This is a genomic window from Parasphingorhabdus sp., assembly GCF_965233695.1.
Taxonomy (GTDB): domain Bacteria; phylum Pseudomonadota; class Alphaproteobacteria; order Sphingomonadales; family Sphingomonadaceae; genus Parasphingorhabdus.
Genome location: NZ_OZ247497.1, coordinates 2,851,748 through 2,909,418, shown reverse-complemented (window position 1 = coordinate 2,909,418; position 57,671 = coordinate 2,851,748). Strand labels below are relative to the sequence as shown.

The following is a 57,671-nucleotide window of genomic DNA, read 5'->3' as shown; positions in this document are numbered from 1 at the left end:
GGTTAGGGCTGATCGGCAGGATGGCGCTGTTCAATCCATATCCCATGCCAAAGACAAGCGGCACACCCAAGACCAGATCCAGTCCTTCTGACTGCTTCTCAAATATGCGTTTGGTGCCGGCTTCCGACATGATTCTTTTGCCAAAGGCGGTGCCGCCATTGGCCATCGCGGTTTGGGCCCGGACGATGCTACGCGCATTTCCCTGACCATTGGCGGCAGGAATTTCTGCCGCGCGCCATGCTCTGTTTCTGGGTTCCGTGGCATCGACGGCGGGATTGGCGAATGTCCGCCCGGCGATGGTTTCCGGGTCAGGCGACACGGTCTCGCCTGGCGGAATGAGATTGCCAATACGGTCATCCAGTTCTGCGCCGGCGCCAATGTGAAAGTCGGCATCCATCGGCTCTGCTATTTCCTGGCGAAAAAAGTTGCCAATGGACTGGCCGGTCACGCGTCTGACGATTTCGCCAATCAGATGCCCCTGTGTCAGCGCGTGATAACCGGACCGCGTGCCCGGTTCCCACCAAGGCTCCTGACGGGCAAGCGCGTCTGTCATCCACTCCCAGTCATATAGCGCTTCGCCCTCGACCGGCTCGTTCATACCGGACAGGCCAGCGGTATGGCTCAGAAAATAGCGGACTTCGACGGCTTCCTTGCCGCCTTGTGCAAATTCCGGCCAATATTTGGCAGCCGGTGCGTGGAGATCAACCTCCCCCCGGTCTGCGAGCAGCAGCAGCGCCATCGCCGCCATGGTCTTGGTACTCGACCAGACATTGACGAGCGTGTCTTCCTGCCAGGGCTGAGATCGCTCCGCATCCAGATGACCGCCCCACAGATCAACAACAAAGGCACCGTCCAGCGTGATCGCTACCGATGCACCAACATCGCCATGTTCGCTGAAGTTATTTTCAAATGCGGTTTTGACCGCTGCAAAGCGGGGATCGCAATATCCGTTTATGTCGACCGTCATTGAAACTCCATTATTAGTGGTTGATCAGAATGTTACGAATGATGTTGAAGACGTACCGGCAAGACATGCTACGGATTGATGTCCGGCAATATCCATGGCCGCGACACAGCGAAACCCCTTCACTTGTCATCCTCTGCCTCATCCTCTGTCGGTGTCTCTTTGATTATATCGGAAAATTCGGTGATAATGGCCAAGGCTCCCCAGACTCCCAATGTTGGCAATAATTTGGGTGGGAGGTCTATGATGCCGTCGCTGGATTGATCCATGGACCACATTGCATAGAGAGTCAGACCCGCGAGAAATATGCTCCAATACCGGCGTTCAGAATAGGTCACGAAAAGAATGGCTGTTACAGCAGTGACTGTCAAAACAAGCAACAGCACATAATCCTTGGTCGGAATATCGCCAATGCTGCCAAGACTTATCCCGATTACGGCGCCGAAGAAAATATTGAGTGCATTGATCGATGCTTCATATTCCTTGCGCGTGAACTTGAAGAGATTGTTAAAACTGCCCAACAGCTTTTTCATTTGAAGTCGCCCCCATTCAAAGAGAAGATACTGGAAACCGGTCGCCCGCGACAGGCGACTAAATGGCCTATGCCCGCAATCGGCATCAAGAGAAAGATGTCTTGGCGATTGTTATCGCTGGAATGCTTGGCGGCCACCCATAGCCTGTAACTTTTTGAATGCCGGAGACGTATCTTGGACATGCTTCAAATAATATTTGACATGAGAACATTATTAGAACATTAAAGGTTCATAGAAAGAACATACGGGATTTTGACATGCTGACGATCGCTATTGCCGCCTTTTTTGCTCTCACCTTCATGGGTGCACTTTTGACTATTGGTATGATGTTTCATGCCTATCGGGATAAAATAAAGGCCGTGATAGTTGCTGAATTGGGCGAGACTTCCATGCAGGGTCCTGTGCCTTCGCCGCGATATCATACGCGCGTGAGCAAGCCTTATCCGGCTACCCGTCGCCGCGCTGTTCGGCCCGTTCCTTTGCGCGCTGCCGCTTGACCTTGGCATAGCTGCGGATACTGAACGGGATAAGAACAATATAACCGATGCTGATCGCGCTCAGGGTGATCCAGGGATTGTTGATCAACGCGACACCAAGCAAGGCAAATCCGGCAAGCGCCTCCAGACGGATATTTTTCCGCAGGCGAAGCGAGGACCAGCTAAACGTGGCGGTATTCGAAATCATCAAGAAAGCAATCAGGACGATCCACGGGCCAACCACAAAATAATGCCGGAACAACTCGAGATCGGTGATCACCCACAGATATAGCGGAAGCATGACCAGACCGGCCGCGACCGGTGCCGGAATGCCGGTCAGGAAGCCAGCTGACTTGTGTGGCTGTTCCTCGTCATCAATTTGAGCATTGAAACGAGCAAGACGCAGAGCGCAGCCTACAGCCATGGTCAGCGATATGACCCAGCCAAATTGCGGCATATACTGCAAGGACCAGAAGAACATCACAACAGCGGGCGTCACGCCGAAGGCAATAACATCAGAGAGCGAGTCAAGCTCCGCTCCAAAGCGACTCTGCGCATTCAGCAAACGCGCGATCCGGCCATCAAGCCCGTCCAGAATACCCGCCAGGACAATGGCACCTGCTGCTAACACCCAATTTTCCATAAAGGCAAAGCGGACGCCACTTAACCCCACGCATAAAGCCAGTGCCGTAACCGCATTCGGTGCGAAAGCCCGCAGTGAGATACCGCGCTCTGGTCTTTGGGTGAGCTTCTTGTTTGGCATTAGTTGACAAACAAATCCCGGATCGCAGATATCGAAATCATTGACCAATACCTTCAATTTCTTTCATCGTACCGATCTCAGCGATAACGGTTTCTCCGGCAATCGTCCGCTGACCCAGAACAACATTGGGCGTCGTGCCCTTGGGAAGATAGACATCCACCCTGCTGCCAAAACGGATCAGACCGATACGCTGTCCCACAGCTACGAAATCGCCCTCTTTTACAAAAGACATGATCCGCCGTGCGACGAGACCTGCAATCTGGGTGAAGCCGACTTTCAAACCATCATTGCGTTCAACCATGAAATGCTGACGTTCATTCTCATCACTGGCCTTGTCGAGATCAGCGTTCAGGAATTTGCCGGATATATAGGCCTGCCGTTTCACCGTGCCTTCGATCGGCGTGCGATTGATATGCACATCGAAAACGCTCATGAAGATGGAAACACGAATAAGCTCTTCATCGCCAAGACCGCCTTCTCCTTGCAGCTCCACCGGCGGCACCACCGGCATGATCAAATTGACCAGACCATCGGCCGGCGCGACAATATATTTGTCATCCAGCGGCGTTACCCGTTTGGGATCGCGGAAGAAGGCCAACACCCAGATAGTGACCCCTGCCATTGGCCAGGCCAGTGTCTCCCAAGCAAAAAATGCAAAGACCGCGGTGATCGCTGCCGAAATAAGCGCAAATTTGCGACCTTCGGGGTGGACCGGTGGAAAGGACCATTTGGCTTCGCCAAGGCCTTTATTTGAATATTTTTCTATTGCCATAGACTTTCCTTAGGAGGAGTGTCCTGCTCTGACAATACTCCTGCTGCAGTTTTGCAGGAACAATCGGCATAGTTTTGCACTGGTGATTGAACATGATTAGAACAGATGGTTGAACATATTGCGATCTTTGCTAAGAGATCGTCATCTTAGATTCCTCCCACTGAGTGCTACGATCAACATTGCTTGCAGGAAAGAACTATTTCTATGTCTAAAATTAAGGTCAAAAACCCGGTCGTCGAACTTGATGGCGATGAGATGACACGGATCATCTGGCAATGGATTCGCGAAAAGCTGATAGAACCCTATCTTGATATTGACCTGCATTATTATGATCTCGCCATTCAGGTGCGCGATGATACCAATGATAAAATCACTGTGGACGCGGCCAACGCGATCAACAAACATGGTGTCGGCGTAAAATGTGCAACCATTACCCCCGATGAAGCGCGCGTCGAAGAATTTGACCTGAAGCGCATGTGGAAGTCGCCCAACGGCACGATCCGCAACATTCTGGGCGGTGTTGTGTTCCGCGAACCTATTGTCATCGACAATGTACCGCGTCTGGTTCCAGGCTGGACTGACCCTATTGTGGTTGGCCGTCACGCTTTTGGTGACCAATATCGCGCCACCGACTTCAAAGTTCCCGGCCCCGGCAAACTGCGGCTGATCTTTGAAGGCGATGATGGCACGAATATTGACGAAGAAGTGTTCCAATTCCCCTCCCCTGGCGTTGCCATGGCGATGTATAATCTCGACGATTCCATCCGCGACTTTGCGCGCGCCTCAATGAACTATGGCCTCAATCGCAACTGGCCGGTTTATCTTTCTACCAAGAACACGATCATGAAGGCCTATGACGGGCGTTTCAAAGACCTGTTCGAAGAAATATTTGAAACCGAATTCAAGGACCAGTTTGAAAAAGCCGGCATCCTCTACGAACACCGCTTGATCGATGACATGGTCGCATCCGCGATGAAATGGAGCGGCAAATTCGTCTGGGCTTGTAAAAACTATGATGGCGACGTTCAGTCCGACACCGTTGCGCAGGGCTTTGGTTCCCTTGGCCTCATGACGTCAGTGCTAATGACGCCAACCGGCAACACGGTCGAAGCCGAAGCAGCCCATGGCACAGTCACCCGGCATTATCGCCAGCATCAGGAAGGCAAAGCAACCTCGACCAACCCGATTGCTTCGATCTTCGCCTGGACCCGCGGCCTGATTTATCGCGGCAAGTTCGACGATACGCCGGATGTAACACGTTTTGCTGAAACGCTTGAAAAAGTCTGCATTCAGACCGTTGAAAATGGTGACATGACGAAGGATCTTGCGATTCTTATCGGTCCTGAACAGAGTTGGATGACAACCGAACAGTTTTTTGAAGCAGTACGCTCCAATCTCGAAACGGAAATGGAAAACTGGAAATAACTTCCTTTCCGTTTTGAATTGCTGACAAACGGAATGTTTCGCGTATAGGTGTCCTTATGAGTACACCGCTCGACAATCCGGCTTTTATCGACGCTATCGTCATACTGGGCGCAGCCGGGATTGTTATCCCCGCTTTTGCGCGCTTTCGGATCACGCCGATTATCGGCTTCATTCTGGTCGGGGTATTGCTCGGACCATCAGGTCTGGGCTCATTGTCCGGACAATATGACTGGCTCAGGTTCGTCACGATCAACGATCGAGAGGCGATAGAACCGTTTGCCGAGTTCGGCATTATTTTGCTGCTCTTTTCCATTGGACTTGAGCTGTCCTTCAAACGCCTCTGGTCGATGCGTCGCCTGGTTTTCGGTGTCGGTGCTGCCGAGCTTACCATTTCCGGTTTGATCATTGGCTTTGTTCTGTTTCTTATCGGGCAAAATCCAGCAGGTGCGCTCGGGTTGGGCCTGGCGCTCGCATTATCGTCCACCGCACTCGTACTGCCGATGTCTGGGACGAAAAGCCCGGTCGGACGCGCTGCGCTTGCCATGCTGCTGTTTGAGGATGTGGCCATCGTGCCGATTATCTTCCTGCTCGGTGCCCTTGCCCCCACTTATGCAAGCGGATCTTCCTGGGAAGAGCTCGTTCAAACACTGGTCATTGGCGGCGCTGTGATCATCGGTATGCTGGTGCTCGGGCGCCTGTTGCTGCCGCGCATATTCGCTCAGGCAGCCCGTACGAAAAGTCCTGAACTGTTTCTGTCCGTCAGCTTGCTGGTGATCATCCTCGCCAGCCTCGCCACGGCTGCGACCGGCCTTTCACCCATTGTCGGCGCTTTGCTGGCCGGACTGCTCATCGCCGAGACAGAATATCATGGTGAAGTCGAAGTTATAACGGCGCCCTTCAAAGGATTGGCGCTGGGCGTATTTCTGATCACCGTGGGTATGCAAATTGATATCCGGGTCATCCTCGACAATTGGGCGAGCCTGATCACCGCAGTTGTCGGCGTGGTATTCGTGAAAGCCGTTGTAACGGGTGGTCTGCTGCGGTTTGCCGGCGCGCGACCAGGAACTGCGACAGAGGCAGGCGTCCTGATGGCGAGCCCGTCCGAAACAACCCTGATCGTGTTGGCCGCCGCCGCTCAAGCGCAGCTCATCCAGCCCCAAACAGCGGCATTCTGGCAGATTGTTACAGCCATTGGACTGACCATCACACCGCTATTGGCGCGATTCGGGCATGATATGGCCCGGCGTATCGAACTGCGCGGCGAGAATATTGAAGCCACGGACGATCAAATCATCGATGCGGAAAAGACCATTATCATCGGATTTGGCCGGGTGGGTCGATTGGTTGCGGACATGATGAAAGCACATGACCAGCCTTATCTTGCCATAGAATCGAACATCGATGTCGTGGCCAGTGCGCGGCGCGAGGGATATCCAATCCTGTTTGGCAATGTCGCACGCAATGAAATGCTCGATCGCCTGCGACTTGGCCATGCCAAGGCTTTGGTACTGACGATGGATGAACCGGTGCTATCGGTGCAGGTCGTAAAACGGGTACGTGCCTGGGTTCCGAATTTGCCGATCATCGTTCGCGCGCGCGATACCGATCACGCGGCCGAACTTTATCAGGCTGGGGCAACCAATGCCGTGCCCGAGGCCCTGGAGGGATCGTTACAATTGTCTGAAGCGATATTGGTCGAAAACGGAGTCGCAATGGGGCCCGTCATTGCCTCCATTCACGAAAAGCGGGACCAGATTCGTCATCAGATCAAAAAAGACGGAAATCTTGCCATTGAACCCAAGCTAAAGTCGTCCGCTCTCGAAACCGATGCCGTAGTGGATGCGAAACTCAGTCCGCAAGAATAGCCTTAATCGCGTCTATCGCTTCTGCCGCTTTCGCCCCGTCGGGCCCGCCGCCCTGCGCCATATCCGGACGTCCGCCACCGCCCTTGCCGCCAACCGCGGCAACAGCCGTTTGCACAAGGTCAACAGCATTGTGAGCACCGCTCAGATCATCCGTGACACCGACCGCCACCGTGGCGCGGCCATCATTGACGGCGATCAGAGCGCTGATTCCGCTACCCATCTTCTTTTTCGCCTCGTCGATCAAACCGCGTAGTTCCTTGGGGTTGAGGCCATTAATGACCTGACCGCTAAAGGAAATATTGCCAATAGTTTCGACATCATTGGTGGCACCGCCGCCGCTGCCATCGCCAGCCAGAGCCAATGCCTTTTTCGCATCGGTTAGCTCGCGGTCAAGCTTCTTGCGTTCCTCAACCAAGGCCGCCACGCGATCGACCGCCTCTTCAGGAGAGGCTTTAAGAGCAGCTGCAATGGACTTCAATTTGCGATCGCGATCACCTAGCCAGAGTCTGGCGGCTTCACCAGTCAGAGCTTCAATACGGCGCACGCCGCTCGATACAGCGGATTCAGAGATGATCACCATCAAACCAATATCGCCAAGCGCATTGACATGCGTACCGCCGCACAGTTCGACCGAATAATCGGTGTCATCCTCCATACCCATGGAAAGAACACGCACCTCGTCGCCATATTTCTCACCAAACAGCGCCAGCGCGCCAGCGGCCACCGCATCATCGGGGCTCATCAGGCGTGTCACCACCGCGCTGTTACCCCGAACCTGTGCATTGACATCCGCTTCAACCGCTTTGATCTCGGCATCTGTTAATGCGGAGGGATGGGAGAAATCAAACCGCAGACGATCAGGCGCAACCAGGCTACCTTTCTGGGTTACATGATCCCCGAGATGATCGCGCAGCGCCTTATGCAGCAGATGGGTTGCACTGTGATTGGAGCGTAGTTGCGTCCGCCGTGTTGAATCAACAACAAGATGAACCGTATCGCCAACCGATATAGTGCCATTATCAATGGTGAGATGATGCGCGTGGAGCCGGCCCAACGGTTTGCTGGTATCGGAAATGGACGCAGCAAAGCCGTCCTGCCCCGTGACCGAACCGCTATCACCCATTTGGCCACCACTCTCGCCGTAAAATGGCGTTTGATTGGTCAGCAATATTATCGAATCACCGGATTTGGCCGATTGTATTTCTTCACCATCCTTGACCAGTGCGACCACGACACCGTCACCCGCCTCCGCACTATAGCCGGTAAATTCTGTGCCGCCTTCGCGTTCGGCAATATCGAACCAAACGGCTTCGGAGGCCTGATCGCCAGAACCTTTCCACGCGGCGCGTGCAGCCGCCTTTTGCTCGGCCATCGCAGCGTCAAAACCCTCGCGATCAACGCCGAGCGATTTTGCCCGCAGCGCATCTTCGGTCAGATCATAGGGGAATCCGAATGTGTCGTAGAGTTTGAAGGCCGTAGCACCGGGCAAAACATCCCCGTCACTCATGTCGGCAATCTCGGCGTCAAGCAGCTTCAATCCCTTGTCGAGTGTCCGCCGGAAGTTGGTTTCTTCTCGCAGCAAGGTCTCTTCAATGAGTGGCTTGGCGCGGATCAGTTCGGGAAACGCATTGCCCATCTCACCAGTCAATGCACCAACCATACGGTGCATCAGGGGATCTTGCGCCCCCAAGAGATGCGCATGACGCATGGCGCGGCGCATGATCCGCCGAAGCACGTAGCCGCGACCTTCATTGGCTGGCAAAACGCCATCGGCGACCAGGAACGAGGATGCCCGCAGATGGTCGGCGATAACGCGATGGCTCGCCTGATTGTCGCCGGTTGTTTCGGTCCCGGTCAAAGAACCCGATTGCGCGATCAGTGCCTTGAACAGGTCAATTTCATAATTGTCATGCGTGCCCTGCATCACCGCAGCGATACGTTCCAGCCCCATGCCGGTATCTATCGATGGCTTTGGCAGATCGATGCGGTTGCCGTCCGCATGCTGCTCATATTGCATGAACACAAGATTCCAGATTTCAACGAAACGATCGCCATCTTCATCCGGACTGCCGGGAGGGCCGCCAAAGATATGATCGCCATGATCGTAGAATATTTCGCTACAAGGACCGCACGGGCCGGTATCCCCCATTGACCAGAAATTGTCATTGGTCGCGATGCGAATGATGCGTTCTTCCGGCAGACCGGAAATCTTCCGCCAGAGATCAAACGCCTCGTCATCCGTATGATATACGGTCACCGTCAAGCGATCAGCGGATATTTCCCAAGTTTTGGTGATCAGTTCCCAGGCATGAAGAATTGCCTGTTCCTTGAAATAGTCACCAAAGGAAAAGTTACCAAGCATTTCGAAGAACGTATGGTGCCGAGCCGTATAGCCGACATTGTCCAAATCATTATGCTTTCCACCGGCGCGAACGCATTTCTGGCTGGATGTCGCCGTCGGAAATTTGCTCTTTTCGGCGCCCGTGAAGATATTCTTGAACGGAACCATGCCCGCGTTGATGAACATCAACGTCGGATCATTGTGCGGAATCAGCGGTGATGAAGGGACAATTTCATGTCCCTGGCCCGCAAAATATTCAAGAAAAGAGCGTCTTATGTCATTGGTCGTAATCATGGATTCGACTTAGGCGAGGCTTGGCCGGTTTACAATCCCGTCAATCGCGTGATGGTCAGATTCCAGAGCATTGTCACGCATAGGCATAGGGACCGCCCTTTTCGAGAGCAGTTTGATATTGCGGTCGGTCATGAATACGCTTCAGCCATGCCTGCAAATTGGGGAACCGATCATCTAGACCGGCCCGCGCCTGACTGGCTTCGAGCGGAAAGCTCATCATCACATCGGCTGCGGTGAGTTCGCTGCCAGCAAAATAGGGCCGAAAGGCGAGTTCGGTTTCCAGCCAGGCGAGCAATTCTTCAACCATGCCCATAACCGGCTTTTTGGCTGGCCAGCCCAATATTCCCAAGCGATTGACGATCAATGTGCCAAACAAGGGCGGCATCATCGATCCTTCGGCAAAGTGCAGATATTGCGTATAGAGCTGCGCGCCGGTCCTGTCTTCTGGCGCGCCCAGTGTTCCACCCGCCTTGCGAACCAGATATTCCACAATCGCTGCAGTCTCGATTATCACTTGCCCGTCATCCTCGATCATCGGCGACTTGCCGAGGGGATGAACGGCTTTCAGACTGTCTGGTGCCCGCTGGGTTTTGGGATGCCGTTCATAGCGCTTGATCTCATATGGCAGCGCCAGTTCTTCGAGAAGCCAGAGTATCCGCTGTGATCGGCTATTTTCGAGATGATGGACGATAATAGTCATAATACCCCTCATTATATGTCCGGAATTTCGTTGGTCGGATTTTTAAACAAGTCCAAAGTTCACACAAATCACACACACAAGATCGGAGAAATAGGCGCAACTGGTTGCATCAACTTTTGACAGGAAATCGCGGAATAGCAAATAAAAGGGCCGTCCTCAATGTCGGGGGACAGAAGGACGGCCCGGATGCCTAAATCCGCCTCGGGGGAAACGGACCGGCAAAGTTGAAACTAGACTGTAATGGCTTTCCGACGCGCTCATCCTTCGACAGGCTCAGGACGAGCGCATCCTGAAAATTATGCCTCTTCTCCATCACTGACGTCGGTATCGCTGCTGGTACCCACTGGGCCGGTCATCATTTCCTCGGCAATTTCTTCTTCGTTGCCACGAATTTGTTTTTCCAGCTTCGCCATCATTTCCGGATTTTCGAGCAAGTAGCGTTTTGAATTTTCGCGCCCCTGACCAATGCGGACAGAATCATAGGAGAACCAAGCACCGGATTTTTCGACCACGCCTGCCTTGACGCCAAGATCGATAATCTCGCCGACTTTGGAAATGCCCTGCCCGTACATGATGTCAAATTCGACCTGCTTGAACGGCGGAGCGACCTTGTTTTTGACCACTTTCACACGAGTCGAGTTACCGACAATATCGTCCCGTTCCTTGATCTGACCGGTACGACGAATGTCGAGACGGACCGATGCATAGAATTTCAGCGCATTGCCGCCTGATGTGGTTTCAGGATTGCCGTACATCACGCCAATTTTCATCCGCACCTGATTGATGAAGATCACCATACATTTGGAACGACTGATGGAGCCGGTCAGCTTGCGGAGCGCCTGGCTCATCAAACGGGCCTGAAGTCCCACATGGGTATCGCCCATCTCGCCCTCAATTTCAGCGCGCGGAACCAAAGCTGCAACCGAATCAACCACCAGAACATCAATGGCGTTGGAGCGCACCAACGTATCGGTAATCTCGAGCGCTTGCTCGCCGGTATCGGGCTGGGATATAATGAGTTCGTCAATATCTACGCCCAACGCATTGGCATAGACCGGATCAAGCGCGTGCTCGGCATCGACAAATGCTGCCGTACCACCGGCTTTTTGAGCCTCAGCGATGACATGCAGTGCCAAAGTGGTTTTACCCGAGCTTTCCGGACCATAAATTTCGACGACACGACCTTTTGGCAATCCCCCGATGCCAAGTGCGATATCCAGTCCCAAAGAACCGGTAGAGATCGATTCTACTTCCATCGCCTTGCGCGAGCCCAGCTTCATGGCCGAGCCTTTACCGAAGGCGCGATCAATTTGCGCCAACGCGGCGTCGAGCGCCTTTTGTCTGTCTGATGAGTTCAATTGATTATCCGATTCTACGACTTTTAAATTGCCGGCCATTTGCCTGTCCCCTTCGCTAAATGCTTGTACACTATCAATCAATGATGGATATGATGTACCGCATTTGTTCTACTAGAACAAGAGTGGAACAGAATTTTTTTCAGATTACATAAAATGTATATATTACAATGTCATAGGAGCGATATCACTTGCTATTTAGCATGTTCGGCCAAAATTTCTCCAACCGCCTCGGCAATTTGCGCGACGGAAAATGGCTTGGGCAGGAATGCCACATTGTCGAGATCGATGGATTTGCGCAATTGCTCCTCGGCATAGCCGGACATGAAGAGGATCGGCATATCGGGATATTGCTCCCGCACCTGCTTCGCCATGGCGGGGCCATCCATATTGGGCATAACGACATCCGACACGATCATGTCGAAAATTTCCTCGCTTTCGGCCAGTGCGTCGAGATGCTGCAGCCCTTCTTCGCCATCGCTGGCTGTAACCACCGTATAGCCTTGCCGGGACAGCGCCCGCTCGGCAACGGCACGGACCATATCTTCATCTTCGACCAGCAAGATATGGCCGCTGCCCCAAAGCTCTTTCTTGGCGATGGCCTTGAGCGGCTCGGATGCCTGCGCACTCTCCTGATCCGACATTTGATGAACCGGAAAATAGATTGAGAAGGTCGCACCCTCTCCTGGCTTGGAATCGGCAAAGATATAGCCACCGGATTGCTTGACGATACCATATACCGTGGAGAGGCCTAGGCCCGTGCCCTTGCCCACCTCCTTGGTCGTGAAGAAGGGTTCGAAGATCTTGCCGATTAATTCAGGCGGGATGCCCTTGCCACTGTCGGTGACAAACAATCCGGTATAGTCGCCAACCGGCAGGATATCACTCTTCAGAGCCCGCACATCGGAAGCTGCGACCGCTTTCGTGGTAATGGAAATCTTGCCGCCGCTGGTGCCACCGGACTTAATCGCATCACGCGCATTGACGCCAAGATTGATGATCACCTGCTCCAATTGCCCTGGATCGGCGCGGACCAGCCCCAGATTGCGGCCATGTTTCACTTCCAGCTCGATACTGTCATCAAGCAAGCGCTTGAGCAAATTGGACACATCCGCAACCACATCGGGCAGCTGCAAAATCTGAGGCCGCAACGTCTGCTGGCGCGAGAAGGCGAGCAGTTGCCGGGTTAGCCCCGCAGCTCGGTTGCTGTTATTTTTGACCTGCTGGATATCATCATAGTCGCTATCACCCGGGGCGTGCCGCAGCAGCATCAGGTCGCAATGGCCGATAATCGCGGTCAGAATATTGTTGAAATCATGCGCAACACCACCGGCAAGTTGTCCCACCGCCTGCATCTTGGTTGCCTGCGCCACCTGGCTTTTCAGCTTTGTCTCCTCGCTATTGTCCTTGATCGACAATAGCACCGCGGCATCGCCCAGCCCGCGAATCCCGGCAATACCTAACGCAACAGGTTCGTCCCCTCCGGCACGCAGGCGCACGGCCATATCTCCGGACATGGATGGGCCGCTGGCATAGCGACGCACGGCATCGGCAACGGCAGATTTGTCGTCGCGGATCATCAGATCGCCGGGATAAAGCGGCATTTCGCCCTCTTGTACGCCAGCCACCCTGCCAAACGCATTGTTGAAAAAAAGAAAACGACCGTCACGATCCGTAAGCGCCAGGCCAAGCGGCAGCAACGAAAGCATTGATTCCACCTGCTCGAGGGCTTTGCCACGTTCCACCATGCCGCCATCATCATCGATCAGCAGGATCAGTGCCGGCCCTTTTGTTTGATCACGATCGAGCGGGACATGAAACAGCCGTACCGGCGTTCCATGACGCCCATCGCGTTCGAAAAAGATCGTACCCTTATCGTCAGAACGCATGAAATTGATGAAATTACGGCCAGATATGTTGGCATCTTCGCGGCCAGTCGCTCTCAACGCAAAACCCTGGTTGGATCCCCTGATCCGTCCCTCGCTGCCGATAACCGCAGCCAGCACTCCGGCTTCGGAGAGCGCGCGGCCGGTGGCACCCCCGACCATACGGATCGTGTCTTCCAATATATCGCTGCGCAGCTCTGGTTTGAATTGCCAAAGCAGATACTCATCGCCTTGCCCTGCCCGAATGACCTTTGCATTATATAGAGCGACACCGCGCTTCAAACCCTCGGCATAGCCGCGGCCATCGCGCCAGGCATTGCGCCCCGCGGTTGAAAGCAATTCATTTCCGCCATCCTGCAAAGGCAATTGCGGCGGAACCGCCGGACCATTGAACCATTTGGTGTATAATTCGTTGGTGCAGACAAGACGCCCTGCGCGGTCAGTAATAGCCAGCCCCATTTCCGATTGGTCGGCTACCAGCCGGGTGACCGCCCAATCCGCGATGGCCGCTGATTCTTCATCCAGAACGCCGCTTTGCGGCCGCAGGAAATAGACAATCGCGGCGGTCGTGGCAGCAAGCGCCAGAAAAGCGACAATCAGCGTGACATTCTGCACCTGCCAATAAAGCAGCCCCAAAGACGCGGCTACCGCGACAAACAGGATAATCGCACGCAGGCGAAAATCATTGTTCGTCTGTTGCGTACTCTGGTTCAATAAACCAATATTGTCTCGCGCTTCACTTGCCATCAATATTTCTGTCTAGGCCGAGTTTCTCAATCCGTCTTTTCCACTTTCGGGCAGTCCACCAGCGCCAGCCAAAAGTACTAACAACATAGCCGATCCCGCCGAATATCAATCCAAGTAACACAAAGCCAAAAAAAGTCACTCCGACTTCCCGAACAGCCCATGCCACCCATTCACCCAGGCCATTTATCTGCCCATTACCAGAACCACCGCTGGCAATGCCATCCATTCGCAAGACAAATCGGCCCAGCTGGTTCGCCACCGCCAACCAGAACGGATAGGTGAACGGATTGGTTATGAATGTCGTGACGGCCGCGATCGGGACGTTCGCGCGGATCGGCAAAGCCAGGAACAGCGCGACAAATGTCTGGCCACCCAATGGGACGATAAAGCCGGTGATCAGGCCCAGCGCAACACCGCGTGGTACCGACCGCCGGGTGAATCGCCAAAGATCCGAACGCAGAAAACGGTGCGCAATCGGTTTGAGATAGCGGTTATTGGCCATCCCGGCGCGCGTCGGCATTTTTTCTTCGAACCAGCGATAAAACCGCATGATCGTCCGGGCTGCCCAGTCCTTATTTGGTGTATTGGGATCAGCCATGTTCGCGCAACAATCGTCCCTGCTGACGCTTCCAGTCACGATCCTTTTCGGTCGCGCGCTTGTCCGGGGCCTTTTTACCCTTGGCCAAAGCCAGTTCAATCTTCGCCCTGCCCTTGCTGTTAAAATAGATCGACAGTGGCACTATGGTCATGCCCTTGCGCATAACAGCGCCATAGAATTTGTTTATCTGTCTGCGATTGAGCAGCAATTTGCGGGGGCGTTTGGGTTCGTGATTATGACGGTTGCCGTGGCTCCATTCGGGGATATTGGCGTTGATCAGCCAGACCTCGTCATCCTTTACCTCGGCATAGCTTTCAGCGATCGTTCCCGAACCGAAACGCAGCGATTTAACTTCGGTCCCGGTCAGCATGATGCCCGCTTCAAACTTCTCATCAAGATGATAGTCATAGCGCGCCCGCCGGTTCTCGGCGACGACCTTTTGCTTGTCGAATTCGAGGGGACGGGGTTTAGCCATCAGATCAAGCCTGCTCCCTCCAGCGCTGCATCCACCGCTTTGCGAGCGGCATCCGAAGGCGGTGTCATCGGCAGACGCAAATCGGTTGGAAATCCTTCGACGACCCGCGACAAAGCATATTTCACCGGGCCCGGCGACGCGTCGGAGAACATCGCCTTATGAAGCGGATAAAGCTTGTCGTTCAATTCGCGCGCCTTTTCATAGTCGCCGGCTGCGCACGCTGCCTGAAATTCGGCACATAGCTTCGGCGCGACATTGGCGGTTACCGAGATACATCCGGCGCCACCCGATGCGTTAAAGGCGAGAGACAGTTCATCGACACCCGACAAGAGGCAGAAATCATCATCGCAGGCAAGCCGGTGATCGGTAACCCGGTCAATTTCACCGCTGGCATCCTTGATGGCGATGATTCTCGGCAATTTTGCCAGAGCAGCCACCGTCTCAGGCAATATATCGGTCACCGTCCGCGCAGGCACATTATATAGCACGAGCGGCAAGTCATTTTTCGTCGTCAGCGTCTCAAAATGCGCATAAATGCCTTCCTGATTGGGCCGGTTATAATAAGGTGCGACAACCAATCCGGCCGCTGCACCGCATTTTTTGGAAAAATTCAAATGGAGCAAAGCGTTCGTAGTATCATTGGAACCGCAGCCGGCAATCACAGGCACGCGTCCGGCGGCCTGTTCGATGCAGACTTCGATGACGCGATGATGTTCGGCATTGGATAGAGTCGACGACTCTCCCGTGGTTCCGCAGGGCACCAGACCGCTGCTGCCCTGTTCAATCTGCCAGTCTACCAAAGCCCGAAATTCCCCTTCCGCAAACGATCCGTCGCGAAAGGGAGTCACCAGGGCCGGAATTGAGCCGGAAAACATGGAAATACTCCTTTAAATTTGGCTAAGAAATTGCCAAGGCTTACTCAAGCTTAACAATGATATAGTTCTTCGTTCAGCGCCTGATAAGGAGCCTACCCCCAAAATGTCCAGTATGGTATCAAGAATTATTCTCGCAAGCCTGCTTTTAACGCCGGTAACATGCATCGCGGCAGAACAGAGCAGCAGTGCAACCCTCTCCGATCCGACCCGTGGAAACGCCGTACTCGGCCTGCAACGCTGGCGGGTTTTGACCCAGTCGGACAATTATTCGTTCGAAGATTATGCTGGTTTTCTGGTTACTTATCCCGGATGGCCCGAAGACACGCGCATGCGGCGCAATGCCGAACAGGCGATTGACATCAACAATTTTTCCGCTGGTCGGGTTATCGCCTTTTTTGACCAGCTCCCGCCACTGACCAATGCAGGCGCGGCCAAATATGCCGTCGCCCTGCAATCAAGGGGCCAGACCCTGAAAGCCGATGCAATGGCGAAACAGGCCTGGCGTGGCGGCACTTTATCAGACGAAATCGAGGCAGCCTTGCTTAGCCGGTTTAGCTCTGCCCTGACTGTAGACGATCATGATGCGCGAATGGATGCGTTGCTCTGGGCGCGGGCAACACGACCGGCGGCCCGTCAGCTCGGCTTTGCATCCTCTAAGCGCCGCGCAGTTTTTGAAGCGCGGCTGGCGCAGCTTACCGAAGCACCGGATGCCAATGCAAAGGCTGATGCGGTTAATAGCCTGGCGCAATATGATGCTGGCTATATTGCTGACCGCGCCCGTTATCTGCGGAACAAGGGGCAGAGTTACAATGCCCGCCAGCTGATGGCGAACCGCCCTGTCTTGCGTATTCGTCCGACCAGCGATTCGCAGATCGCGACTTGGTATGAGGCCAATTTGATCAACGCGAATGCTGCTGCCAATGACCGACAATGGACGATCGCTTATGATATCGCGTCCAAAGTTGATGACGCTTATGAGACCCCGACCGATATCGCTGCGCAGAGCAGCCGGATCCGCGACAAATATTCCGATCTGACCTGGCTGGCTGGCAATGCCGCCCTGTGGGGTCAACGCAATCCGGCCAAAGCGGTCGGCATGTTTGATCGTTATGCGCGCTCCTATAACAGCCCCAATATCCGCTCAAAGGGCTATTATTGGGCTGGCCGGGCGGCTGCAGAGGCTCGTCAAACCACAGAAGCAAACGCTTATTTTGAAAAGGCAGCCGCCTTTCCGGATCATTTCTATGGCCAATTGGCGCTGGAACGCCTGGGACGCCCGCTACCCAAGTTTGACCGGAAACCGGCGATTGAAATCACCGACCAAGAACGCCGCGGCTATGATCAGGATCCTCTGGTGATTGCCGTCAAGGCATCGACACGAACAGGCCCGTGGAAAGAACAAATTCGTTTCCATCGCGCGCTGGCCTATAATGCCCAAAGCCCGAAAGACTATATGTTGCTCAGCGACCTGTCGAAGCGCATTGGTGCACGCGATCTTGGCGTAATCAAGGGAATCAGCGCGCTTGGTGCCGGTATTGGTCCGATTGATGAAACTTCTTTTCCGACGATGCCGGTTCCGTCTGGCTATGAGGGCAACTGGACGATGATCCACGCGGTAACCCGGCAGGAAAGCCAGTTTGCCCAAGGTGCGATCAGTCATGCGGGTGCACGCGGCCTGATGCAGCTCATGCCCGGCACGGCGCGGGAACAATCCGGCAAAATCGGACTGTCCTATAATCTTTCCGGACTGACCGGCGATCCTCAATATAATATACGCCTCGGCAGCAGCTATTTTGAACGGATGCTGAGATATTATGGTGGTAGCTATCCATTGGCAGCGGCAGCCTATAATGCTGGCCCGGGTAATGTGAACAAATGGCTACGGAACAACGGCGACCCGCGTCAGGGCGGCATCGACTGGCTGAAATGGATTGAAGATATTCCGATTTCCGAAACCCGCAACTATGTCAAACGCGTGCTGGAAAACGCCGTCGTCTACGACACAATGAACCCCCGCGGACCGACAATCAAAAGCGATACGCCGCTAACGCGCTTTATCGGGAAAAATTACAAGGGATAATACGCAGCGCGCATCAGCAATAGTGGTGCGCGCAAGATCAGAATAATGCATTGATCTGAAAGCCATTGCCCTGATCGCCGCCAACGCCTAATTGTCCCTTCATGACTATCATGAAGCCGCACCATATTGTTTTTCCGTTGATGGCACTCGCCGCAATGGTTGTCACGGCACCTTTGGCAGGATGCAAGCGCATCCCTGATGAAGATGCCAACCGGCCGGAGACGGCGCTCGCCTATCCGCCCGCTTCACGGCCGGTGTCCGATCTTGCCGGTAACCAGTGGTCGACCGAAACCGCACGTGACAAGCGCGGGGAAGCGGAGGAGATCATGAAGGCGGCGGGGCTGAAGCCGGGCATGACGGTTGCAGATATTGGCGCGGGTGAAGGCTATTATACCGTGCGGCTGGCCGAGAGGGTTGGTGCAGAGGGTCGCGTATTGGCGCAGGATATTGACGAAGATGTAATCAAGCGGCTTGCCGACCGGGTTGCCCGTGAAGAGTTGAACAACGTTTCCATCAAGTTGGGGGCGCCCGATGATCCACGCCTGCCTGAAGACAGTTTCGATCGCATCTTTCTTGTCCACATGTACCATGAAGTGCGGGAACCTTATGCGTTTCTCTCTCGCTTGCGTCCCTCAATCCGGCAAGATGAGGATGGCGGCACCTATGATGGTGGCGAGGTCATCGTGGTCGATGTCGACCGCCCCTTTGTGCAACACGGCATTCCACCCAAACAGCTGTTTTGCGAGTTTGAGGCGGTTGGCTATCAATTGATCGGCTATATGGAGCGCCCGGAACTCGGTGGCTATTTTGCCCGCTTTCGTCCCGTTGGCAAAGCGCTGTTGCCCGGCAAGATCAAACCTTGCGCGCTAATCGAGTAGCCAAGACCTAAGCGGCCCCATCGACGCTATTCCGCCGGCTGAACCGGAGCAACGCCGTAATGGCGAGCACCGCGCCTGGCTTTTCGGTACAGTCTGCGCCAATGGCGATGATCACGCACAGAGCCTCGACTTTGATAGGCCCGTCGCTTCAGGATATCGACGGTTTCGTCACCATATTTTCTAAAGAGTCTGCGAAGTTCGGTTGTATCTTTGTCGCGTTGATGGCGCGATTCAAATAAGGTCCACATGAATAGTTCTCTGGCCACAATCTGGCTGTTGACGAGAACCCTGCTGACTCTTGATACAATATATCATGCTATTTGAGAACAGTTTTGAGATAAGTCGAGATCCCCGCAATCAGGATCGTAAAGGACTATCGCGGCCCCAAGTTTCGCGCCTTGCGCAAAATACGCTGCCAGTGGCGCCGATCCCTGATGCGCATCGAACGATCAGCCGCCCGATCGCGCAAAACCGCAACCAGTTCATCGCCATATTTCGTCTCTAATCGTCGCAGTTCCAGCGCGTCCTTTAACTGCCGGTCCCTCGTCTCAAACAGCTTCAACATTCCATACTCCAGAATGGAGGCGCGACCCTTTGTCCAACTTAATAAGTCAAATCAGAAGCTTGGGCAAAGCTATTAAGACTCTTTTTACAATCAGTTTCATTTTTCATCACCCATTTTGAGCGCTGCGATAAAGGCTTCCTGCGGAATACTGACATTGCCATATTCCCGCATCTTGGCCTTACCCTTCTTCTGTTTGTCGAGTAGCTTTTTCTTGCGGCTGATATCGCCGCCATAGCATTTTGCCGTCACATCCTTGCGCATCGCCGCAATCGTCTCGCGCGCAATAACCTTGCCGCCAATCGCTGCCTGCACCGGAATTTTGAAAAGATGGCGCGGAATCAGATCTTTCAAACGCTCGCACATATGGCGGCCACGCGATTCCGCAGCATCGCGGTGGACAATCATACTCAAGGCATCAACGGGATCACCATTGACGAGAATGTTCATCTTCACCAGATCACCCGATCGCAGGCCGACCTGATGATAGTCGAAACTCGCATAGCCGCGCGAGATACTCTTCAACCGGTCATAGAAATCAAAGACCACCTCGTTGAGCGGCAACTCATAAACGACCTGCGCACGATCACCGACATAGGTCAGGTTTTTCTGCACTCCGCGCCGGTCCTGGCAGAGTTTTAGAATACCGCCGAGATATTCATCGGGGCAATAGATCGTCGCTTCAATCCAGGGCTCTTCGATATCGGCAATCTTGACGACATCAGGCATGTCGGCGGGATTGTGCAAAAATTGCTCCGATCCGTCGTTCATCACCATGCGATAAACCACAGATGGCGCTGTGGTAATCAGGTCGAGATCATATTCGCGGGTCAGTCGTTCCTGAATAATCTCAAGGTGTAACAGGCCAAGGAAACCGCATCGGAAGCCTTGTCCCAGCGCAGCGCTGGTTTCCATCTCGAAGGTAAAACTGGCATCATTAAGCCGCAGTTTGCTGATGCTTTCACGCAGCTTTTCAAAATCCGCAGCATCAACCGGGAAGAGACCGCAAAAGACAACCGACTGCACTTCCTTGAAGCCTGGCAACGCCTCTGCTGCGCCGCCTTTAACGGTTGTAATGGTATCACCAACCGCTGTCTGTGACACTTCCTTGATCTGCGCGGTGATGAACCCAATCTCGCCCGCGGCCAGCTCGGGCAGCTGCTCGATTTTCGGGCGCATACAGCCTACGCGATCAACCAGATGTTCGGTTCCTTGGGCCATGAATTTGATTCGCAGCCCTTTGGTCAAAACGCCATCGATGACACGGACGAGAATGACAACACCAAGATAGGGGTCATACCAACTGTCCACCAGCATGGCCTTGAGCGGCGCATTGCGGTCACCGCCGGGCGCCGGTATCTTCTCGACAATCTGCTCTAGAATTTCTTCGATCCCTATACCGGATTTTGCTGAAGCAAGAACCGCTTCCGATGCATCCAGACCGATAATTTCCTCAATTTCGTTGCGCACGCGCTCAGGCTCGGCGGCGGGCAAATCGACCTTGTTCAGGACCGGGATAATTTCATGATCATGTTCAATCGACTGATAGACGTTGGCGAGCGTCTGCGCCTCGACCCCTTGCGCCGCATCGACGACCAGCAATGCGCCTTCGCATGCGGCAAGGCTACGGGATACTTCATAGGCAAAATCGACATGGCCCGGCGTGTCCATCAGGTTCAATTCATAGGCTTCGCCATTTTTTGCTGTATAGCTGAGACGCACAGTCTGCGCCTTGATCGTGATGCCGCGTTCACGCTCGATATCCATATTATCGAGCACTTGCTCACTCATCTCTCGCTCGGTTAGACCACCGGTATGCTGGATCAGCCGATCCGCCAGCGTGGATTTGCCGTGATCAATGTGCGCGATAATGGAAAAATTACGGATATGGGAACGTTCGGTCATAGCGCGCCGATAGCAGGGGTTTCAGCACCTGTCAGCAGGGAAACGCGTAAAATGCGCACCACCTGATCTTACTTGTCCAGGCAGCGCGCATTTTCTTGGATAATGGGGGTCAAAGCAGCCGGATTCTAGCCACCGCCGCCAAGGGGGATGCGAAAGCCGACATTGAACAACGACTGTTCGCTTTTTACGCCCAATGTGGCCGGCAACAGGTTCACATCATAATCGCCACGATCCATGTTGCGGTAGGTATATTGGCCAAACAGCTCAAAGGACGGACTGAGTTTATACGTTACACCCGCCATAGCCTGATAGGCAAAGCGCGTTTTCGCATCGTCCACTACATCCACACCAGAGGGCTGATATTCGACGTCTTGCCGCGTGAAACCGACACCTGCTCCGACATAGGGTACAAAGGTTTCACTGATCTGGAAATCATACAGCGCGTTGGCAAACAGGCCATAATTCTTGATCTGACCATCATCTGTGCTCAATACCGCGCCAACCGTCGGATTGGCCGGATCAGCAGCGCCGCGCGTCAGAACGGCGGAATCAACCCCGTCAATGACTGTGCCGCCAACGGCAAGATCACGGTGAAGATCGACGCTGGCCTCATTGTAAAAGCCCTGCAATTCCAAACGAATACCATTGTCAAAGCGGTATCCTGCGAACAGGTTGAGGTCCAGACCGTTGTTCAGCTCGGTCGTCCAATCGAGATCGGTGCCCGATGCAATCGCATCAAAGTCGGCTGTGGCAGCCACATCGCCCTCAAACTCGCCACGATTCTTTGAATCGCTCGGCAAATTCAGGCCTGCTGAAGCGCCCACATAGGGCTCTCCGGCATGGGCAATACCCGAAAAAGCTAAAGATGTTCCCGCTGTCAGGATTGCAAATAGTCTTAATGAACTACGCATAGTCAACTCCAAACCCCTGTTCGGTGCTGCCCCGCGTCAGTGTAAGTGGTGACAGGCTTGCAATTTTCAATGCGAAAAATTGTAACAAACGACGTAAAAACCTGAAAAGGCCGCGAATTAATAACGCCTCGTCGCCCTGCAACCGGTTCCCGCGCCTTGCAATAAAGCCTAGTAAATGCCGCCTTCATCCTGAAGGAAATCATTGTCATTCTGTGCCGGCCTATTGCCTCTGCCATCGGCATCACGGTTACGGGCGGCGATTTTTGCCGCCCTGATCTGGGCTTTTTTCGCTTCCAGACGCGCCAGCAATTCTTCCTTGCGAATGGATCGTCTCGGCTCTGTTTCCGGCTTGAAAACATCCCAAATCACGGCTGACCTTGGATCATCGGACGGCCATCCGCCAAAAACCCGCTTACCGCTTTTGCGATCGACACGAACCATACGAATACCCCGCGGCGCGACAAAGGGCGTCTTGGGCATACCTGCCATCGCTTTTTCAGCAAATTGCTTGAATATCGGTGCGGCAAGTGTGCCGCCCTGAGCATAGCCCCCCATATTGGCTGGCTGATCGAAGCCCATATAGACTCCGGCCACCATGTCCGGTGATCCACCGACAAACCATACATTGGTTGGCCCGCTTGCCGTTCCGGTTTTGCCGAATAAGGGCCGATCGAGGCTTTTCAGATTTTGCGCAGTGCCGCGGGTAATGACGCCTTCCAAGATATTCACCATCTGATAGGCCGTCATCGGGTCCATCAACTGTTTACCGGCCGGTCTTGGGCGCGGCATCGCTTCTCCGTCCCAGTCATCCAAATTACAGTCTTCACAAATCCGTTTGTCGGCGCGGAAAATCACCTTGCCTTGGCGATCCTGAACAAAGTCAATCACTGTCGGTTGCAGCTCGCGGCCATGATTGACCAGCATGGAATAGGCGTTGGTCAGCTTTGCCACCGTGGTATCCCCCGCACCCAGTGCGAACGCCAGATAGGGTTGATAGTCGCCGATGCCCATTGTTTTGATGGTTTTGACCACATTTTCCATCCCGGCATCATTAGCCGCCCGGACGGTCATTAGGTTCCGTGATTGCTCAACGCCCCAGCGCAGGGTTTGTGCCCCTGCACTGCGTGCGCCACCAAAATTGCGGAAGCACTTACGCCCCAGCGCAGCGGATTGATAAACACAAAACGGGCTGTCGACGATGATCGTCGCCGGCGTCATGCCTTGATCCAGCGCTGTTGCATAAACAAACGGCTTGATCGTCGAACCCGGTTGTCGCTCAGCCTGGGTGGCGCGGTTGAACGAACTCATGCGATCATCAAACCCGCCCTGCATTGCCCAGATACGACCATTGCGAGGGTTTTGGACAACCATACCACCGGAAACCTTGGGCACGTTTTGCAATATATAGTTGCTGCCTCCCGCAGGACTGACTGCAATAATATCACCAGCGGCGAGCTTGCCTGGCGCATTGCTTATGCGCCCGGTTGTACCGTCAGAAAACCCGATTTCAGCGCCATTGCCCTGTCGATTCAAGGCCACGGCAATACGCCAGTCGGCATAGTCGGTATTAATGAATGTCGAGGCAAGGCGCTGGGACCATTTATCATCCATTTCGATCTTGTTGATCGGTCCGCTCCAGCCTTTGCCGCGGCTATAGCGCAGCAGACCGGCCCGCAGAGCATCCTTGGTATATTCCTGCAATTGTGGATTGAGCGATGTTCGCACCCATAAACCGCCGGAATATACGCTGTAAGGCCCTGATTCTTCATTTTCGCCAAATTGCTCAATCAGCTGGCGGCGCACTTCTTCGATAAAATAGCCACCAACCCGCTCGAATCGCGCGCCGCGAGAGCGGATCGCGCCGAGTGGCTGGGCAACGGCGCGATCATGTTGCGCCTGGGTAATCCAGTCATTGGCCAACATCCGGCCCAAGGCCCAGTCACGACGGTTGATTGCCCGCTGTTCATTATTCTCGGGACGGTAATTGGATGGCCCTTTTGGCAGGATCGCGAGATAGGCCATTTCATGGAGTGCCAGTTCATCGACATCCTTGCCGAAATAGGCTTGCGCCGCAGCCTGCACACCATAAGCATTCCGGCCGAGGAATATCTGGTTGAGATAGAGTTCCAGAATTTCCTGTTTGGTCAGGACCTCCTCGATGCGATACGCCAGTAAAGCTTCGCGGACTTTCCGGCGGTAGGAAACTTCATTGGTCAGCAGCAGGTTTTTCGCAACTTGCTGCGTGATTGTTGAAGCACCCACAGGGCGGCCACTGTTAGAGATATTGGTTACAATCGCAGTCGCGATACCGGGATAGTCTAATCCGCCATGTTCAAAAAACGTTCTGTCTTCAGCGGCCAGATAGGCGCGCACGAGCAATGCTGGAAATTCTGCATATTCCAGCTGTACGCGGCGTTCGCGCGCATAGCTGTGGACGGGTTCGCCATCATAGGCGCGCACCATGGTGGGCAGCGGTGGTTCATATTGCTGCAGCATCTTGGCATCGGGCAGGTCGCGCGCAAAAATGACCCAGATCAACAACCAGCCCAACAAGCATAGGGCAACGAAAGCCAAAAGCAGGCGAAACAGCCGCTTTTGCCAAAGCTTTTCCATCCAGCTTAAAAAGCCCCCGGTATTGCGCTCCAGCTTGTAGGCGAGGCTTTCAGCGGCTTCGCTGCCGGTATTATCAGGTGTGTTTTCGACCATATACTGCGCTATCTAGCACCATCAGAGCCATTTTCCAGCTAATAACGACGAAAAATTTTATCGCTTCAACCAAAGTTAACAGCACCGGCGGCGATACACATGGCACAGCAGTAATACCCAAAGCTACACTGCTAGCGCTGAGCTAATTTCCGGGCGAAATGTGCCTCGATAGCATTAGCGATGCCGATCGCCACTTTGGATTGGCCCGTGCGCGAGCTGAGTAGCTCAACATCTTCCTTATTGGTCAGATATCCGCTCTCAAACAGAACTGACGGCGTATCCGGGGCTTTCAGCACCACCAATGATGCAAAACGGTGGGGGTTGGTCCGGAATTTGATCATCCGCTGCCCTTCGCGGACCAGTAGCTTGGCAAAATCAGCAGACACATTCATTGTTTCGCGTTGGGTCAGATCGATGAGAATAGACGAAACATCGCGATTGGCGCCGCCCAGATTAACGCCGTTGATAATGTTGGCCCGGTTTTCCCGGGCTGCCAGTTTCGCCGCTTCCCGGTCAGATGCCACTTCGGATAATGTATAAACGGTGGCCCCGGCAGCGGCCTGATTTCCCGCTGAATCGGCGTGAATGGAAATGAACAGGTCCGCATCGAGACGCCGGGCGATGCCGTAACGCTCCTCCAGCACCAGATATTTGTCGGTTTCCCGGGTCATGGCAACGCGCACCCGTCCGCTCGCCACCAATTGGTCACGCAGCGCGCGTGAAATCGCGAGCGTGATGTTCTTTTCCTGTTGGCTTCCATGCGGCGATATGGCGCCGGGATCATGTCCGCCATGACCGGCGTCAATGACAACCAGGGGCCGGCTGTCATCATCAGGGCCATAGATTTTGGGCAAGGACACTTCATCCTGAGGCTTGCCGAGCGGCACCTTCACGCTATATCTTTTTGTGGGTGGTTCAGCGCGAAAATTGAGCGGTGGCAGGAAGGATTTGCGCCCGTTCCTGATCTCCGAACGACCAACCAACTGCAGCTGCAATTTCAGGCTTTTGCCGTCGGCGGAAAATTTCCCCGCTGTAACGAATGCAGGACGATCGAGATCGAAAACAATCCGCGCCGTGTCGGGATCATACTGACCCTGCCGCACGGATTTAATGATGCCTGTCGCACGGCCGCCGCGCGCGCCGGCTTTGCCGCCCTTGATATCCACCGCGATCCGGTCCGGACCGACCAGGGAAAAAGCCGAAGCACCCTCGACGAGTCCATCAAAAGACACTGTAATCTGGCTATCGCTGGTATCGATACGACTAACCGAACCGGCATTTGCAGAGTTTAACGTCAATAGGGAGGAGGCTAAAATGGCAACGAGCGGCATAAAGACCTTATGCATTGCGCTTGCCATATTGGTCCAGTCAAAATTCATACCGGCTCTGTTACCCTTGGTTTTTCACCGCAGAACGCGGTAAAAACTCCCTTAAGGATATAAACGTAATCTGCCGTAAATTGAGATGGTTAACAGGAAATTTACCCCGTTCAAAGATAGATGATGCGGGATTTGGCAAGACAAAATCCATCGCGGTCCATTGCGGTGATAGTTTGTGTTGCCGATTTGTTATTGCGGTGCTAGCACCCCCAAAGTGCCGTGACAAAAAAATTTGGAGTGGCACAAAAAGCTGGAATTTTTTCCAGCCATTACAGGTTGAAGCGACATGAGGCATGACATATCCGGCTCCGGAACTCTTCCACAGGGAAGCGTTTCTATGGACGGAAAGACCCTGGCTAACGGCCCGGGCCATGCATTTGTCGCAGACGCATTTTTTTCAGAGATATTTGAATTTAACCGGATGACGCCGTCCGCTCCCCCAATTTTGGCAGCGCGCAAGAAGACGTCATCCCTTTTATATTGCATGGTCCCGCCGGGAACATACCCGCCGCACCATGCCAGGAGTATATTTAATGACAACGCGCATGTTAATCGACGCGCGCCACCAGGAAGAAACCCGAGTGGCGGTCGTAAAAGGGAACAAAATTGAAGAATTCGATTTCGAATCTTCGGAACATAAACAGCTAAAAGGCAATATTTATCTAGCCAAAGTGACGCGAGTAGAACCCTCGCTTCAGGCGGCTTTCGTAGATTATGGCGGTAACCGTCACGGATTTCTCGCCTTTAGCGAAATTCACCCCGACTATTATCAGATCCCGCAAGAAGACCGCGAACGCCTGCTTGCTGAAGAAGCAGAGCATGCGGCCGAAGAAGCGGCCCTGCGCGCTCAAGAGGAAGAGGAAGACGACACTCCGGCCGACATGGTGCGCAGCGAAGCAACCGAAGAGCTGGACACGGCGCTGGTTGAGGTTGAGAAAGACGAAAGCGTTGACACGATTGATGTCACCGAAGGCGAGGTTCCAACGGAAGATAATGGCGACGATGCCAACGATGCCGACGAAGAAGGTGACGACGACGAAGACGGCGAAACAGAAGACGAAGCCGGTGATGACGGCAAGGAAACTGCTGACGGCGAAAGCGATTCCGAACATAAGGATAGCAACAAACGCGGCAAAGGTCGCAATCGCGGGCGCGGCGGTCGTGGCGGCAAGAATGTAGCCAAAGCCAGCGATCAGGCACGCCAGAAACGTATGGCCCTGCGCAAACGTTACAAGATACAAGACGTTATCCAACGCCGTCAGGTTGTTTTGGTACAGGTTGTTAAAGAAGAGCGCGGCAATAAAGGCGCTGCCCTTACCACCTATCTGAGCCTGGCCGGCCGCTATTGCGTATTGATGCCCAATACATCCCATGGTGGCGGCATTAGCCGGAAAATCAACAATGCCGGTGACCGTAAACGGCTAAAGTCGATTATCGCTGATCTGAAATTGCCCAACACAATGGGCTGTATCGTCCGCACGGCAGGATTATCGCGCACCAAACCAGAGATTAAGCGCGATTTCGACTATCTCGCACGGTTATGGGATGAAGTTCGTGAGAATACCCTGGGTGCAGTGGCACCCAAATTGATCCACAGCGACAGTGATCTGGTTAAACGCGCCATCCGTGACATCTATAATCGTGAGATCGAAGAAGTCCTGGTTGAAGGCGCCGATGGTTATGCGGCGGCAAAGAATTTCATGAAATTGCTGATGCCGAGTCATAGTCGGCGGGTCAAAAGCTATGCCGACCCGGTTTCGCTATTCCAACGTTACGGGGTCGAGGACCAGCTATCGGCAATGTATCAACCCGAAGTTCAGCTGAAATCCGGCGGCTATCTGGTTATTAATCCGACAGAGGCCCTGGTCTCGATCGATATTAACTCTGGCCGATCAACCCGCGAGCATGGGATTGAGGCGACAGCAGTTAAAACCAACCTTGAAGCAGCGGCTGAAATTGCGCGCCAATTGCGGTTGCGCGATATGGCTGGCCTGGTGGTTATCGATTTCATCGACATGGACCGCCATGGGAATATTCGCAAAGTAGAACGGGCGATGCGCGATGCCTTGAAAAACGACCGCGCCCGCATTCAGGTTGGAAGAATTTCGAGCTTCGGATTGCTGGAAATGAGCCGTCAGCGTCTGCGCACCGGTGTGCTCGAGGCATCAACCAAGGTTTGCCCGCATTGCGAGGGTACTGGCCTTGTCCGTACCGCATCCTCTTCCGCACTTTCGGCTCTCCGATTGATCGAGGAAGAGGCCGCCAAGGGTAAAGCGAGCCAGATTACCCTGACCGCCAGCCAGGAAGCGACAATTTATGTCCTGAACAGCAAGCGGCACGAAATTGATGAAATCGAAAAACGCTATGGTGTATCGGTCCAAATCACGCCTGATGGTGAGGTTGAAGGCGCACGGATGGAAGTCAAGGGTTCCGGCGGACCACCCAAAAACGCACCCAAGTTCGAACCCATTATCGACGACGAAGACGAGGATGATGAAGTCGAAGCCGAAGTGGTTGCGCAGGATGATGAAGCCGAAGAGCGGCCACGCAAGCGACGTCGTCGGCGCGGAAGACGCGGACGCGGCGCGGACCGGAACAAGGAAGGTGAGGTCCAGGCCGTTGAAAGCGGTGATCGCAAAAACGATGACCAACCCGCAGAAGAAGCCAAATCCGATGAAGCGGTGCAGGATAGAGATGATGGCGAAAAACCAAAATCGCGCCGCTCGCGTGGCGGTCGCCAGCGCAAAGCTGCCGACGAAACATCGGCAGAGGCCGAGAGCTCCGAAGGAGTGGTTGCAGAAGTCGCATCCGAACCCGCAGAAAAGCCAAAACGGGCAAGCCGTTCACGCAAAAAGGCTGACCCGCAGGATGATGAGTCCAATAAGTCTTCCGCAACAGATGATATCGTAGCGAAAGACGCTGAAGAAAAACCGAAACGCCGCCGCGCACCGCGCAAGACGAAAACGGCATCGGAAAAAGTGGAAACTGTCTCAGAAACGGCCGAGGAGCCAAAGGCTGAAAAGCCCGCTGTAAAGAAAGCACCGCGCACAAGGGCAAAGAAAGCCGATGCTGATGGCGCGGAAGTGAACGAGAAACCGAAAGCCAAATCCGCCGCCAAGAAGCCGGCGGCAAAAAAGCCGGTTGCCAAAAAGGCTGATGATGACGCAGCTCAGGAAGCCAAATCCGAAAAAACCGAGGCGCCTCGTGGCGGCTGGTGGCAACGCACCTTTGGTTGATAGAATGATCGGGGCGCTCCTGTGGGAACAGGAGTGCCCCGAAGTTTATAGTGCGGCATCTCTGCAAGGCCGATAGATGCCAGCTTTTATGCGAATAGATAGATTTCATCGCAGGTTCAGTCTGGTTATGCTAAAAGGCTTTCATAATTGCTGGAGCTTCATCCTGAGGAATTTCATGTCATCGCCGAACGCTATTAACCGCCAGCCCTTTGCGCGCCTGTCCCTGTCCCGTGCGGGCCAGTTCATTACCGCCCTGCTGGCAATGATCGCGATTACCGTACAGCCGGTTGCGGCCCAGTCCATTCTTCGCGATGCGGAGACAGAGGCCCTGTTCAGCGACATGGTTGCGCCATTGGTTGCGGTATCCGAACTGGATGCCAAGGATGTCGAGGTCATTTTAATCAACAGCAGCCAGATTAACGCCTTTGTCGCTGGCGGACAGCGCATGTTTTTCTATTCCGGTACGATTGAAGCGGCAGACAGTGCCGTCGAGATTCAAGGCATTATGGCGCACGAGCTTGGGCATATTACAGGCGGTCATATTATCCGGTTTGACGAAGGCATCAAAACCGCGACAGGAATTACTATTCTCAGCCTCATTCTTGGCGCAGCTGCGATAGCCGCCGGAGCTGGCGACGCCGGCGCGGGAATACTGGCCGCGGGCCAACAGGCCGCCACCGGCAAATTTTTGGCCTTTAGCCGCGTGCAGGAACGGGCCGCTGACTCGGCTGGCGCGCGCTATCTTTCCGCTGCTGGTATTACAGGACGCGGTTCGATCGACTTTTTCAAGAAGCTGCAAAATTATGAATTCCGTCTCGGTATCCCGCAAGAGGATAGCTATGGCCGCACCCACCCCTTATCAGGTGAACGTGTAACCCTGCTCCGTGACGTCTATCAGGCCGATCCGGCGTGGGACAATCCGCCCGATCCCGAAATTGAAGAGCGGTTTCAGCGCGTCAAGGCAAAGCTGCTCGGCTTTACCAGCGAACCAAACACAACTTTGCGCAAATTTCCGGAGAGCGATCAAAGCATTCCGGCACGCTATGCCCGAGCCTATGCCTGGCACAAGAGCGCCTATCCAGATCGGGCGCTGATGGAGGTCAACAATCTCCTCAGAGATAATCCGAACGACCCCTATTTCCTTGAATTACATGGGCAGATTTTGCTGGAATCGGGCAGACCGGAAGAAGCCATTACTTCTTTGCGCAAAGCTGTGCAGTTGACCAACAATCAGCCCCTGATCGCCAGCCTGTTTGGCCACGCGCTGATTGCGACCGAAGACGAGGCCCATTTTGAAGAGGCGCAGCGGGTCTTGAAAGCGGCTGTTGTTAAAGACAACAGAAACCCCTTTGCCTGGTATCAGCTAGGCGTGGTCTATTCCCAGCAAGGGGATACCGCCCGCGCGCAGCTGGCGACCGCAGAGAGCGCCCTGTTGCAACGCAATTACAGCAGCGCGATCCGCAGCTCTCAAATCGCGATGGCTGGAATAAAGGAAAACACGCCGGAGTGGATCCGCGCCCAGGATATTTCGTTAATCGCCAAAAACGAGTTTGAACAGTCAGACAGACGTCGGCGCTAGACCACTACCGTTAGTCAAAATTCACCCCATCTGTAACAATTGTGGACAAGTGGACGAAGCTTCGACAAGGAAGCTTGATCCTCAGGGAATGATAGAACGTGGAAAATAATAATAGAAAGTGGATGATTATGGCAGGTGGCAGTTTGGCCATTGCAGCGGCGGCGGCCGTCTGGTTCTTGCAACCCGGTGGCGCTTCGGCCGGAGAAGAGGCCACAAAGGCCGCGCTGGCGGCAGGCATAGATAGCAAGGAACAGGCCGCTATTGAGGCCATCGTCCGCGATTACATTCTGAAGAATCCTGAAATCATTCCCGAAGCGGTCGAGATATTGCAGAATCGCCAAAAGACGGCTGCGATTGACGAGGTGCGTACTGATATCGAGGCCCCCTTTGCCGGCGCCGCCTTTGCCGGAAACCCCAATGGTGATGTGATTGTCGTTGAATATTCCGACTTTGCCTGCCCCTATTGCAAGCAGACCACCGCCGATATTGATCGGGTTCTAAAGGAAGACAAGAATATCAAAGTGGTTTTCCGCGAACTACCGATCCTGAGCGAAGCCAGTAATGATGCGGCCTTGATGGCCCTGGCGGCCGCCAAGCAGGGCAAATATTATGCCTTTCACAAAACCATGTTCGCAACCGGGCGGCCTACGCCATCAACCATTGCGAGCGCAGCCAAGGAAGTTGGCCTCGACATGGCGGCAGCGCGCAAATTTATCGCCTCCCCCGAAGCGCAACAGGAAGTCCAGCGCAATATCGAAGTCGCCCGCAAGCTTCAGTTCACCGGCACGCCCGCCTTTGTGGTCGGCAACCAGACCGAGGTCGGCGCGGTTGGCTATGATGGATTGAAGGAAATGATCGCCAAGGCACGCGGTTCGAAATAGGCACATCCGCTATTATTGACCGGTTCCAGCGCTTTCCTACAAACCACGCGTCATGATAAGAGTTGCCTGGCTCTTTCTCAGTTTTGAATATTGATCATAGCGGAAATTATCGGGGATAAAGGCTATGAGACTTGTGTGAACTTTCGTGCAGTTTCTACGGCACGAAAATGTTCATAAGGACAGTGTACACTTTGTAAACTTCGCTGGTATTCAGCCGTCTTCCGGACGTCCCTTGAACCCTTGGGCAACGACATACCATTCCGACGAGCCTTTGCGGCTGGCTGGTGGCTTGGCATGTTTTACGGTCTTGAAATGCTTCTTCAGCAATGTCAGCAAATCATTATCCGTGCCGCCGGCGAGAACTTTCGCCACGAATGCGCCGCCTTCCTGCAAATTTTCGACCGCAAAATAAGCGCCCGCTTCAACGAGACCCATGGTGCGCAGATGATCCGTTTGCTGATGCCCGACCGTATTGGCCGCCATATCGGACAGGACAAGATCGGGCGCGCAGCCCAGCGCATCCATCAACTTGTCAGGCGCGCTGTCGTCCATGAAATCCATTTCAAAAATGGTGACGCCTTCAATCGGATCGACCGGCAACAGATCGATGCCAACAATCTTGGCTTGCGGAACAAATTTGCGAATGACCTGCGCCCAACCGCCCGGCGCAATGCCCAGATCGACAACAGCCTTAGCCTTGCGAACAAATTTGAAGCGTTCGTCCAGTTCCAATATCTTGTAAGCGGCGCGCGATCGATAACCGTCGGCTTTCGCCTGTTTGACATAGGGATCGTTCAACTGCCGTTCGAGCCAGCGGGTCGAGCCGATTTTCCGGCCTTTTGCGGTTTTTACCCGCTGCCGTTGTCCTGATCTGCCTCTGCTCATGCCAGCGTCCTATTCATGATTGTGGCCGCCGTTCGTTCGATGACATGAGAGCACGCAATATGCCCTCTCTGATCCCGCGATCCGCCACACCAACCCGGTTGGCGGGCCAGATATCGAGGATGCAATCGAGAATGGCACATCCGCCGACCACCAGATCCGCGCGCTCCTTGCCAATACAGGGTATCTCGGCTCGCTCATTGGGCGAACAGGATGCCAGCATGGCGCTGATATCGCGCATGGACTCTGTCGGCACGATCAAACCGTCGATCAATTTGCGATCATAATGCGGCAGTTTGAGATGCAGGCTCGCCAATGTTGTCACTGTTCCGCTCGTTCCGAGTAAACGGAAATCACTATTTTCTGACACCGGCAAACGACTAGCAAATTCCGCGAAGCTTTCCGCAACACGCGCGCGCATATTGACGAAAGCCTGCTCGCGATCGGCGGGATTATCGCCGTCATATTTCTCGCTTTCGGTCAACGAAACCACACCCCATGGCGCACTCAGCCAGTCGATGATTTCTGGCGCTGCGCCAGATGTATCGACCAATACCAGTTCCGTCGACCCGCCGCCTATATCGAAAATAAGCGCTGGCCCATCGCCCGGTTCAAGCAATATTTGGCACCCAAGCACAGCCAGCCGTGCCTCTTCTTCAGCAGTTATAATATCAAGTGCTATGCCGGTTTCCCGGCGCACACGGTCGATAAATTTGTCGCCATTGCTGGCGCGTCGACAGGCTTCGGTTGCCACCGATCGGGCCAGCGTCACATTGCGACGTTTCAGTTTGTCTGCACAAATCGATAAAGCAGCCACTGCCCGATCCATTGCTCGGTTGCTTATCCGGCCGGTTTCCACAAGTCCTTCGCCCAACCTAACGACGCGCGAAAATGCATCGGTGACGATAAAACCGTCAGATGACGGTTTTGCAACCAAAAGCCTGCAGTTATTGGTGCCCAAATCTATCGCCGCATAAGACCGTAGCTTGGGCCAGCGGGTACCATTATGATGATGGGGAGGCGCACTTCGACTCCCGTTTTTATAATTCGCCGCATTGTTCGGGCGGTCTGTCCTTGCGGATTTTCCGCCTTCATTTGTTTGCGGCGATGGGGATGCTTCATCCGCCATAACCGTTACTCTTATATTTCTCCGGATCGGATAATACCGCCGGTACTTGCATGCAGAGATAACCTCCACTCAGCAGATGTGCAAGAGTTTAGCGATAGCTTGTCCGGCGCCCGCCTTTTGGAAAAGTCTTGACCAGCAAAGAGCGGCAGCTTATGGCGCCCCCCGGCACTCCCCTGTCGTATAATGGTAATACCACGGACTCTGACTCCGTTAATTGAGGTTCGAATCCTCACGGGGGATCCAGAAATAATTTAAATTATTCAATATATTACCAGAAAACTTGTAGTTTATTGACTTCCAACTCGTGTTGCATTTTACTTACAACACATTTCGCTGATTTCCGCCGATTTTCGATGAGTACCGGCACGTCCATGCAACATGGATGCTGCATAGATTAGTCAATTGTATTCGCAGCGGTTATGTTTTCATCACGGTCAAACGCGTTTTTTAGAATCGAGGTTTGCAGATTATCGGATAGCATAGCTTCCGCGCTGAAAGTGATCTTTCACTAGATTCATTCGAAGCTTTCTTCGTGTGCAATTTCTCTCTCCCGCTCTTGATCCGCCCATCGCTTGAGGTTTGCAATCTGCTTTGATGCCCACATCCTAACGTCTTGGTCTACATGATCAGACAAAACGCCTAGATATTCAGACCGTCGATCTAAGATTAAAGATAGATCCCCACTCCAGCCGCCTGGAAGCATCCGAATTGCATTGCTATTTAAGAAGTGGGCTCGGTCCGGTGCATTCTCCAGTGCCTCCAAAAACATCGGCGACAGACCATTGTCTCCATCAAAGTCGTCCGCAACAAAAATATTCAGTGAGCGGCTTAGGAGCGGGTATCGCAATTGGGGGTTTTGATTGGCCCATGACCACAATACAGTGGACTCTACTTTTTCCAATGGAGATCGCCTACCTAAACCGTTGCTGCCATAAATTGGATCGTCGTCTTCCAATCTTCCTTCGCGAAAAAACTCGTCTAGCGCGACCAAAGGCTGTAACTCAAAAATGACATCAAAGACATGATCAAGCTCGAATGCGTAGACTTCATGAGTAGCAATTTTCATCTTGAGATGTTGACATAGCTCGCGTGCACCTTGCTCGCCGGCCGGTCCAGAATAACATTCCTTCATGGCCTGCTGAACCCGATACTCGCCGACACCACTACTATTTTTATAATCCGTACGAAGTAACAGTTGGTGCCCTACATCGATTAGAGAACTCACCACTTCTAATCCGTCTTTTTTAAGACAGTAAGTTGCCATATGGAAGATTTCGAGCGCAGCTGCAGTTCCACGTTCTAGATCCCCAAGCTCGTCTAGCAACTCAGCAAGCGCATCTTGTGGAGCGCAGCTCAATAGGCCCGAGGCTAGAAAATAAAAGTTGTCAGCCTTAACATGACCAGAAGAAATCGCCTTTCTCAGCCGAGCAATCGATTCTCTGGATAAGCCAGCCTGTGCTTGAAGGTAAACGAAATGCGGAGCCATTTCAGAATCAACCAGCATTTTGTCGAGGATATCCGATCCCAGAGGTGCATCTGTTTCGTATAATTTGTGCAGAAACCCACCGAGTATAGTAGAATTTCTTTGCTCGACCGGTAAGCTCGTTAGCGAGGTTCGGAGCGTTTGCCACGTTTCTGCTAAAGGTTCACCAGATTTTGCTAACCCCACACCGAAAGAAAATGCGCGTGGCGCGTATTCGGAACAAAGCGCTTCGGTTAGGAATTGGGCCAACAATTCCTTCTTACTACCAAATTCTCTCCCTATCGCTTCAGCTTTTTGCGCTAACCGCTCGTGGGCGGCTGTGTAGTCCTTTTTTCCATCGCTATTATTGTTATCATCGAGAACATCGAAACCCGATCCTCGTGACTCCAGAATATATGCTCTCGCTACATTGAGTGGATCGGAGGGGCGCAATAATTCTTCTAACGCAAGCACTCGGTCTTTAACTTCAGGTTTCCAGTTCTTTTCATGAAACTGAATGGTACCACGGACCGCTAGCCAGCCGTCTATCCATTCTCCGTCATTGAGAAATTCTGTCGCAGCAGCCTCTATGGCGTTCAGACAGGCTTCGATGCCCAAGATGCCACTCAGCCTATCTGCGACAATGCGCCTGATCTCAGGCCGTGTTCCCAAATCCGTACTTAACTCAACAGCAAGATCAATTGCATCGCGATACCAATTCCAAATATCGCTATGTTTCGGCGGATGCCAGCCAAAATCTCTTGGATGCGCACCAAAATCAAAGTTAGAAGAAGAAGAAAAACCCCCTGATCGCAAAAGTGCGCGTAAGGCTGAATGTCCACAGCGAATCGTACCAGCGTTCGAGCTTCTGTATAGGGTACGGATCAATTTTCTTCGTTGATCAGGAAGTGCCTGCGTACCAGAAAGATGTAGGTGAAAAAGTTCTTCGAACGACCCACGGGCTGAATTGTGATTTTCGTTTGGAACCTCCGCAGAAAGGAATTTACCCAAAAGGATTGCTGCCCGGTCAAATAGCGTCGCATCGTAGCACAATGACTTAAGGATCATTGTCAATTGCCAACGGGACGGGGACTTTGGATTAAGTAAATTGTACCCTTCTGCTCCATTCACCTCCTCTTCAATGCGCCGCAGAACAGCCTCCGGGGCAACTGGAGCAATATTGTGAAGGAGTTGTAGGGAGTGACTATCTCCCAATAGAAGATTCTCTAAAGGGCCGTCAGGGTGCAGCCAGCGCGCAACCGCTTGCTTGGCCTCATCATTGTGATGCAAATAGCCCAATCGCCGTGATACCGACTTCTGCATTCGAACCGGGATACTTGCGCAGAAACTGTCGAGTTGATCAGCTGGAATGCGCTCAAGCGCTTGGGCGGCCAATCGGTTAGCAATTGCATGAGGTAGTAATGCTCTCCATCGACCACGTGATTGAACGACAGACCGCCTCTTGAGCTGGGCAACAAAAGCATAGAGCTTTGTAGTTTCTACACCCGCAATCGGAGCCAGTAGCGCAAGCTCGCTTGTTTCAGACGTATCTGTTCCGTCAAATGAATAGACGAGAGCTAGTGCCTCAGCAGCGCTCAGTAAATCCTCGCTGTGGTCATTGCGTTGCTGAAAAATTCGCCCGAAAAGCTCGCGATCTTTTAGATTTCCTAGCGTACCACCACTTTTGACGGTATCGGCCAACACGCCAGCTACACGGAAATTGCCTCCGCTAAACTCTACTATGCGGTCACGGTCCACTTGAGATACATAGCCAAAGTTCACCTTAAGCCATTGCCCTATTGTGCTCTCAGAAGCGGCCTGCAAACGGAAAACCTCTGTTCGTTCAGGTTCGTCGTCGCGAACGTCATATTCGACCGTGATAAGACTGATTTTGCTTTTGCTGCTTCCGCAAATATTAGACAAATAAGAATGTGTTTGCGGATTGCAGTTGTCGACAATGAGAATTGCGCGCTGACCAGTTTCTACCAGTTGCAACGCTAGTTGCTGTGCAGTTGGTTGGGGAGCCTCGGAATAATCCGCATACACTGCAAACGAAGGATCGAGCGCCTCACTTCCGACATCACTTTCAAATAAGGCTTGGACTAGCCGCGTTTTACCGAGGCCTGACATCCCAATCAAGCGGACACATTGTCTTGGTTTTGACAATGCACGACGTATACAATTGATGCCCTCGACAATAGGAAGAATGTTTTGATCTTTGGATCGGGTATCCACTAAACAAGCGGCATCGTCTGAAATGTATTTTCCATCGCCACCGACGCGGACACCTGACCAATCTCCCAATGATTGCCATCCAGCAAGCGGACGTCCAACTCGCGCTCGTACCCATGCAGCGACACCGGGATATTGGTTGACCCAGGTTGCCATTCTCTCACGGTCATAGAAATCCGTCAGCAATTTGTTCGCGGATGGATGGCCCGCGACGGCCTTCATTATCGCCTTGCGTCGATTCCGAAGTGGCTCATCTGCTACAGAACCTTTGGCACTAACGATTATGTAGCCACCGCCAGAGTCGGCTAGATCACCCAGCACCGGTCGCAGGACGCCATTGGGTTTCATTTCCTTGGTAATTGCCGCTGATCCCATATCAGACTTTTTGACTTGAATACCCAACGGAGTGCGGGGGATAAAATCACCCGCGAATGTGCTGCCCGACACTTCGATGCGAACATCCAAGCCGCCATCGGGAGCATTTTGATCGCCGCCTGCCGTTACGCCAGCCACAGGCAGGTTTCTGGCTCGTAATTCAGCTAAAGCGAGCCTGGCAACCAATGTGCGCAATTCCACGTCGTCCAGCCGCTGAATTTCTTCCCCAGTTATTTCGAACACTAAATTTCCAATCGTTACAAACTCAAACTATAACTTACTTCGTTCTTTACTAAAACTAGACTGCCAGCAACCGGTGACAAGGAGCTTCCGCACAACCCATTATGGAGATTCGCTTTTGAGCAATCGGATTGCGAAATCTACTAGATCGATGCCATGGACACTAAACCGTTGATCAATTCCGCCATTAAATCGATGTGCCATAAATGCGTACATACCCGCTATTTTGGCTTGGTTGTTGCTTCCTTTGATCCAAATTGGTGATCCGGAATGTCCTCTTGATAAGCCGATATGTGTTTGCATGCCAAACCGTTTCTGTGGAGGACTATTTATTTCCATCCGTTGTTGATCGATTGTACCAAGTAAAAACTTTGGGTTTGACGTCAGAGGGTTCCCAATTCTGATTTCAGAATCATCCATAGGCCAGCCAGCGCAGATGGCTTTTGTTATCCCCTCAGAAGCAAATTCGATATCATTGATCGTCAACTTGATCTTGACCGGGTCAGTTATGTTCCGAGAAACATCAATTACGCAGATATCATGGACCTCAGAACCTTCGAAGAGATAACCATCGGGTAGTATAAAATTTTGAGAAACATTCATTATCCGGGCTCGATTTGTCCCATTCAAAACGTGAAAGTTTGTGAATAGAAGCACTCGGTTTGATGATTCAGATGCTTTTAGCAGCATGCCCGTTCCGCCACGGTCGCCTACGGCTGCGATTGAACAATACATTCTCTGTAGATCTTCGTCGGTAAATGAAAGTCCCGTCGTCATTTAGGTTTTTCCTGTATTTTTTTATATTTCATTCAAAATATGGTCATCGTGGCCAATCAACTAATCACATCCAGCGGCCGAAGAAGCACAGGATAGTTGTTACTGGCGTTGCCGACTTCATTCGATACAGCCACGACATTGATATCGCCAGCATAGGGCTTCAGGAAGACACCAGCACGAGAAAACGAAGCGGTTCCTGGCCTACTGCCATTAGCCGATGTGGTCACAGGCTTCGACAGATTGAATTACCCATTTGATCTTGGTAGTGTTGGCCGGGCAGTTAAGGGGATCAGCATTAGCGGGAGAGTTATCTTTTGGGCGAGCTTGCTCATATTGAGCCTTGGCTTGCCCTTTATGACGCCACGTCTTCCTGTCATGGGCGGACTTGATAGAGCTCTTCACGACCTTTATCGATTTTCGTTAGCGCCGAAAGCGGCAAACGATTCAGATATTACCGTGTTGCTTTACGATGACGCGGTAGCTCGGGAAACTGGTAAAACCACACCGGTCGATCGAGCATTACTAGCTAGCGCATTGCGTGCGATCGAAAAGGCCGGAGCGCGCGCTGTTGGGATTGACATGATTTTCATTCAACCCACTGATGATGAAGATGTATTGATTGATACACTAAGTCAGATGACGATACCGGTGTATGTTGCTTTTGCCGATCCCGAAAATGACCAAGCCGCTTACTGGGATATGTCAATTGCAGATGACGCTTCCAATTATCAAAATGAATTCTGGACACGTATCGATAACCCCAAAGTCAAACGTGTGTCGCCTGTAATTGGAGTAGATAAAACTGGCATAGCAAGGAACTGGCCGCATCTTGGAAACTCAGGGAGGCCACAGCTGGCGGCAGCATTGGGTGGAGCTGAAGATTTGGCCAAAGGTTATACAGGAGCGATCACTTTCTCTCATTTAACAGACGAAGAGATAGAGGCCGGTTTGCAGTTTGCCACCGACATGTTTCCGACGCTTCCGCTTGATACCGTTACCGACTCTGAGCTGTTGGGCTATTTCCAGCACCTAATTAGCGACCGTATCGTCCTAGTCGGTGCCGATACGTTCAATTCCGATCAATTATCGACGCCAATAACGCGTTTTTCAAATCAGAGTACTGTAGCCGGCGTTACCGTTCATGCACATATGCTGCGTCAATCGCTCGATCGCAATTTTCCTGTTCGCTTGCCGCAATGGGGCCTTTTGTTACTTGTAGTCTTATTCATCGTCGCAGGTGCAGCGACTGCGACTATAGAACGACGACCGGTAGCTCTGGTTTTTGCTGTTGCATTGCAAACGGTCGGACTCGCACTTTTGCCTATCATATTACATCGCAACGGGTATGATTTTCTTAATTTTCCGGCTTTCGGCATTTCGCTGAGCTGGCTGTTAGTTTTTTTGAGCGTGGGTTATACTCTGCGGACAAGGACATCAACCGAGCGAGCTTTTGCCCGCAGCGCGCTAGGCAAGTTCTTACCCGAAAGCGTAGCACTCGAGATACTAGAAAAACCCGAAAAACTGAAGCTGGAAGGAGATGAGCGCCCCATCTATATGCTATTCACAGATCTTGAGGGTTTTACCCGTTTTAGTCACAACCGCCGTCCTCAAGAAACGGCGACGGTTCTTAATCGCTATCTTGAAGATATGAGTCAGGTCATCTTGGATCATGAAGGAACGATCGACAAATTTGTGGGAGATGCGATAATCGCATTTTGGGGCGCTCCAATAGCCGAGGAGGAGGATGCTAGGAATAGCGTCGCATGTGCCATTGCCTTGCACAAAACATCAGAGCGACTGCGGGTAGAACTCTCGAAAGGGGAGAATATGCTTGGCCGGACGCGTATTGGTTTAAACTTTGGGCACGCTACAGTGGGCAATTTCGGCGGAGAACGAAGAATACAATACACGGCTTTGGGTGATGCGATGAATATTGCAGCTCGCTTGGAAGGCGCCAATAAATATCTAAATACCGATATTCTTGTTAGTGACGCGGTAAAAGAACGCGCCCCGGAATTCTGTTACCGGCCTATGGGCGCTGTCTTATTATCAGGCGTTGGAACGGCGATGAAGGTTTATGAACCCATCGATGATGAGCGTAGCGCGTATACCGCTGACCTAGTCGATGTAATTGTTCGGATTGAAGGGCGGTTGGGTGGTGCTGAACAGCGACTTCGAGAACTGGCTGCAAAGCACCCAGAAGATAAGGCAGTGATGTCAATGGTTGACAGGTTCAATAACCTTACTTTGGAAAAACCTTATGAACTCGGAGGAAAATAGAAGAATGGCCCGTACACCAGTCCCAGTTAAGCTTATGATTAGTGTGTCAGCTTTGTGTCTGTTTCTCTCAGCTTGCGCCACAACTACATCGAATGTGGAACCTGTTGTTTCAAGTCAATCAGAAACGATAAATGCCGGGCAATGTCAGATTGATGACAAAAAGGCAGCCAAGACTACGGTTATGATTATACAAGGATCGGGAGGAGTTGAAGCCCGTTGCACACCGGGGATGAAAATTAGCAGTAATTCATTGATCTGCCTATATGACCAAGAAAAAGTCACGGTGTTGGGGAAGACTGGGACGAAGGTTTTAAGTGGACCTGGCTGTCTCTCCGTAGCGACTGGCAAAAATGAAGCGGGATCATTGGGCCCAGCTAGGTTAGAGAGTTTTATCAACAATAAAGGAAAGTCACGTGCTCGAACCGGAGCTGCTCGAGGCTGGGCCGGTAGTACCTCACCATCACAAGTAGACTTGGGTGAAGTGAAGGTAATACGAGGCAGCGCGACAGCGTTGAGGCGTTATAATCGCAAGGCGACCATTCCGACCGGAACTGAAATTTGTTTAAAGCGGAAGGAAAGCTTAACGGTCTTGCGAAAAAAAGGTGGCACTCTCAGCCTCCAAGGGCCAGGTTGTAATGTCTTTCGTCGCTCAGGGGAAGTAGTCAATGTTGCTGGTGTATCTGGCGGCAACTAGTGCTGCCAATCAGCTCTCGTTCCAACGGCCGACAACTAGACACAAATCAAGCGGGATAACCGCTGAACTGAAGGTTTTGTTTCAAGTGTATGATATGGCTTTGTCATCGAAGCCTTGGTCAATTAGATAAATCACAAGTTGAATTGGAGACTAATTAAATCACTCTCACTTTCACAGTGACCTGTCTGTCGCTCGCACAATAGCGTTGTTTTTACAGTCTTAAGACGGCGAATTTAGTGCGAAAACGTTGTTCAGATAATTCATTAAATCAGTTTGATCGACACAGTGCACTTACAATTATTATTTTCGCACGATGCCCTATCGGAGAGATATTTTACGGGTCCTACCCACGAGATCTGCGAAACCGTATGCGCTGGAGGACCGCAAAAATAACGTCGAAGCCAGGTTTTTGAGGTCGGAATAGTTAGAAGTTCACTCTGTGTTTTCATAGATTGGAAACAACGCTTGTATTATCAAAGGTGAGGAGCGTAATAATAAACAGCTCCCTTACTCACCGCACAAAGTGATTGACGCGCCTATCCGATTTGCCGGACAAAGAACAAACAGCTTAGTTAATTAGTTTCAATAATCCGGATCAGTCTCGAGCTGCTTCGATGGTTCTTAAACCAAAGATTGGAACACCGACTTATGAGCACTCCAAAAAGATTTGAGAATGTACCGGGTCGGAATTTTCGTTTAAGAATACTCAGCGGCTGGAGCGCATCAATCCCCGGCGCTAAAGTCGGAGCTGGATATGCGACGACAGTCATCGAGGTTCATAACATTGATTCAGGACATTCAGCTAAACTGGATCTGGGAGGTGTGGATATTGGTCTCAGCACTCCTCAAGTGCAAAACGGACTAGTAGACCAATGGAAGCATTTTCGGACTTCTAAACCAGTCGACCTTAGAGATTTTGAATGTATGGTCCGAATCGCAAGCGTCAATGTTGGATCTTGGTCCATTGCATCTGTGCTTACTTTTCAGAGTGATAGGATCGATCTTGAGTTTGATTCTTGGGCAGAAAAAAAGTGGCGCGGCAATAGCATCGATATTTCTGAGCTGACCATCAACGCAGGCGTTGGAGTAGGATGGTCTTTGCAGGCGGGCGAATTGGAAGAGATATCCTTCATCGGCCCAGCCGACACTCCATTGACGGAATTTATCGGAGAGCAGATAGCAATTTATTACGAAGAGAATCAATCTTCACAACCGATTGCAGGACATGATCCAGCAACTGAACTTGATAAAGTTTTTCGAGAGCAAGAAGCTGAGGCGAATTTGCTAGACGAAGATGTTGACGTATCAACAGAGCATAAAGCCGCAGAATTTCAAGAACAGGCTTCAATCATTCCGGAAGAAATTGATCAGTCTGATCCAGGACAGATACAAGAGCATTTGGAACAACGTTCAATCCTTCCACCTGAAGTTGACACATCAAGCATCAAAAAAGCTTCTGAATGGATAAGATCACCACCGATTGACCCAATTCTAGGCCCAGCATTGCCACCTGATATTGATGAGAATGGAAAGTTGCTCGATTCAGGAACATCTAAATCTGATAACAACTATATAGCTGCCGACGATGAGCCGAGAATTCCCTCCGCTGATGAGTCCGGAAACAAACGAAGTTCAGCAATCAACCCTTCTATGAGCAAAACCGTCGCATCAATACTGTCGTCAAGTATTCCGTTTGCTGGTTTGGCTTTCGGCAATCGGGGTGGCGGTATGTCATCAGAAGAAGGTTCAATTGATGAAGACCAAGAGCTTAGCGATGGTTCAGGAGGCGCCGTTGAATTGGACACTGGACCACAGGACTTATCGGATGCAGAAAATTCGTCTTCAATCACCGATGAAGCGACAGATGAAACCAGTGAGACCGCTGATGATATGGAGACCGAACTGGGTGAGTCAGAAGAAACATGTGAAGCATCAGAAGATGAGCCTGGAAGTCCATTGTCAGCTGACGAGGAAAACGAACCTGCAAACGACGAACCTGAAGACGCCGATGGAGATGATAATCCCTATATTGACGGCCCAACTGTCGACGCAATGCCTTCAGCTTCGGAACCATCGGGAGATAATGGCGGAGCCGATGCAGGACCGGTTGACGCAGGTTGATTATAGGAGGTGGTCAAAATGAACAATGAATACATCCGAGCAAAAAATGACTTTGAGAAAGGAAATATTTCCAAAGCCTCAGCGCAACTTGAAACCATGGTTGAACAAGGCATTACCAATGAAGAGATCATATACTTACTGGGAGTTTGCAGATTCCGCCAACGCAAATTTGAAGATGCAAGAGGTTTGTTTATCAGCCTCTTAGCGACAAACAATAGTCATATAAATGCCCACTACTACTTGGGGCTGTCGCATGAAAGGTTGGGAGACGAAAAATCAGCGCGCACGGAATATCGTTTCACACTGGCGCTAAAACCAGATCACAAACTGGCGCAAAAAAAACTGGGTCAAAACGTCATCCAACAAGAAGCTACCTCTCCACAGCGAGAAGCATCACAAGCCTCAAATAGAGCACAAGAAAATGGCGAGCAGGTCTCAACTGATCCAGGCGATCTCATATATTCAGGGCATCGAAAACCTTGGACAATGCTTCATATTCCGGCTCTAATTATAGTACTTGCCGCGATCAAATTGCTTTTCATCGTTGAGAATGGCCCGGGATTGGTCGAAGGGTTCCTGTTCGCGTTACAAAGCATTCGAGGTCTCAGCCTGGAGCCTGTCATTCCAGTTTATCTTGTGCCGACACTCATTTTCATAGATCTAATTTTTAGGTCGATCGCCACAAAATACAAAATCTACCAAAAGAGAATCGATGTTCGGTATGGATATCTGATGCGAAAAGAGTACTCAATTTGGACTTTTGAGATCGAATCCGTTGAATTTCGTCGAAATCTTTGGCTTATACTCAGCAATAGCGGTCAAATCCTGATGAAGGCGAAGGGTATTGAGACCACTATTGATGGCATCGGTCGCGCAAAGTTCATGCGTCAACTTTGGAGTGAGATGCGCGACGCCGCATTGGTCGACAGGCGCAGCATGAAGAAATGGTGGATCTAGATCTCGAAAGGTCATTGAAAGTTTTATGATTTGGCCTTTCTCGCTTCGGAACAAAGGCTATATCTCTCAAGTTAAACGTTGGTTTTCTCCCTAAATTAAGTTACAATTCATTCGTTGTGGCGACAAGAACGGAGACACCGTAATGCCGCAACAGTCACAAGTATTTCCGATCCATATCCGCGCCGAATATCGCGACAGCCAACAAGCCTTTACGAGGTTTCAAGCTGATGTTGGAAAAGTAACAACTTTCGCGAAGAACGAGTTCGAACGCAGCGGCCAGGAGATCAGCAATCTCGTTAAAAACGCCCTCACCCTTCCCCGCAACGCCGCCGGTTCACTCAATCTCGGATCCGAACAATTGGCTGAAGCGGCGCGTGATGCACAAGCTTATGCGCTTAGCCTGAAAGATGTCGAGCGCGCTGCAAATAAGTTAGCCAAAGAGACCGGTGACACCTCTGCAGAAACCCGGCTCTTTCTACAGGCTGCCAATGCTGCATCAAGAGAAGCAGAAGAGTCTGCGCGATCATTGACCGCTCAGGCAGCCACCTATGAACGACTGCAGCGCGAGATCGATCAAACCACTGCGGCAACAAAACGGCAAATTAGCGCACAAAACAGCAACCTTGCTTCCTCCCGCGCAGCAACCAAATCAGCCGGTGCTCAGCGCTTTGCAATGGTTCAGATTGGTCAACAGTTCCAGGATGTTGCGATCCAGATGCAGACTAACACGAGGCTGTCGACGATATTCGTGCAGCAGGGCTCTCAGCTGGCGTTTGCCATGTCAGGACTGGGCGGCAAGCTAGGTAATGTAGCCAGAATATTGGCCGGGCCCCTCGGCGCAGCGGTTTTCGGCGCCGTCACCGCCTTCTCGCTGCTCAGATCTACCACGGATGATAATGCCGAAGCTTCAAAGCGTGCGCAGTCTGCCGGCGAAGAGCTGGCGCGCTCGCAGCTGGATATCGCAAACTTCTTCGATACCGCAACTGGCGCCATCAATGAGCAAAACCAGTCGCTTATCCAAAACGCTATTCTCAAGCGGCAGGATCTGGAACAAGAGATTGAGTCTCGGCTTAAAGAGCGAACCAAGAATTTTATTGGTACCGCCGCGGCCTCAACACAGGTCCGGGCAGACTCCAGATCAAAAACTGGTTTCGTTCAATCCAATGATATCCGAGATGCGCTTCGCACTGCTAATCCCGCCAAAGCATTGGCCGAAGTTGCTCGCAGCAATAGCGTAAACGCTAATCTCGCTGAAAAGCTGAGTGATCGCCTCGCTGGTATTGCCACTGATGCAAAAGAACTGCGCAAGATCCAGAAAGAGATCAGCTCACTGGAAACAGGAACATTGGCCAACGATTTACGGACCGGATTCCCGAAGAAGGCGCGAACCGCCAAATCGGGTAATGCAGAAGCCAAAGCAGCAGCGAGAGAGATTGAGCGTCTTTCCCGGGTCAGCGAACAAAGCGCGGAAGCTATCGCACGGATCAACTCTCAGTTCGATGATCAGCCCAAATTGGTCGACCGAAGCACAGCGGCCGTGCGCAAGCTCGATTCCATCATCTCAGAACTGAACAATGATAAAAATGGGCAGACGCCCCGTCTCGCTGAGTTGCTCGAAGATGCAAATGAAGCTCGAGCCTTGGCTGACAATGCCGTATCGAACCAGGTTAATCGGCAAATCGAACAGTCCGAAGAAAGTCTACGGATCCAGACCCTATTGGTTCAAGGCAAAATTGAAGAAGCAGATATCGCAGGGCGCATTGCGAGCTTCGAAGATCAGTTCGGGCTGCAGGCCAAAATTCAGCAGCAGCGAGAGACCCTCTCCATTCAGCAGGACATTCTCGACACATCGACCGCCGGTACTGCAGAATATGACGAAGCACGCAAAATCATCGACGAGACTGCAGCCAGCCTCGACAAGAATGTGCAGAGCCAGCGAGATATAAATGAAGCTGTGCGCAGCCAGGTGATCGCAGAAGAACGGATCAATGAGCTCGGGCAAATCAGGCAAGAACAGCTCAGCCGCTACGATACTGCGATCGGTTCCGTGCGAGGCGAGCTGGAGGCCTTGTTTTCCGGAGACGGGACAGATTTCCTTAAGAATATCGGTAACACGTTTAAACAGCTTCAGGCTGAAACCAATGTGGAAGCGATCTTTGGGTCAGCGTTTCGTGATCTGGAAAAAGCACTGCGACGCAATACTCCGCTTGGCCGGGCTGAAACTGCGCTTGAAGATGCTATGACCAAAACCGGCGATGTTGCGATCGATCTCGGCAACAACTTTGTAACCGTATCAAACCTGCTCACTGAAAAGGTCATTCCGGGACTGAATGAAGCGATACAGGCCAATCAACCTGCCGGCAGCACCGGCGTAGCAGCAAATGACAATGTCATAGCGGTAAACGGTCAGAGAATTGAAGCAGAGATCGGTATCGCATCGATGCGGGACTTTAGCCGCGGGATAGCCGAAGCTGTCACCTTCCCTTTGCTGGACAAATTTGATGAGACGTTTGGAACGAGCTTCTTCTCCCAAATGAACGCTGTTCTGTCGAGCGCTGTGGCCGGTTATCTGACCGCTGGCCCTGTTGGAGCCGCGTTGGGAGGGTTGCAGCAGGTTGTTGGCGATCTCACCAGCAAAGGAGGTATAAACGAAGCTCTCGGTGCCAAAATAAGCGAAGGATTGGGAAAGGCCCTTGGCGGGGCCCAGACGGGCGCTCAGACCGCTCAGCTTCTCCAAGGGCTAGGTATCAAGACTTCATCGACCGGCGGTGCCATTGGCGGCGCCATCGGTTCTGCTGTGCCTATACCTGGAGGTGAGATTGTCGGTTCTATTCTTGGCAGTTTGGTTGGTGGTCTGTTCAAAGGAGGGGCAAAGACCGCACGCGCCAATATTACAGGTGTAGATTCCATATCCGTAGCGGGTGCTGATAGTAGCAATTTTGGTGCAGCCAATACCTTGGCCGGTGCCGTGATAAGCGGTTTGGAGAATGTAGCCGACACGCTCAACGCACGGATAGGGTCATTCAATACAACTATTGGCACCCGTGGCGATGATTTCCGGGTCAACACCAACGGTACATCACTCAAGATCAAGAACGGTGCCCGCGATTTCGGTGAAGATGAGGCTGCAGCGGTATCATTCGCCATATTCGACGCAATATCGGATGGTGCGATCATCGGACTGCGTGCTGGTACTGAGCGCTTGTTGAAGGCGGCTGGTGATATCCAAGAAGGACTGCAAGACGCCCTCGACTTCGAGAATGTGTTCAATGAGCTGGAACAGCGCAAGGATCCATTAGGTTTCTCTCTCAAATCACTGAACCGTGAATTTGAAGGTCTCATCGATCTGTTTAAGCGCGCCGGCGCCAGTGCTGAAGAATTCGCGAGCCTCGAAGAGCTATATGGACTGGAGCGCGCTGACATCATCGCTCAGGCCAGTGAGCAGTTCACCGAGACGCTCAAAGGCTTTTTGGACGACCTGACTATCGGCGATAATGGACTATCTGTGCGAGACCGCCTGGGATCCGCACTGGATCGCTTCAACCCGCTTGCGGCTGATGTTCGCGCCGGCGGAGAAGTTGATGCTGGTCAGTTTGAGGAAGCGGCTCGAGCTGTGCTTGAACTGGAGCGCCAGGTCTTTGGTAGCCAAGGGAACTATTTCTCACGGTTGGATGAAATCACAAACCTCACGGAACAGGCGCTGCAGAGTGAGCAGGATCGTCTTACGGCAGCAGCGAATGACAATCAGGGCATCACCTTTGCGATTGATAGCCAAACCGACACGCTGTCCGGATATCTGGAAGCGATCAATCGCGGAAATAGTGATATCTTGCAGGCCATCCAGGCTGGCTCGGGGTTCTTTGGTCCAACGCTCAATGACCGGTTCGCCGTTAACAACTTCTGAGGTTAAAAAGGTGGCCCCGGCGAAGCTAATCACCGGGGCCGTCTACGCGTTGTGGCTTAGCGCAGATGAATGCGGGCGTGATAACCTGAAATCACGCCCGCTCGCTGGCTCCAAAAGCGAGGATGATCGCCAACCAGCGAAACTTGTTAAATGCTGGGAAGGCGAAACGAAGAGACGATCCGGCCGCCCGATAAATTGATTGAACCATCACATCGCGAGAGAGCATCCACGAGACCCGGCGAAACATTTTCTGACCGGTTCCGCAATTCAGGCCAGTCTGCCCACATGCCTTGTATCGATTTTGTAAGCTTGTGCCGCAGGTCACTAGCCTCTTTGGTCGCAAGGCTTTCTGCAATTGCCTGGGTATCGACATAGAGCTTCGCCAGACGCTCGATAGCTTCAAGCGCTCCTTGATGCAGCGCCCTTGTCGCATCGGCCGTATGCTCCGCGATCCTGACTCGCAATTTGGTTTGAATAGCGGAAATTTCCCGCTTCCGTTCATCCATAGCTTTCTGCATTGTATGGATACTCTCGCGATGGACCTGAACCTTTTGGCGAAGCACGTCCTCGGACTCTTTGGATCGATCATCAACCTGACCACTGCGCAGTCCTTCCACCAGTTCGCTGACATCGGCTTCGGATGATCGAAGGTCCCTGATTTCCGATTGGGCCTGAGCAATTATTTGCCCAGCCGTCTCTATAGCTGCTAGATCCCTTCGCTGATCGGCCTCGAGAACCGCAATTGCAGCCCGTTCAGCGCTGTCATCGATAGTCGCAAGCTGTTTAGCCAATATCTGATATTCTATCATTGGCCTGCCCTCTCTGCTTGAAGCTCCCGATGGACACCATCCCAGCCGTGTTGATCGGTACTAGCCTTCTGGGCAGCTGCAGATGGTTTTGGCTTTACGGCGACTTTGGCCGCCGACATTCCTGCAATCGCATCTTCTCGGCTCAACGAGAAAAGAGGGATGCTAGCGACAAGTTTGTCAGCATCTGAGTTGGTTGTGACCAGAAGGAAGGCTGCCGTATATGGTTGATCCCTCGCTTCTTGCGATAGGAAAACATCCTTGATGCGTTGACGTTCCTGAATCCGCACCTGGCTAGGGGTTGTTGGACGCTTTGTACGGGAGCGGGTTTTGGGTGACGTGCTCTTTTGGCGTGGTGGTGATTTAGGTTTCTTCGATCGCTCTTCGGACAATCGATTGAGGCGGCCAAATCGTGGGCCTGTTGTTTCAGTTTTCATGCTAGTTCCTTTCGAGTTTGTTGGTTGTGCAAATTTTGCCGATTTTGGTCAGTTCAAGTTTCAGTGCAGTTTGATGATGCAAAGCCAGTCCAGCGCCATTCACAAACTTGGACATTGTGCCTTTTGGGATTCCAGCTTCTTCAGCCAGCTTGGACTGAGTGCCGATCGGTGACTGTTTGATAAGTTCAATCAGTATTTCTCTGAGCGGGGATGTTTCCGTTTCCTCTTGCCGGGCGGTCCCAGCTTTCCCCTGAGTATGGTAATTTAATTGTGTACCAGTTTTTGGGACAGTATCTTTTACGGAAACATGCGGGTTTCCAGATGTTTCCGTGTCAAAGTTTGGTACCGCATTGGGATCTGTTTCCACACCTTGCGCAATATTTGGTACCGCAGAGGTCAAGTTTTGGTACCGCGTTTTGTTTCCATTCGGTGCCCATTTTTCGAAATCTCGGGTTGGATTTGCAGGTTTGCATCCAGGAGCTGGTTGCCAAGTGTATCGCCAAACTGTCGCTGGACCGCCCTTAACTTTGAAGTGACCCCGAGCTACTGCTTTAATGAAACCATGGTCATCCAGCTCCGTCAGACAACGACTTGCTGTATTTTTCGACAAACCTGTAGCAAGCGCAGCATCACGGGCTGACAAAAAGATCTTTCCATTGCGCTCTCCGTCGTCGAGCATCACTAAAGCGATCAGCACTTTGACTGCGTTGCCAGACAGATTCCGCCAAGCATCCGTATTTGCGACGCTACGATAGATCCGAGCATGTTTGGCGCCTGCCTGTCGCCTTTCGACGGTCTTAGCCTTTGACACTACCGTGCCTTCCGGGCTTCGATGACTAACCTGTCCCACTCGCTGGCCTCAATGGCCTCGGATCGAATGGGAAACCCAAATTTCAGCGCGAGGCTCAAGGCACACTGGACTGCTTCTCCAGACCGTTCGAAGCGCTCCTCTGTATAAGAGTGATCAATCGGAGGGATGATATCCACTGCCCAGTTATCTGGCGCGCGAGATACAGAAATGAACCGTCTGATCTGATTGGTACGAAAAGGTATGACAATGCCCGTCATTTCAACAGCAATCCATCATGTGAGCATCCCTCTGCGCACCCATGAGATCGATCAGAAGCCAATCCTCGTTCGTCGCTAGTTGGTCCGCATATCTCTTGGCCTGCGGATAGAAATCAAACTGTCGATCAATAGTCTCACCGATCAAGCCGGGGCTCACGGTGACCTCAACGCTTAGGTCGAATGGATCCATCTTTATCGTGATCAATTTTGTGATCTTGGTCATGCTAGTTCTCCGCTTGATTTGATCGGAAAGCCATATTTTGCTTTCAGGTCGAGAGCGTGTCGGACTGCTGTTTCAACCTTAGTGAAAGAGTCTGGATCACGACCTTGGATTGGCGGCATTATGCTTACTTCGTATCCGGCTTCTCGACCGGGCTGGACGATGATTTCTCTCGCCGGTGACGACGAATGGATCGCTGTTCGGGCAGTTCCAAGCTTCAGATTGATCTTAGCGAGGCGCGAACGGCTGTAGGGCTTGCCTGAACGACCTCTGCGAAGCACTTCACGATCACCGCTCTTTGTGTCATCGACAAACATTGATCGATAACACCCTATAGCCCGCGGATATCTGTATCAGTGTAATGTTTTGCTACATCGAACGAACCGCGTTTGGCTCGTATCTCTCGCTGATCAACAGCGTGATAGGTATGCGGACAAACAGGATGTTCGAGTTCGCCTTGATCCTCAATGTTGCCCCCGGCGGGATCATCATCTTCAATGTCTGGATCACCATCGTCCCGGTTTAAAGAGTCGATCATTTTCTCAATCAACAACTCGCGCGCCGGGCGATCGAGCTTCGCAAATGATACCTCAATGAAGTGAAACAATGATACCGGATTAACTTTCGACAACGTCGACACCACTGTATCTAGTGAAGCCCGCAGTTCGGGAGAGTTCATTAATGTCTGTTCCATCAGGCTGCTTGCTCTGAGTCTGATTTGAATGCAGCCTCAACCTCAGACCGTCGGATGAAGATTTTCCGGCCTTTCTTAATTGCTGGCAAATATCCTTTGTCAATCATTCTATAGATTGATTGTCTGCTGAGCATTCCATTCGATTCTTCGGCAAGTGTCTTTGGGTCTGTTAGGTCGTCAAACATCTTATTTCCTTTTAGACTAGGGTTAGCCCTTACCCCTATTGAGCTTCGAATTTCGTTTGTCAACCACAAGTATCATCGTTAAGCCTTATTCAAATCACGATTTGGGAATTGCATTTTGGATTTGAAATACGGTCAAATGGAAAACTTGCTCGCCGCAATGCATGAAATTGCGCCAGCTCAAATGGGAGCGTTGAGGTCCCGCTTGAAACATTTCAAGCGACTCAAATTTCCAGTAAGTGTAAACACAGGCGCCGGATTGCATGCAAGGTACGGTGCAAAAGAGATTGTTTTCTTATTGTACGCATTTCAACTGATTGAGTTGGGCATGACTCCTGAACGAGTTAAGCACTATGTCGAAAAGTTCACAGACGATTTAGCTAGAATCAGTTCACATGTCGGCCATTTGCTTGGTCGTGACGACAGCGATCCTCCTGCTGATCAGATAATGAAAGTTCGGTTCGACCCTAACGCACTGTCCGCATTGACTGAGCCCAGGTCAGTCTCAGACAATGTTGAACTCATAACCTTTAAAGCAATTCAAAATACCATCGTCTACAAGGGGCCTTTTATTCGCAGTTATTTTGACGATGAAGAGACGCTTACAAACAATCCCTTCGGACCACGGTACGCTGAAATTAACGCTACTGATCTCCTTTTCAGAGCTGCTATTTGGTTAGAGAAGAGCAAACTTTCGGATTTCCAAACTTTTGGCGACGCGCTCAGTGACTGGGGCGAGTCAGAAGGATGGACACCTGCCCGAGAGGACAAAATGCAATGACTAGCGTCCGCAAGCGCACCTGGACCTCCCCCTCTGGCGAAGAGAAGACAGCCTGGCTGGTCGACTACCGAGATCCGGCCGGCAAGCGCCGGAGTAAACAATTCGTTCGGAAGAAAGATGCTGATGCTTGGCAGGTGAATGCGAGCTTCCAAGTGTCTCAGGGAACGCATACTGCCGATAGCCAGTCGATCACCGTGGAGCGCGCCGCGCAGTTGTGGCTCGATCGATGTCGTGAACCCAATGCTGAAGGCAAGTATCTGGAGGACACCACCCTCGCCGCTTATGAGCAGCATGTCCGGCTGCACATCAATCCTTTGTGTGGTGGAATGAAGCTGACCAAGATCAGCCGGCCGATGGCAGAAGACTATCGAAGCGCTCTGCTCAAGACGCTATCGGCGCCAATGGCGAAACGGGTACTCCGGTCACTGCGATCGATATTCGCCAACGCAATGCGCCGCGGGCATATCGGTCAGAATGTGTTTGATGGTGTGGAAGCTATTAGAACCGTCACTCGCAAAGAAGAGCTTATCATCCCGACGAAAGCGGAACTCAGCGCCGTTGTGAACACGGCCGCAGAATCTGACAATCCAATGGTCGAACCGCTGGTCATGTCCATGATATTCACCGGGCTCCGGGCAAGCGAGCTAAGAGGCTTGCTCTGGTCAGCTGTGGATCTGGAGAAGAAGCTACTCTCTGTAACCCGCCGTGCTGATGCTAGAGGCAATATCGGCCCTCCAAAGACCAAAGCTGGCAAACGGGTCATTCCCCTGCCCTTGCAAACAGTCAAAACGCTCAAGCGTTGGAAGCTGCGTTGCCCGCCATCTGAACTCGGCTTGGTATTTCCATCGCTGAACGGCAAAGTGATGAGCCATAACTACATGCTCAAGAACCTCATTCGTCCGGTTTTAGAAACAGCAAAGACCAATAAGGCATATGGGCTCCATGCTTTTCGCCACGCCACTGCATCTCTCTGGATCGAACAACAGGTTCAACCGAAGCGCATATCGGTCTGGATGGGTCATAGTTCCATCAATGTGACTTATGATATTTACGGCCATCTGTTTGATCAGGTCGACGCTGACCACGGCGCAGCTAATGCGATCGAGCGGGGGTTGCTTGCGTGAAGCACGACTACGATCAGATATTCTCTCCAGGCAGGCATCACCTCGACTTGTCGGAATTCAAGAAACAAATAGTAGACAACGTTGGAGGAGAAAACCGCAAAAAGATCTGGCGCGAATTTGAAAAGTTCTATGCAAAACTCAATGATCTGAAAATCGATTGTGATCTCTGGATAGATGGAAGTTTCATTACGAAAAAACCCGAACCGAGCGATATTGATTTGTCATTGATGATAGACGAGAAACAGTATGATAAATTGTCAGAAGCAGCGCTTAAGTTTTTGTTTTTACTGGATGATGCAGATCAAAAATATGAAGGTTTTATTGATGCTTTTGTGTGTATAGTATATCCGAAAGGCCATAAGCAAAGAATTGTGGACAATCCCGATGAATGGGCGCGTCAATGGTCGGTGGAACATAACGACTATTGGTTGAAGGGTTTTGTCGTTATGCAATTGGAAAGTTAGATGAACGATTTTGCTACATCACTGGACAATGTTAGGCGCCACAATTCCATTGTGGAAGAAATGGAATTCGCACTTAAAAACGATCCTGAGAACCGCAAATTACGTATGGGGTTAGGTTCTGCCAAACGGAGAGCAGCTGAAAGCGAAAAAAACCTAAATACCCTGGTCAGCGCGAATTCGATTGATCTCATACGTTACAAAATTGATAACGGCAGCGATACATATGCTGTCAAGTCCGTTACCGAGAGTGTCTCTGGTTTTCAGAATTCCTTTACGGGAGTAGTTGATTTTCTGGAGAACGGGCCAAAAGATAAAGCTCATTTTTCTAACGAGATAAAAAACCTAACTGAGTTAGGATTTGCCTATACTTTTCCAGGTTCACTCGGTGTTGTATTATCGGTGTCTAATGACCGCGACTTGATCGAAGGAAAGTTTGATCGGGCAGTGGATGTATTTGAAGAATTTCTTGAAATATCCAATAGTAATATGGCTGTGGATGCTTCTCGTCATATGGGCTTAGCTCTCGTCTCGCAGCTTTGTTCATGGATCAAGGTAAACTCGCAGTGGGGTAACAGTGTCGACTATATCTGGAATAGATCAGATGGCATAGTGCGCGGTCAACATGTGGGCATTGATCACTTTCATCAACTCAATGATATTTTTCAGAGTGCTAAAGAGGAAGAGCAGAAACAACTGGAGATTCAAGGTATCCTAGTGGGCCTTGATCTTGAGACTTCTAGTTTTCATTTCGTTGTAAAAGATGGAGATGATTATCGTGGCAAACTAGACGATCAGTTTCAAAAAGGGCCGACCGTCGTGGGAAGAGAGTATACTGCACAGATTTCAAAAAACGAAACGAGAAAGGTTGCAACTGGTAACAGCATCGTAACGTACAAGCTTCTCCACCTGAGCTAGGTAGTTGATGTTGATGCATTACCGATACGATTGGACTCTGACTTATCTATCGAACACCGACCTACCAGGTTCTGAAAATAGGTCTCGCCAACGGGCGCTTATTTGGTTAGCGAAGTTTGGTTACTGTTAATCCGCATCCCGCATGCTGCATGGATGCAACACGAGTTGATTTATTGTTAGTTTTACGCGATTAAGTTTGGACTCTGACTCCGTTAATTGAGGTTCGAATCCTCACGGGGGATCCAGATGCGGGGGAGCATTTTGAGCGAGAATGACAGGGCGCTGGCAACGTGACACACAGGCACGCGCCAGATGATCAGAACGCACCAAATGAAGGTGCAGCGGTGGAAGCCGACAAGACGACCATCAGTTTCTCGCTGGGGCTTAGTGATTTTCTCGCGGCAAATGACATTTCCATTGGTTTCACTTCCTACCAGACCGGACGATTATATCTTGTCGGGCGCGGCGCTGATGGCAAACTCGCGGTACATGAAGCCGTCTACCCGCAGGCCATGGGAATTACGGCCAATGCAAACCGTATTTATCTGGGGACGCTGACGCAAATCGTTCGGATGGAAAATGTGCTGGGATCGGGCCAATTGGCCAATGACACACATGATAAAGTCTATGTTCCCCGCAATATGCAGACAACCGGCAATGTCGATGTTCATGAACTCGGCATCCGTGAGGATGGTCAGATTGTGTTCGTCAACACGCTGCATAATTGTCTTAGTATTCCGAGTATTACCCATAGCTTCAAACCAATCTGGAAGCCCGATTTCATTTCGGAATTGGCAACGGGAGATTGCTGTCATCTCAACGGGCTAGCGATGGTTGAAGGGCAGCCGAAATATGTTAGCGCCGTGAGCCAATCCAATACCAAAGATGGTTGGCGCGAGCATAGACATAGTGGCGGCGTAATAATCGACATAGATGCTAATGCAATACTGGCTGATGGGCTTTCCATGCCCCATAGCCCCCGCTTTCATGTCGAACGGGTATGGCTTTTGAACTCAGGCACCGGGGAGCTGGGCTGGCTGCATCCGACTGATCATGCATTTACACCAGTGGCCTTTTGTCCCGGTTTTTTGCGGGGTCTGGCTTTTCACAATGATCACGCATTCGTAACGCTTTCCAAACCACGGCATGGCAGATTTGAGGGCTTGATGCTGGATCAGAAACTCAAAGAAAATGAAACGGCGGCCTGGTGCGGCATTCAGATATTGTCGCTATCAACCGGCGAAGTCGCCCAATGGTTGCGCTTTGATGGCCCTATTACCGAGCTATTCGATATTTGCATCCTGCCGGGGGTCAAAAACCCGATAACACTCGGTCCCCAGTCAACTGAAATACGCGACTTTATTACTATCGAGCAGCCGGACTGGTAAGATCCGAACCGATATTGGTTTATGGAAAAAACACCATATTTTTGCGTACCCCTTCAAAAATCAATCCGATTACCGTTCTAGAAAACAGGACCAACAATTTGGATGAGATTATGATTTCCTTAAATAGCGCAGATGACAGATACAACGCACCCCAAGAATATAGGGGGGCCGCTCGAGAAATCATCGAAGCAGAAATCTTTGTCCGGCAACTAAATTCTCAGCTTTTCCGGGCTACTCTTTCAGATATATCCACTTCAGGCTTCAAGATGACGAGCTATACCGACCTGGATCAGAACAAACCCGTTTACATCCGGTTGCCTGGAATGCAGACGCTCAGTGCTACGATCAGATGG

The 57,671-nt window shown here is 51.9% G+C and carries 45 protein-coding genes and 1 tRNA gene (2 of these 46 running past the window's edge); 20 read left to right on the top strand and 26 right to left on the bottom strand.

From position 1 onward, the window contains the following. The 4 genes from ACO6S1_RS13790 to ACO6S1_RS13775 all read right to left on the bottom strand — a co-directional run. Window positions 1-967, bottom strand: partial view of a serine hydrolase domain-containing protein gene (locus ACO6S1_RS13790; RefSeq protein ID WP_422343211.1) — the 5' portion only. Its footprint begins 164 nt before the window's first position; only the first 967 of its 1,131 coding nucleotides appear in the window; it begins with the start codon at window positions 965-967; its stop codon lies off the left edge, out of view. 119 nt (window positions 968-1,086) lie between these two features. Further along, the gene (locus ACO6S1_RS13785) at window positions 1,087-1,497 is read right to left on the bottom strand and encodes a hypothetical protein (RefSeq protein WP_422343210.1); all 411 of its coding nucleotides are present in this window, start codon (window positions 1,495-1,497) and stop codon (window positions 1,087-1,089) included. A gap of 447 nt (window positions 1,498-1,944) precedes the next feature. Beyond that, complete coding sequence (locus ACO6S1_RS13780) at window positions 1,945-2,736, bottom strand: CDP-alcohol phosphatidyltransferase family protein (protein ID WP_422343209.1); 792 nt, start codon at window positions 2,734-2,736, stop codon at window positions 1,945-1,947. Between the two features lie 37 nt (window positions 2,737-2,773). Next, window positions 2,774-3,508: a phosphatidylserine decarboxylase gene (locus tag ACO6S1_RS13775; RefSeq protein ID WP_422343208.1), complete on the bottom strand. Its 735-nt coding sequence runs from the start codon at window positions 3,506-3,508 to the stop codon at window positions 2,774-2,776. Window positions 3,509-3,712: 204 nt separating this feature from the next. On the opposite strand from ACO6S1_RS13775, the gene ACO6S1_RS13770 reads away from it, so the two are divergent. Then, entirely contained in the window at window positions 3,713-4,933 is a 1,221-nt protein-coding gene (locus ACO6S1_RS13770) for an NADP-dependent isocitrate dehydrogenase (protein ID WP_422343207.1), read from the top strand. Window positions 4,934-4,989: 56 nt separating this feature from the next. Then, a complete protein-coding gene (locus ACO6S1_RS13765) occupies window positions 4,990-6,798 on the top strand; it encodes a cation:proton antiporter (RefSeq protein ID WP_422343206.1) in 1,809 nt (602 codons plus the stop codon). Here ACO6S1_RS13765 and alaS read toward each other — a convergent pair. From alaS to dapA, 7 genes are all read right to left on the bottom strand, one after another. After that, window positions 6,782-9,433 carry an alanine--tRNA ligase gene (alaS, locus tag ACO6S1_RS13760; RefSeq protein ID WP_422343205.1) on the bottom strand — a complete coding sequence of 884 codons (2,652 nt, stop codon included), beginning with the start codon at window positions 9,431-9,433 and terminating at the stop codon, window positions 6,782-6,784. The two genes, ACO6S1_RS13765 and alaS, sit on opposite strands and share 17 nt — an antisense overlap. A gap of 73 nt (window positions 9,434-9,506) precedes the next feature. Next, the gene (locus ACO6S1_RS13755; RefSeq protein ID WP_422343204.1) at window positions 9,507-10,133 is read right to left on the bottom strand and encodes a glutathione S-transferase family protein; all 627 of its coding nucleotides are present in this window, start codon (window positions 10,131-10,133) and stop codon (window positions 9,507-9,509) included. A 296-nt stretch (window positions 10,134-10,429) separates the two neighbouring features. Then, window positions 10,430-11,530 (bottom strand): recombinase RecA, encoded by a 1,101-nt coding sequence (gene recA, locus ACO6S1_RS13750; protein WP_422343203.1) that lies wholly within the window; start codon window positions 11,528-11,530, stop codon window positions 10,430-10,432. A gap of 152 nt (window positions 11,531-11,682) precedes the next feature. Beyond that, the gene (locus ACO6S1_RS13745) at window positions 11,683-14,121 is read right to left on the bottom strand and encodes a response regulator (RefSeq protein ID WP_422343202.1); all 2,439 of its coding nucleotides are present in this window, start codon (window positions 14,119-14,121) and stop codon (window positions 11,683-11,685) included. Next, window positions 14,111-14,719: a DUF2062 domain-containing protein gene (locus ACO6S1_RS13740; protein ID WP_422343201.1), complete on the bottom strand. Its 609-nt coding sequence runs from the start codon at window positions 14,717-14,719 to the stop codon at window positions 14,111-14,113. Before ACO6S1_RS13740 ends, ACO6S1_RS13745 begins: the two co-directional genes overlap by 11 nt. After that, complete coding sequence (smpB, locus tag ACO6S1_RS13735) at window positions 14,712-15,194, bottom strand: SsrA-binding protein SmpB (RefSeq protein ID WP_422343200.1); 483 nt, start codon at window positions 15,192-15,194, stop codon at window positions 14,712-14,714. The genes ACO6S1_RS13740 and smpB overlap by 8 nt, the downstream gene beginning before the upstream one ends. Continuing rightward, entirely contained in the window at window positions 15,194-16,069 is an 876-nt protein-coding gene (gene dapA, locus ACO6S1_RS13730) for a 4-hydroxy-tetrahydrodipicolinate synthase (protein WP_422343199.1), read from the bottom strand. The genes smpB and dapA overlap by 1 nt, the downstream gene beginning before the upstream one ends. Window positions 16,070-16,172: 103 nt before the next feature. Here dapA and ACO6S1_RS13725 point away from each other — a divergent pair, with 103 nt between their 5' ends. From ACO6S1_RS13725 to ACO6S1_RS13715, 3 genes are all read left to right on the top strand, one after another. Continuing rightward, window positions 16,173-18,149: a transglycosylase SLT domain-containing protein gene (locus tag ACO6S1_RS13725; RefSeq protein ID WP_422343198.1), complete on the top strand. Its 1,977-nt coding sequence runs from the start codon at window positions 16,173-16,175 to the stop codon at window positions 18,147-18,149. A gap of 101 nt (window positions 18,150-18,250) precedes the next feature. Further along, complete coding sequence (locus ACO6S1_RS13720; RefSeq protein ID WP_422343197.1) at window positions 18,251-19,027, top strand: class I SAM-dependent methyltransferase; 777 nt, start codon at window positions 18,251-18,253, stop codon at window positions 19,025-19,027. Between the two features lie 59 nt (window positions 19,028-19,086). Next, on the top strand, window positions 19,087-19,266 hold the full coding sequence (locus ACO6S1_RS13715) for a hypothetical protein (protein ID WP_422343196.1): 180 nt from the start codon (window positions 19,087-19,089) through the stop codon (window positions 19,264-19,266). 134 nt (window positions 19,267-19,400) lie between these two features. On the opposite strand, the gene ACO6S1_RS13710 is transcribed toward ACO6S1_RS13715, so the two are convergent. From ACO6S1_RS13710 to ACO6S1_RS13690, 5 genes are all read right to left on the bottom strand, one after another. Then, window positions 19,401-19,592: a hypothetical protein gene (locus tag ACO6S1_RS13710; RefSeq protein WP_422343195.1), complete on the bottom strand. Its 192-nt coding sequence runs from the start codon at window positions 19,590-19,592 to the stop codon at window positions 19,401-19,403. Between the two features lie 96 nt (window positions 19,593-19,688). After that, the gene (gene lepA, locus ACO6S1_RS13705) at window positions 19,689-21,494 is read right to left on the bottom strand and encodes a translation elongation factor 4 (RefSeq protein WP_422343194.1); all 1,806 of its coding nucleotides are present in this window, start codon (window positions 21,492-21,494) and stop codon (window positions 19,689-19,691) included. Between the two features lie 125 nt (window positions 21,495-21,619). After that, entirely contained in the window at window positions 21,620-22,405 is a 786-nt protein-coding gene (locus ACO6S1_RS13700) for an outer membrane beta-barrel protein (protein ID WP_422343193.1), read from the bottom strand. 168 nt (window positions 22,406-22,573) lie between these two features. After that, complete coding sequence (locus ACO6S1_RS13695) at window positions 22,574-25,111, bottom strand: penicillin-binding protein 1A (RefSeq protein ID WP_422343192.1); 2,538 nt, start codon at window positions 25,109-25,111, stop codon at window positions 22,574-22,576. A gap of 131 nt (window positions 25,112-25,242) precedes the next feature. Further along, a complete protein-coding gene (locus ACO6S1_RS13690) occupies window positions 25,243-26,490 on the bottom strand; it encodes an N-acetylmuramoyl-L-alanine amidase (protein WP_422343191.1) in 1,248 nt (415 codons plus the stop codon). A gap of 533 nt (window positions 26,491-27,023) precedes the next feature. Between ACO6S1_RS13690 and ACO6S1_RS13685 the strand changes: the two genes are divergently transcribed. From ACO6S1_RS13685 to ACO6S1_RS13675, 3 genes are all read left to right on the top strand, one after another. Continuing rightward, window positions 27,024-29,726 (top strand): Rne/Rng family ribonuclease, encoded by a 2,703-nt coding sequence (locus tag ACO6S1_RS13685; RefSeq protein ID WP_422343190.1) that lies wholly within the window; start codon window positions 27,024-27,026, stop codon window positions 29,724-29,726. A 175-nt stretch (window positions 29,727-29,901) separates the two neighbouring features. Continuing rightward, entirely contained in the window at window positions 29,902-31,305 is a 1,404-nt protein-coding gene (locus tag ACO6S1_RS13680; RefSeq protein ID WP_422343189.1) for a M48 family metalloprotease, read from the top strand. Window positions 31,306-31,403: 98 nt separating this feature from the next. Continuing rightward, window positions 31,404-32,186: a DsbA family protein gene (locus tag ACO6S1_RS13675; protein WP_422343188.1), complete on the top strand. Its 783-nt coding sequence runs from the start codon at window positions 31,404-31,406 to the stop codon at window positions 32,184-32,186. 210 nt (window positions 32,187-32,396) lie between these two features. On the opposite strand, the gene ACO6S1_RS13670 is transcribed toward ACO6S1_RS13675, so the two are convergent. Together ACO6S1_RS13670 and ACO6S1_RS13665 are read right to left on the bottom strand one after the other, a co-directional pair. Further along, window positions 32,397-33,071, bottom strand: a complete 675-nt coding sequence (locus ACO6S1_RS13670; RefSeq protein WP_422343187.1) for an RlmE family RNA methyltransferase — start codon at window positions 33,069-33,071, stop codon at window positions 32,397-32,399. A gap of 13 nt (window positions 33,072-33,084) precedes the next feature. Further along, window positions 33,085-34,197, bottom strand: coding sequence for a Ppx/GppA phosphatase family protein (locus tag ACO6S1_RS13665; RefSeq protein ID WP_422343186.1), 1,113 nt, complete (start codon window positions 34,195-34,197; stop codon window positions 33,085-33,087). Window positions 34,198-34,366: 169 nt separating this feature from the next. Between ACO6S1_RS13665 and ACO6S1_RS13660 the strand changes: the two genes are divergently transcribed. Next, window positions 34,367-34,440: transfer RNA gene (locus ACO6S1_RS13660), tRNA-Gln, on the top strand. A gap of 271 nt (window positions 34,441-34,711) precedes the next feature. Here ACO6S1_RS13660 and ACO6S1_RS13655 read toward each other — a convergent pair. Together ACO6S1_RS13655 and ACO6S1_RS13650 are read right to left on the bottom strand one after the other, a co-directional pair. Then, window positions 34,712-38,509, bottom strand: coding sequence for a hypothetical protein (locus ACO6S1_RS13655; protein ID WP_422343185.1), 3,798 nt, complete (start codon window positions 38,507-38,509; stop codon window positions 34,712-34,714). Window positions 38,510-38,608: 99 nt separating this feature from the next. Beyond that, on the bottom strand, window positions 38,609-39,283 hold the full coding sequence (locus ACO6S1_RS13650; RefSeq protein WP_422343184.1) for a S1 family peptidase: 675 nt from the start codon (window positions 39,281-39,283) through the stop codon (window positions 38,609-38,611). Between the two features lie 240 nt (window positions 39,284-39,523). On the opposite strand from ACO6S1_RS13650, the gene ACO6S1_RS13645 reads away from it, so the two are divergent. The 5 genes from ACO6S1_RS13645 to ACO6S1_RS13625 all read left to right on the top strand — a co-directional run bounded on the left by ACO6S1_RS13645 (window position 39,524) and on the right by ACO6S1_RS13625 (window position 49,239). Next, complete coding sequence (locus ACO6S1_RS13645) at window positions 39,524-41,563, top strand: CHASE2 domain-containing protein (protein WP_422343183.1); 2,040 nt, start codon at window positions 39,524-39,526, stop codon at window positions 41,561-41,563. Window positions 41,564-41,567: 4 nt separating this feature from the next. Beyond that, window positions 41,568-42,257, top strand: coding sequence for a hypothetical protein (locus ACO6S1_RS13640; protein WP_422343182.1), 690 nt, complete (start codon window positions 41,568-41,570; stop codon window positions 42,255-42,257). 648 nt (window positions 42,258-42,905) lie between these two features. Next, on the top strand, window positions 42,906-44,378 hold the full coding sequence (locus ACO6S1_RS13635; protein ID WP_422343181.1) for a hypothetical protein: 1,473 nt from the start codon (window positions 42,906-42,908) through the stop codon (window positions 44,376-44,378). 18 nt (window positions 44,379-44,396) lie between these two features. Next, window positions 44,397-45,335: a tetratricopeptide repeat protein gene (locus ACO6S1_RS13630; RefSeq protein ID WP_422343180.1), complete on the top strand. Its 939-nt coding sequence runs from the start codon at window positions 44,397-44,399 to the stop codon at window positions 45,333-45,335. Between the two features lie 142 nt (window positions 45,336-45,477). Then, window positions 45,478-49,239, top strand: coding sequence for a hypothetical protein (locus ACO6S1_RS13625; protein WP_422343179.1), 3,762 nt, complete (start codon window positions 45,478-45,480; stop codon window positions 49,237-49,239). A gap of 146 nt (window positions 49,240-49,385) precedes the next feature. Here ACO6S1_RS13625 and ACO6S1_RS13620 read toward each other — a convergent pair whose 3' ends face one another. The 6 genes from ACO6S1_RS13620 to ACO6S1_RS13595 form a co-directional block, all read right to left on the bottom strand. Beyond that, window positions 49,386-50,048: a hypothetical protein gene (locus tag ACO6S1_RS13620; protein WP_422343178.1), complete on the bottom strand. Its 663-nt coding sequence runs from the start codon at window positions 50,046-50,048 to the stop codon at window positions 49,386-49,388. Beyond that, entirely contained in the window at window positions 50,045-50,482 is a 438-nt protein-coding gene (locus ACO6S1_RS13615) for a hypothetical protein (RefSeq protein ID WP_422343177.1), read from the bottom strand. The genes ACO6S1_RS13620 and ACO6S1_RS13615 overlap by 4 nt, the downstream gene beginning before the upstream one ends. 1 nt (window position 50,483) lies before the next feature. Next, on the bottom strand, window positions 50,484-51,293 hold the full coding sequence (locus ACO6S1_RS13610) for a hypothetical protein (RefSeq protein ID WP_422343176.1): 810 nt from the start codon (window positions 51,291-51,293) through the stop codon (window positions 50,484-50,486). Between the two features lie 258 nt (window positions 51,294-51,551). Continuing rightward, window positions 51,552-51,773 (bottom strand): hypothetical protein, encoded by a 222-nt coding sequence (locus ACO6S1_RS13605; protein ID WP_422343175.1) that lies wholly within the window; start codon window positions 51,771-51,773, stop codon window positions 51,552-51,554. Between the two features lie 328 nt (window positions 51,774-52,101). Then, complete coding sequence (locus ACO6S1_RS13600) at window positions 52,102-52,464, bottom strand: hypothetical protein (RefSeq protein WP_422343174.1); 363 nt, start codon at window positions 52,462-52,464, stop codon at window positions 52,102-52,104. Continuing rightward, window positions 52,464-52,598, bottom strand: a complete 135-nt coding sequence (locus ACO6S1_RS13595) for a helix-turn-helix domain-containing protein (RefSeq protein WP_422346195.1) — start codon at window positions 52,596-52,598, stop codon at window positions 52,464-52,466. The genes ACO6S1_RS13600 and ACO6S1_RS13595 overlap by 1 nt, the downstream gene beginning before the upstream one ends. 166 nt (window positions 52,599-52,764) lie before the next feature. On the opposite strand from ACO6S1_RS13595, the gene ACO6S1_RS13590 reads away from it, so the two are divergent. The 6 genes from ACO6S1_RS13590 to ACO6S1_RS13565 form a co-directional block, all read left to right on the top strand. Further along, entirely contained in the window at window positions 52,765-53,427 is a 663-nt protein-coding gene (locus ACO6S1_RS13590) for a hypothetical protein (RefSeq protein ID WP_422343173.1), read from the top strand. Next, the gene (locus tag ACO6S1_RS13585) at window positions 53,424-54,551 is read left to right on the top strand and encodes a tyrosine-type recombinase/integrase (RefSeq protein WP_422343172.1); all 1,128 of its coding nucleotides are present in this window, start codon (window positions 53,424-53,426) and stop codon (window positions 54,549-54,551) included. Before ACO6S1_RS13590 ends, ACO6S1_RS13585 begins: the two co-directional genes overlap by 4 nt. Beyond that, window positions 54,548-55,015 (top strand): DUF6932 family protein, encoded by a 468-nt coding sequence (locus ACO6S1_RS13580; protein WP_422343171.1) that lies wholly within the window; start codon window positions 54,548-54,550, stop codon window positions 55,013-55,015. The genes ACO6S1_RS13585 and ACO6S1_RS13580 overlap by 4 nt, the downstream gene beginning before the upstream one ends. Further along, on the top strand, window positions 55,016-55,930 hold the full coding sequence (locus tag ACO6S1_RS13575) for a hypothetical protein (RefSeq protein ID WP_422343170.1): 915 nt from the start codon (window positions 55,016-55,018) through the stop codon (window positions 55,928-55,930). Between the two features lie 290 nt (window positions 55,931-56,220). Further along, window positions 56,221-57,318 (top strand): TIGR03032 family protein, encoded by a 1,098-nt coding sequence (locus ACO6S1_RS13570; protein WP_422343169.1) that lies wholly within the window; start codon window positions 56,221-56,223, stop codon window positions 57,316-57,318. Between the two features lie 98 nt (window positions 57,319-57,416). After that, a protein-coding gene (locus tag ACO6S1_RS13565; RefSeq protein WP_422343168.1) for a PilZ domain-containing protein crosses the window boundary here: on the top strand, window positions 57,417-57,671 show its 5' portion. The gene runs 93 nt beyond the window's last position; 255 of the gene's 348 nt are visible here — the first part of the coding sequence; it begins with the start codon at window positions 57,417-57,419; the stop codon falls past the right edge of the window.

Excerpts from the sequence above, each read along its gene's own strand:
- ACO6S1_RS13785 (WP_422343210.1), bottom strand. The coding sequence starts at position 1,497 with ATGAAAAAGCTGTTGGGCAGTTTTAACAATCTCTTCAAGTTCACGCGC.
- ACO6S1_RS13780 (WP_422343209.1), bottom strand. The coding sequence starts at position 2,736 with ATGCCAAACAAGAAGCTCACCCAAAGACCAGAGCGCGGTATCTCACTG.
- ACO6S1_RS13775 (WP_422343208.1), bottom strand. The coding sequence starts at position 3,508 with ATGGCAATAGAAAAATATTCAAATAAAGGCCTTGGCGAAGCCAAATGG.
- ACO6S1_RS13770 (WP_422343207.1), top strand. The coding sequence starts at position 3,713 with ATGTCTAAAATTAAGGTCAAAAACCCGGTCGTCGAACTTGATGGCGAT.
- ACO6S1_RS13765 (WP_422343206.1), top strand. The coding sequence starts at position 4,990 with ATGAGTACACCGCTCGACAATCCGGCTTTTATCGACGCTATCGTCATA.
- alaS (WP_422343205.1), bottom strand. The coding sequence starts at position 9,433 with ATGATTACGACCAATGACATAAGACGCTCTTTTCTTGAATATTTTGCG.
- ACO6S1_RS13755 (WP_422343204.1), bottom strand. The coding sequence starts at position 10,133 with ATGACTATTATCGTCCATCATCTCGAAAATAGCCGATCACAGCGGATA.
- recA (WP_422343203.1), bottom strand. The coding sequence starts at position 11,530 with ATGGCCGGCAATTTAAAAGTCGTAGAATCGGATAATCAATTGAACTCA.
- ACO6S1_RS13745 (WP_422343202.1), bottom strand. The coding sequence starts at position 14,121 with ATGGCAAGTGAAGCGCGAGACAATATTGGTTTATTGAACCAGAGTACG.
- ACO6S1_RS13740 (WP_422343201.1), bottom strand. The coding sequence starts at position 14,719 with ATGGCTGATCCCAATACACCAAATAAGGACTGGGCAGCCCGGACGATC.
- smpB (WP_422343200.1), bottom strand. The coding sequence starts at position 15,194 with ATGGCTAAACCCCGTCCCCTCGAATTCGACAAGCAAAAGGTCGTCGCC.
- dapA (WP_422343199.1), bottom strand. The coding sequence starts at position 16,069 with ATGTTTTCCGGCTCAATTCCGGCCCTGGTGACTCCCTTTCGCGACGGA.
- ACO6S1_RS13725 (WP_422343198.1), top strand. The coding sequence starts at position 16,173 with ATGTCCAGTATGGTATCAAGAATTATTCTCGCAAGCCTGCTTTTAACG.
- ACO6S1_RS13720 (WP_422343197.1), top strand. The coding sequence starts at position 18,251 with ATGACTATCATGAAGCCGCACCATATTGTTTTTCCGTTGATGGCACTC.
- ACO6S1_RS13715 (WP_422343196.1), top strand. The coding sequence starts at position 19,087 with ATGGCGAGCACCGCGCCTGGCTTTTCGGTACAGTCTGCGCCAATGGCG.
- ACO6S1_RS13710 (WP_422343195.1), bottom strand. The coding sequence starts at position 19,592 with ATGTTGAAGCTGTTTGAGACGAGGGACCGGCAGTTAAAGGACGCGCTG.
- lepA (WP_422343194.1), bottom strand. The coding sequence starts at position 21,494 with ATGACCGAACGTTCCCATATCCGTAATTTTTCCATTATCGCGCACATT.
- ACO6S1_RS13700 (WP_422343193.1), bottom strand. The coding sequence starts at position 22,405 with ATGCGTAGTTCATTAAGACTATTTGCAATCCTGACAGCGGGAACATCT.
- ACO6S1_RS13695 (WP_422343192.1), bottom strand. The coding sequence starts at position 25,111 with ATGGTCGAAAACACACCTGATAATACCGGCAGCGAAGCCGCTGAAAGC.
- ACO6S1_RS13690 (WP_422343191.1), bottom strand. The coding sequence starts at position 26,490 with ATGAATTTTGACTGGACCAATATGGCAAGCGCAATGCATAAGGTCTTT.
- ACO6S1_RS13685 (WP_422343190.1), top strand. The coding sequence starts at position 27,024 with ATGACAACGCGCATGTTAATCGACGCGCGCCACCAGGAAGAAACCCGA.
- ACO6S1_RS13680 (WP_422343189.1), top strand. The coding sequence starts at position 29,902 with ATGTCATCGCCGAACGCTATTAACCGCCAGCCCTTTGCGCGCCTGTCC.
- ACO6S1_RS13670 (WP_422343187.1), bottom strand. The coding sequence starts at position 33,071 with ATGAGCAGAGGCAGATCAGGACAACGGCAGCGGGTAAAAACCGCAAAA.
- ACO6S1_RS13665 (WP_422343186.1), bottom strand. The coding sequence starts at position 34,197 with ATGGCGGATGAAGCATCCCCATCGCCGCAAACAAATGAAGGCGGAAAA.
- ACO6S1_RS13650 (WP_422343184.1), bottom strand. The coding sequence starts at position 39,283 with ATGACGACGGGACTTTCATTTACCGACGAAGATCTACAGAGAATGTAT.
- ACO6S1_RS13640 (WP_422343182.1), top strand. The coding sequence starts at position 41,568 with ATGGCCCGTACACCAGTCCCAGTTAAGCTTATGATTAGTGTGTCAGCT.
- ACO6S1_RS13635 (WP_422343181.1), top strand. The coding sequence starts at position 42,906 with ATGAGCACTCCAAAAAGATTTGAGAATGTACCGGGTCGGAATTTTCGT.
- ACO6S1_RS13630 (WP_422343180.1), top strand. The coding sequence starts at position 44,397 with ATGAACAATGAATACATCCGAGCAAAAAATGACTTTGAGAAAGGAAAT.
- ACO6S1_RS13625 (WP_422343179.1), top strand. The coding sequence starts at position 45,478 with ATGCCGCAACAGTCACAAGTATTTCCGATCCATATCCGCGCCGAATAT.
- ACO6S1_RS13620 (WP_422343178.1), bottom strand. The coding sequence starts at position 50,048 with ATGATAGAATATCAGATATTGGCTAAACAGCTTGCGACTATCGATGAC.
- ACO6S1_RS13615 (WP_422343177.1), bottom strand. The coding sequence starts at position 50,482 with ATGAAAACTGAAACAACAGGCCCACGATTTGGCCGCCTCAATCGATTG.
- ACO6S1_RS13605 (WP_422343175.1), bottom strand. The coding sequence starts at position 51,773 with ATGACCAAGATCACAAAATTGATCACGATAAAGATGGATCCATTCGAC.
- ACO6S1_RS13600 (WP_422343174.1), bottom strand. The coding sequence starts at position 52,464 with ATGGAACAGACATTAATGAACTCTCCCGAACTGCGGGCTTCACTAGAT.
- ACO6S1_RS13595 (WP_422346195.1), bottom strand. The coding sequence starts at position 52,598 with ATGCTCAGCAGACAATCAATCTATAGAATGATTGACAAAGGATATTTG.
- ACO6S1_RS13585 (WP_422343172.1), top strand. The coding sequence starts at position 53,424 with ATGACTAGCGTCCGCAAGCGCACCTGGACCTCCCCCTCTGGCGAAGAG.
- ACO6S1_RS13575 (WP_422343170.1), top strand. The coding sequence starts at position 55,016 with ATGAACGATTTTGCTACATCACTGGACAATGTTAGGCGCCACAATTCC.